This is a genomic window from Pseudarthrobacter sp. 1C304, from assembly GCF_052245515.1.
In the GTDB taxonomy this organism is placed as follows: Bacteria; Actinomycetota; Actinomycetes; order Actinomycetales; family Micrococcaceae; genus Arthrobacter.
Genome location: NZ_JBQQCH010000006.1, coordinates 1 through 56,711 on the forward strand (window position 1 = coordinate 1; position 56,711 = coordinate 56,711).

Annotated in this window: 53 protein-coding genes and 1 pseudogene (1 of these 54 running past the window's edge); 32 read left to right on the forward strand and 22 right to left on the reverse strand. The window is 68.0% G+C overall.

Going from position 1 to position 56,711, the window contains the following annotated elements:
• Positions 1–141 precede the first annotated feature (141 nt).
• The gene (locus tag ACTWQD_RS12365) at positions 142–969 is read right to left on the reverse strand and encodes a hypothetical protein (protein ID WP_443196425.1); all 828 of its coding nucleotides are present in this window, start codon (positions 967–969) and stop codon (positions 142–144) included.
• A gap of 289 nt (positions 970–1,258) precedes the next feature.
• Between ACTWQD_RS12365 and ACTWQD_RS12370 the strand changes: the two genes are divergently transcribed.
• Positions 1,259–1,954, forward strand: a complete 696-nt coding sequence (locus ACTWQD_RS12370; RefSeq protein WP_443196426.1) for a DUF6994 family protein — start codon at positions 1,259–1,261, stop codon at positions 1,952–1,954.
• A 348-nt stretch (positions 1,955–2,302) separates the two neighbouring features.
• On the opposite strand, the gene ACTWQD_RS12375 is transcribed toward ACTWQD_RS12370, so the two are convergent.
• A complete protein-coding gene (locus tag ACTWQD_RS12375) occupies positions 2,303–3,715 on the reverse strand; it encodes an amino acid permease (protein ID WP_443196427.1) in 1,413 nt (470 codons plus the stop codon).
• A gap of 51 nt (positions 3,716–3,766) precedes the next feature.
• Entirely contained in the window at positions 3,767–4,864 is a 1,098-nt protein-coding gene (gene hisC / locus ACTWQD_RS12380) for a histidinol-phosphate transaminase (protein ID WP_443196428.1), read from the reverse strand.
• Between the two features lie 93 nt (positions 4,865–4,957).
• Here hisC and ACTWQD_RS12385 point away from each other — a divergent pair, with 93 nt between their 5' ends.
• Both ACTWQD_RS12385 and ACTWQD_RS12390 read left to right on the forward strand, forming a co-directional pair.
• On the forward strand, positions 4,958–5,461 hold the full coding sequence (locus tag ACTWQD_RS12385) for an Lrp/AsnC family transcriptional regulator (protein ID WP_443196429.1): 504 nt from the start codon (positions 4,958–4,960) through the stop codon (positions 5,459–5,461).
• Between the two features lie 119 nt (positions 5,462–5,580).
• A complete protein-coding gene (locus ACTWQD_RS12390) occupies positions 5,581–7,251 on the forward strand; it encodes a thiamine pyrophosphate-binding protein (protein ID WP_443196430.1) in 1,671 nt (556 codons plus the stop codon).
• A gap of 88 nt (positions 7,252–7,339) precedes the next feature.
• Here the strand turns inward: ACTWQD_RS12390 and ACTWQD_RS12395 are convergent, their stop codons facing one another.
• The 4 genes from ACTWQD_RS12395 to ACTWQD_RS12410 form a co-directional block, all read right to left on the reverse strand.
• Positions 7,340–8,101 (reverse strand): HpcH/HpaI aldolase family protein, encoded by a 762-nt coding sequence (locus ACTWQD_RS12395; RefSeq protein WP_443196431.1) that lies wholly within the window; start codon positions 8,099–8,101, stop codon positions 7,340–7,342.
• Between the two features lie 50 nt (positions 8,102–8,151).
• Positions 8,152–9,129, reverse strand: a complete 978-nt coding sequence (locus tag ACTWQD_RS12400; protein ID WP_443196432.1) for an aldo/keto reductase — start codon at positions 9,127–9,129, stop codon at positions 8,152–8,154.
• A 79-nt stretch (positions 9,130–9,208) separates the two neighbouring features.
• Positions 9,209–10,159 carry a phosphoglycerate dehydrogenase gene (locus ACTWQD_RS12405; protein WP_443196433.1) on the reverse strand — a complete coding sequence of 317 codons (951 nt, stop codon included), beginning with the start codon at positions 10,157–10,159 and terminating at the stop codon, positions 9,209–9,211.
• Between the two features lie 32 nt (positions 10,160–10,191).
• Positions 10,192–11,610, reverse strand: a complete 1,419-nt coding sequence (locus ACTWQD_RS12410) for an Nramp family divalent metal transporter (protein ID WP_443196434.1) — start codon at positions 11,608–11,610, stop codon at positions 10,192–10,194.
• A gap of 216 nt (positions 11,611–11,826) precedes the next feature.
• Between ACTWQD_RS12410 and ACTWQD_RS12415 the strand changes: the two genes are divergently transcribed.
• The 9 genes from ACTWQD_RS12415 to ACTWQD_RS12455 all read left to right on the forward strand — a co-directional run bounded on the left by ACTWQD_RS12415 (position 11,827) and on the right by ACTWQD_RS12455 (position 22,909).
• Entirely contained in the window at positions 11,827–12,993 is a 1,167-nt protein-coding gene (locus tag ACTWQD_RS12415; RefSeq protein WP_443196605.1) for a four-carbon acid sugar kinase family protein, read from the forward strand.
• Positions 12,990–13,994, forward strand: coding sequence for a 4-hydroxythreonine-4-phosphate dehydrogenase PdxA (pdxA, locus tag ACTWQD_RS12420; protein WP_443196435.1), 1,005 nt, complete (start codon positions 12,990–12,992; stop codon positions 13,992–13,994). The genes ACTWQD_RS12415 and pdxA overlap by 4 nt, the downstream gene beginning before the upstream one ends.
• Before the next feature lie 61 nt (positions 13,995–14,055).
• Positions 14,056–14,844 (forward strand): DeoR/GlpR family DNA-binding transcription regulator, encoded by a 789-nt coding sequence (locus tag ACTWQD_RS12425; RefSeq protein ID WP_443196436.1) that lies wholly within the window; start codon positions 14,056–14,058, stop codon positions 14,842–14,844.
• Positions 14,845–15,063: 219 nt separating this feature from the next.
• Entirely contained in the window at positions 15,064–16,071 is a 1,008-nt protein-coding gene (locus ACTWQD_RS12430; RefSeq protein WP_443196437.1) for a LacI family DNA-binding transcriptional regulator, read from the forward strand.
• A gap of 152 nt (positions 16,072–16,223) precedes the next feature.
• Entirely contained in the window at positions 16,224–17,543 is a 1,320-nt protein-coding gene (locus tag ACTWQD_RS12435) for an ABC transporter substrate-binding protein (protein ID WP_443196438.1), read from the forward strand.
• A 104-nt stretch (positions 17,544–17,647) separates the two neighbouring features.
• Positions 17,648–18,730 (forward strand): carbohydrate ABC transporter permease, encoded by a 1,083-nt coding sequence (locus ACTWQD_RS12440; RefSeq protein ID WP_443196439.1) that lies wholly within the window; start codon positions 17,648–17,650, stop codon positions 18,728–18,730.
• Positions 18,727–19,650 (forward strand): carbohydrate ABC transporter permease, encoded by a 924-nt coding sequence (locus ACTWQD_RS12445; RefSeq protein WP_443196440.1) that lies wholly within the window; start codon positions 18,727–18,729, stop codon positions 19,648–19,650. The genes ACTWQD_RS12440 and ACTWQD_RS12445 overlap by 4 nt, the downstream gene beginning before the upstream one ends.
• Positions 19,647–21,266 carry an alpha-amylase family glycosyl hydrolase gene (locus tag ACTWQD_RS12450; protein ID WP_443196441.1) on the forward strand — a complete coding sequence of 540 codons (1,620 nt, stop codon included), beginning with the start codon at positions 19,647–19,649 and terminating at the stop codon, positions 21,264–21,266. The genes ACTWQD_RS12445 and ACTWQD_RS12450 overlap by 4 nt, the downstream gene beginning before the upstream one ends.
• A gap of 515 nt (positions 21,267–21,781) precedes the next feature.
• Entirely contained in the window at positions 21,782–22,909 is a 1,128-nt protein-coding gene (locus ACTWQD_RS12455) for a hypothetical protein (RefSeq protein ID WP_443196442.1), read from the forward strand.
• Between the two features lie 27 nt (positions 22,910–22,936).
• On the opposite strand, the gene ACTWQD_RS12460 is transcribed toward ACTWQD_RS12455, so the two are convergent.
• Together ACTWQD_RS12460 and ACTWQD_RS12465 are read right to left on the reverse strand one after the other, a co-directional pair.
• Complete coding sequence (locus ACTWQD_RS12460; RefSeq protein WP_443196443.1) at positions 22,937–23,071, reverse strand: hypothetical protein; 135 nt, start codon at positions 23,069–23,071, stop codon at positions 22,937–22,939.
• 351 nt (positions 23,072–23,422) lie between these two features.
• A complete protein-coding gene (locus ACTWQD_RS12465) occupies positions 23,423–24,115 on the reverse strand; it encodes an LmeA family phospholipid-binding protein (protein WP_443196444.1) in 693 nt (230 codons plus the stop codon).
• Between the two features lie 142 nt (positions 24,116–24,257).
• Between ACTWQD_RS12465 and ACTWQD_RS12470 the strand changes: the two genes are divergently transcribed.
• The 10 genes from ACTWQD_RS12470 (at position 24,258) to ACTWQD_RS12515 (ending at position 30,717) form a co-directional block, all read left to right on the forward strand.
• The gene (locus tag ACTWQD_RS12470; protein WP_443196445.1) at positions 24,258–24,611 is read left to right on the forward strand and encodes a hypothetical protein; all 354 of its coding nucleotides are present in this window, start codon (positions 24,258–24,260) and stop codon (positions 24,609–24,611) included.
• Between the two features lie 95 nt (positions 24,612–24,706).
• A complete protein-coding gene (locus tag ACTWQD_RS12475; protein ID WP_443196446.1) occupies positions 24,707–25,609 on the forward strand; it encodes a potassium channel family protein in 903 nt (300 codons plus the stop codon).
• 33 nt (positions 25,610–25,642) lie between these two features.
• The gene (locus tag ACTWQD_RS12480; RefSeq protein WP_443196447.1) at positions 25,643–26,392 is read left to right on the forward strand and encodes an ArsR/SmtB family transcription factor; all 750 of its coding nucleotides are present in this window, start codon (positions 25,643–25,645) and stop codon (positions 26,390–26,392) included.
• Positions 26,393–26,447: 55 nt separating this feature from the next.
• On the forward strand, positions 26,448–27,386 hold the full coding sequence (locus ACTWQD_RS12485) for a lipid kinase (protein WP_443196448.1): 939 nt from the start codon (positions 26,448–26,450) through the stop codon (positions 27,384–27,386).
• Positions 27,387–27,508: 122 nt separating this feature from the next.
• A complete protein-coding gene (locus ACTWQD_RS12490) occupies positions 27,509–27,961 on the forward strand; it encodes an SRPBCC family protein (protein WP_443196449.1) in 453 nt (150 codons plus the stop codon).
• Positions 27,962–28,023: 62 nt separating this feature from the next.
• Positions 28,024–28,605 (forward strand): histidine phosphatase family protein, encoded by a 582-nt coding sequence (locus tag ACTWQD_RS12495; RefSeq protein WP_443196450.1) that lies wholly within the window; start codon positions 28,024–28,026, stop codon positions 28,603–28,605.
• A 42-nt stretch (positions 28,606–28,647) separates the two neighbouring features.
• Positions 28,648–28,914: a type II toxin-antitoxin system Phd/YefM family antitoxin gene (locus tag ACTWQD_RS12500; protein ID WP_443196451.1), complete on the forward strand. Its 267-nt coding sequence runs from the start codon at positions 28,648–28,650 to the stop codon at positions 28,912–28,914.
• On the forward strand, positions 28,911–29,300 hold the full coding sequence (locus ACTWQD_RS12505; RefSeq protein ID WP_443196452.1) for a type II toxin-antitoxin system VapC family toxin: 390 nt from the start codon (positions 28,911–28,913) through the stop codon (positions 29,298–29,300). The genes ACTWQD_RS12500 and ACTWQD_RS12505 overlap by 4 nt, the downstream gene beginning before the upstream one ends.
• Before the next feature lie 65 nt (positions 29,301–29,365).
• Complete coding sequence (locus ACTWQD_RS12510; protein ID WP_443196453.1) at positions 29,366–30,124, forward strand: DinB family protein; 759 nt, start codon at positions 29,366–29,368, stop codon at positions 30,122–30,124.
• Positions 30,125–30,204: 80 nt separating this feature from the next.
• A complete protein-coding gene (locus tag ACTWQD_RS12515; protein ID WP_443196454.1) occupies positions 30,205–30,717 on the forward strand; it encodes a hypothetical protein in 513 nt (170 codons plus the stop codon).
• Positions 30,718–30,814: 97 nt separating this feature from the next.
• Here the strand turns inward: ACTWQD_RS12515 and ACTWQD_RS12520 are convergent, their stop codons facing one another.
• Positions 30,815–31,234 (reverse strand): ester cyclase, encoded by a 420-nt coding sequence (locus tag ACTWQD_RS12520; RefSeq protein WP_443196455.1) that lies wholly within the window; start codon positions 31,232–31,234, stop codon positions 30,815–30,817.
• 307 nt (positions 31,235–31,541) lie between these two features.
• Between ACTWQD_RS12520 and ACTWQD_RS12525 the strand changes: the two genes are divergently transcribed.
• Positions 31,542–34,157 (forward strand): AMP-binding protein, encoded by a 2,616-nt coding sequence (locus tag ACTWQD_RS12525; RefSeq protein WP_443196456.1) that lies wholly within the window; start codon positions 31,542–31,544, stop codon positions 34,155–34,157.
• Between the two features lie 34 nt (positions 34,158–34,191).
• Here the strand turns inward: ACTWQD_RS12525 and ACTWQD_RS12530 are convergent, their stop codons facing one another.
• From ACTWQD_RS12530 to ACTWQD_RS12555, 6 genes are all read right to left on the reverse strand, one after another.
• Positions 34,192–35,553, reverse strand: a complete 1,362-nt coding sequence (locus tag ACTWQD_RS12530; protein ID WP_443196457.1) for an MFS transporter — start codon at positions 35,551–35,553, stop codon at positions 34,192–34,194.
• Between the two features lie 74 nt (positions 35,554–35,627).
• A complete protein-coding gene (locus ACTWQD_RS12535; RefSeq protein ID WP_443196458.1) occupies positions 35,628–36,230 on the reverse strand; it encodes a class I SAM-dependent methyltransferase in 603 nt (200 codons plus the stop codon).
• A gap of 51 nt (positions 36,231–36,281) precedes the next feature.
• A complete protein-coding gene (locus ACTWQD_RS12540; protein ID WP_443196459.1) occupies positions 36,282–37,616 on the reverse strand; it encodes a diacylglycerol/lipid kinase family protein in 1,335 nt (444 codons plus the stop codon).
• Positions 37,617–37,712: 96 nt separating this feature from the next.
• Entirely contained in the window at positions 37,713–38,048 is a 336-nt protein-coding gene (locus ACTWQD_RS12545; RefSeq protein WP_443196460.1) for a cupin domain-containing protein, read from the reverse strand.
• A 430-nt stretch (positions 38,049–38,478) separates the two neighbouring features.
• Positions 38,479–38,883: a VOC family protein gene (locus ACTWQD_RS12550; protein WP_443196461.1), complete on the reverse strand. Its 405-nt coding sequence runs from the start codon at positions 38,881–38,883 to the stop codon at positions 38,479–38,481.
• An 80-nt stretch (positions 38,884–38,963) separates the two neighbouring features.
• A complete protein-coding gene (locus ACTWQD_RS12555; RefSeq protein WP_443196462.1) occupies positions 38,964–39,269 on the reverse strand; it encodes an acylphosphatase in 306 nt (101 codons plus the stop codon).
• Between the two features lie 203 nt (positions 39,270–39,472).
• Here ACTWQD_RS12555 and ACTWQD_RS12560 point away from each other — a divergent pair, with 203 nt between their 5' ends.
• Positions 39,473–39,736, forward strand: a complete 264-nt coding sequence (locus tag ACTWQD_RS12560; protein WP_443196463.1) for a YegP family protein — start codon at positions 39,473–39,475, stop codon at positions 39,734–39,736.
• Between the two features lie 52 nt (positions 39,737–39,788).
• A pseudogene (locus tag ACTWQD_RS12565) lies at positions 39,789–40,064 on the forward strand (ATP-binding cassette domain-containing protein); the annotation flags it as partial.
• Here ACTWQD_RS12565 and ACTWQD_RS12570 read toward each other — a convergent pair.
• Both ACTWQD_RS12570 and ACTWQD_RS12575 read right to left on the reverse strand, forming a co-directional pair.
• Positions 40,050–40,844: a hypothetical protein gene (locus ACTWQD_RS12570; protein ID WP_443196464.1), complete on the reverse strand. Its 795-nt coding sequence runs from the start codon at positions 40,842–40,844 to the stop codon at positions 40,050–40,052. The pseudogene ACTWQD_RS12565 and the gene ACTWQD_RS12570 sit on opposite strands and share 15 nt — an antisense overlap.
• Positions 40,845–40,893: 49 nt before the next feature.
• A complete protein-coding gene (locus ACTWQD_RS12575; protein WP_443196465.1) occupies positions 40,894–41,622 on the reverse strand; it encodes a hypothetical protein in 729 nt (242 codons plus the stop codon).
• Positions 41,623–41,803: 181 nt separating this feature from the next.
• Between ACTWQD_RS12575 and ACTWQD_RS12580 the strand changes: the two genes are divergently transcribed.
• Positions 41,804–43,105, forward strand: coding sequence for a mechanosensitive ion channel family protein (locus tag ACTWQD_RS12580; protein WP_443196466.1), 1,302 nt, complete (start codon positions 41,804–41,806; stop codon positions 43,103–43,105).
• Between the two features lie 97 nt (positions 43,106–43,202).
• Complete coding sequence (locus ACTWQD_RS12585) at positions 43,203–45,011, forward strand: glycoside hydrolase family 13 protein (RefSeq protein ID WP_443196467.1); 1,809 nt, start codon at positions 43,203–43,205, stop codon at positions 45,009–45,011.
• Positions 45,012–45,513: 502 nt separating this feature from the next.
• On the opposite strand, the gene ACTWQD_RS12590 is transcribed toward ACTWQD_RS12585, so the two are convergent.
• Both ACTWQD_RS12590 and ACTWQD_RS12595 read right to left on the reverse strand, forming a co-directional pair.
• Positions 45,514–46,464: a pullulanase X25 domain-containing protein gene (locus ACTWQD_RS12590; RefSeq protein ID WP_443196468.1), complete on the reverse strand. Its 951-nt coding sequence runs from the start codon at positions 46,462–46,464 to the stop codon at positions 45,514–45,516.
• Positions 46,465–46,698: 234 nt separating this feature from the next.
• Complete coding sequence (locus ACTWQD_RS12595; protein WP_443196469.1) at positions 46,699–47,565, reverse strand: DUF1295 domain-containing protein; 867 nt, start codon at positions 47,563–47,565, stop codon at positions 46,699–46,701.
• A gap of 166 nt (positions 47,566–47,731) precedes the next feature.
• On the opposite strand from ACTWQD_RS12595, the gene ACTWQD_RS12600 reads away from it, so the two are divergent.
• Genes ACTWQD_RS12600 through ACTWQD_RS12610 form a run of 3 tightly spaced genes read left to right on the forward strand, consistent with a single transcriptional unit; the run spans position 47,732 to position 50,504 of the window.
• Complete coding sequence (locus tag ACTWQD_RS12600) at positions 47,732–48,193, forward strand: MarR family winged helix-turn-helix transcriptional regulator (protein WP_443196470.1); 462 nt, start codon at positions 47,732–47,734, stop codon at positions 48,191–48,193.
• On the forward strand, positions 48,190–50,073 hold the full coding sequence (locus ACTWQD_RS12605; RefSeq protein WP_443196471.1) for an AMP-dependent synthetase/ligase: 1,884 nt from the start codon (positions 48,190–48,192) through the stop codon (positions 50,071–50,073). Before ACTWQD_RS12600 ends, ACTWQD_RS12605 begins: the two co-directional genes overlap by 4 nt.
• On the forward strand, positions 50,070–50,504 hold the full coding sequence (locus tag ACTWQD_RS12610; RefSeq protein WP_443196472.1) for a DUF2177 family protein: 435 nt from the start codon (positions 50,070–50,072) through the stop codon (positions 50,502–50,504). Before ACTWQD_RS12605 ends, ACTWQD_RS12610 begins: the two co-directional genes overlap by 4 nt.
• 85 nt (positions 50,505–50,589) lie before the next feature.
• Here the strand turns inward: ACTWQD_RS12610 and ACTWQD_RS12615 are convergent, their stop codons facing one another.
• Together ACTWQD_RS12615 and ACTWQD_RS12620 are read right to left on the reverse strand one after the other, a co-directional pair.
• A complete protein-coding gene (locus ACTWQD_RS12615; protein WP_443196473.1) occupies positions 50,590–52,329 on the reverse strand; it encodes a SulP family inorganic anion transporter in 1,740 nt (579 codons plus the stop codon).
• Positions 52,330–52,462: 133 nt separating this feature from the next.
• Complete coding sequence (locus tag ACTWQD_RS12620; protein WP_443196474.1) at positions 52,463–53,584, reverse strand: adenosine deaminase; 1,122 nt, start codon at positions 53,582–53,584, stop codon at positions 52,463–52,465.
• A 48-nt stretch (positions 53,585–53,632) separates the two neighbouring features.
• Between ACTWQD_RS12620 and uvrA the strand changes: the two genes are divergently transcribed.
• Positions 53,633–56,221, forward strand: coding sequence for an excinuclease ABC subunit UvrA (uvrA, locus tag ACTWQD_RS12625; protein WP_443196475.1), 2,589 nt, complete (start codon positions 53,633–53,635; stop codon positions 56,219–56,221).
• 254 nt (positions 56,222–56,475) lie between these two features.
• Positions 56,476–56,711 carry the beginning of a LysM peptidoglycan-binding domain-containing protein gene (locus ACTWQD_RS12630; RefSeq protein WP_443196476.1) on the forward strand. The gene runs 454 nt beyond the window's last position, so 236 of the gene's 690 nt are visible here — the first part of the coding sequence; the start codon lies at positions 56,476–56,478; its stop codon lies off the right edge, out of view.

A 56,711-nucleotide genomic window follows, 5' to 3' on the forward strand; every position in this document is an offset into this window, starting at 1 on the left:
GTCGCTGCGAAACTCAACCGACGGCCACGGCCCACCCTCAACCTCGAAACCCCAGCAAACCGGCTGAACCAGCTGCTAAAAGAGGCGGCATAAACCCCCGCGTTGCTCGGACCAATTGACTTTCCCCGAACTTGCTCACCGCTATTTTGCGCGAACAACCACACCGGCTCGGCTCTCAGTCAGCACGGAATCAGTGACATTGTGGACAGCTTTTGCCAACTCGCCGTCCAAGTAGGATTCCACGAAGTTGATTGCAATGATTGCAGGCGTTGTCTGATTCGAAATCACGGACAGCTGGTTCGAAAGCCATTCCTGTACGCGTGAGAGCCAGACCGAGCCGGCGTCGCCTCCCTCGAGCTCAAGATCGCCGATAAATTCCTTACTGAAGAGCTCCGGATCAGCTTTCGGATCGGTGTACCTTCCGTCCGAAACAAGCGAGAAGTAGAGCGCCATGGCGCCGCGTTCGTAAAGGTGCACGAGCTGAAGAATGGCGGGCATGTCAACGCCTACCGGTGCCCGCACTCCTCGAATTTCGCGGATATTGACATCGCTGTCCCGTGATCTCACAAGCTCAACAATCTCAGCAGTAGGCAGCACTTCCCGTAGCCGTTCGCCAGCACCCTGCAGCTTGTACATCGCTCGGTGTGTCTCGACTTCAGCAGCGTTACGTTGCTGAATGAGATCTTGGGCGCGAGCAGAATTTGGATCGACTTCCAGCAGTTTCTGAGGATTCTCTTTCCAATATACGTGCATGGATGCTTTCAGTTCAGCCATAGCTTCGAAGGCGCTGACCCTGGCCTGCGTAATCAAATCCGCCCTTCCAGCAGCGTAATCCAAGGAGGCACGCTCTACCGTCTCGGCGGCAACTGCTACCGCCTTCCTGCCGAGAAGGGTAGCGATAAAAACACCCGCCACCGCGGCGAGCGCGGTGACGAGATTAATCAACAGTGAAATAACTTCAATATCCAAGGTTCCCCAATGCTAGAAATATGACTGAGATATAACAGCACACTTCTCGTGCGATCGAAGCGGTTTGAGAACCTTGATGTGTGTCCGAATGTGCCGCCCTCCATCTCGATGTCAGCTCGTTCTAACACCTCCCGACTGCGGTCGCACATTTGCCCCGCACGCCCCCACCGCTGGGGCAGAAACACATATCGCAGGGGAAATCATGGGCGGGCCTACAGGCCAAACCCTGGGTCGAGGCAGGGTCGCGTCTCGCGGGTAACGAGTCGGTCGCTTCTGCTAGTTTGTGTCCATGAGCGAGCTTGGGGACATCGACGTCGACTACAACTTCTTCGATGACACACCGGAGGGCAAAGATCCCGACAGCCACAGCCGCACACTCAGGAGGTACCACCAGCTCCTTTGGAGCAAGCCGCTCCCTGACGGCCGACCGTTCGAGCTTCACGCTGGGCGGGCACGCTCACCGTACCTCGTTTACGAAGCGGACAACACAAGATTCGTCCTCGGAAGCGACACGATTGCGACGCGGCACCGCAGGAAGCTGCACCACTTGTACGCACAGCTTCCGGATGAGGTGAATGACGCGTTTCTCCGACGCTCCTACACCATCTGCGGCTTCATGATCTTTCCGGTCTCACGGGGTAGTCTCAACCAGAACCGCGGAACTCATCCGCGGATCCAAGATCGCTGGGACTTGACCCTCGAAGCGATTCGGCGGTTTTACGAAGGCGGAACGAGTCCCTTGACGACGACCATTGACCGCTATGCGGGCTTCTTTGAGCTCTTCGGCTCCTTTGCCGGCTACATCGATCATTTTCATCTCGGTGACTTCGTAGACGGGAATGCTGCCGTGCGGTTCCTGCTCCCCTTCGACAACTTCGAGTCGCGAGCGTTGCCCTCCGACCTGCCAACCTACGCCCGCTACCGCTTGGACAGTTTGGAATTGTTCGAGGCGCGCCGCCTGCGCATCCTGAAGGCCATCAAGTAGCAGCCAAAAAGATAAGGGTGACGTCTTTCAGTCCTGGGTCCCTGCCCCTTCAGGATTGCTAGCGTCAACGGTCCGCTTGAGCCGACGACGAAAGGGGCTGCCCGGAGGTAGCTCTGGAATGCGGCTACGCCGTGATGATCGGCCGCACCTGCGCCAGGTCCGGCTACGTCGCCGGGTACCTCCAGACCCGGCGCACCATCCGGACTGCCGCCGTCGTCCTAATCTCCGCCATAATCATGCCGGAGACCATCAGCATGAACAGCCCGGCAAACAGAACAGAAGGGCGCGCCAGGCCAAAGCCGGACGCGCCCTCCGCTTGAACCGGACCCGCCAGGCGGGTCCGCAGATCTAGTCGATCAGCGCCGGCTCCTTGGCACCTTCCGGGGCTTCCGCAACCGGGGCAGCCTTCCGGTTCCGCTGGTTCAGCCAGCAACCCACCGCAAGCAGCGCCACGAGCGAGAACGTGCTCAGCAGCTGGGGACGGGAATCCTCGCCGATGAAGCCCACCGTGAAGATCGCCGCGAGGATCACCAGACCAAACACCGTGAGCCCCGGGAAGCCGGGCATCCGCAGGGGAAGCTCCGTGCCCTCACGGTCGGCGCGGAGGCGCAGGGCCAGCTGGGCCAGGAGTGCGGACGTCCATACCAGCAGGCAGGTCGAGCCCACGATGTTGAGGAGGACGGGAAGGACCATTTCGGGGAAGGCCAGCTCCAGCACCACCGTGACAACGCCAAAGGCGACGCTGGCCAGGACGGCGACCACCGGGACCCGCGCCTTGGACACCGAGGCCAGCAGGCGTGGCGCCTCACCGCGCTCCGCGAGGGAGTACGCCATCCGGGACGCGCCGTAAAGGTTGGCGTTGAGTGCCGAGAGCAGCGCGGCGACGGCCACCAGGGTGATGGCCGTGGCTGCGCCGGGCATGCCGGCGGCCTCCAGCACGGCGGCGAACGGGCTCTTCAGCCCGTCCGATCCCACCGGAACAACGGCCGCGATAATGAAGATCGCGCCGATGTAGAAGACCAGGATGCGCCACAGGACGGTCCGGACTGCCGTCTTCACACTGCGGGCAGGCTCAGCCGTCTCAGCTGCCGCGACGGAGACAATTTCGGTGCCGCCGAATGCGAACGCCACCACGAACAGCGCAGTCGCAATCCCGGCAAAGCCGCTGGGCGCGAACCCCTCGCCCATGAAGTTGGACAGGCCCGGCGACTGCACGCCCGGCAGCCAGCCGAAGAGCAGCGCAGCGCCCACAGCCAGGAACGCCACGATTGCCGCCACCTTGAGCAGGGCAAACCAGAACTCGAACTCACCGAAGTTCTTCACACCGGTCAGGTTCACGGCGGTGAGCACCACGATGAACACAAAAGCCATCAGCCACACCGGCAGGGCCGGGAAGATGGTGGCCAGCAGGCCTGCCGCACCGAGCGCCTCGGCCGCGATGACCACCACCAGCTGCACCCACCAGAGCCAGCCCACCGTGGCGCCGGCCACCGGCCCGTAGGCCTTGGCGGTGTAGACGGAGAAGGCGCCGCTGTCCGGGTTGGCGGCGGCCATCTCGCCGAGGGCCCACATCACCAGGATGATGAGGGTGCCGGCCACGAGGTAGGAGATCAGCACGGCCGGGCCGGCCGCCTGGATGCCGGCGCCGGAGCCGATGAAGAGGCCGGCGCCGATGGCGCTTCCGAGGCCCATCATGGTGAGCTGGCGGGGTTTGAGTGCGGCGCCCAGTGCGCGGCCAGACGTCTTTGTCTGTTGTTCCATGGGGAGTCCTCTGGTTGTTGGTGGAACGGGTTGGTAAAAGGTCAGTGGTTTCTAGGCGGCGTGGGCTTCCAACAGCCGGAGCACGCGGTCGTTGGAGGCGGCATCGGCCACGGTGATCCGCACGCCGTCGCCCTGGTATCCCCGGACCAGGATGTCTGCGCTGTCGAACGCCTCCACCAGCCGGGCCCGGAGGCTGTCATCCGCGCGGATCCACAGGAAGTTGCCCTGGCTTGGCTGCAGAGTCCAGCCCCGCGCTTCCAGCTGCGCGGCCATTCGGGCGCGCTCCTGCTTGACGGCTGCCACCCGCGCTTCCATCTCGCCCCCGGCGTCCAGCGACGCGATGGCCGCCTTCTGGGCCAGCGCGCTCACGGAAAAGGGCAGGGCGGTGCGGCGCAGTCCCTCGGCGATGGCCGGTGCCGCCACGGCGTAGCCCACGCGCAGGCCGGCCAGTCCGTAGGCCTTCGAGAAGGTGCGCAGGATGCAGACGTTCGGGTACTGGCGGTAGAGCGCCAGGGAATCGGGGCCGCTGCCGGCGTCGGAGTACTCCACGTAGGCCTCGTCGACCACCACGAGGATGTCGGAACGGACGGACTGCAGGAATGCCTCGATGCGCTCGTGGCTGATCGGCACGCCCGTGGGGTTGTTGGGGGTGCAGAGCAGGATCACCTTGGTGCGGTCGGTGACGGCCGCGGCCATGGCCTCGAGGTCGTGGCCCTCGGCGTCGTCCAGCGGGATGCGGACCGGCCGGGCGCCGGCCAGCTCAACCAGGATGGGGTACGCCTCGAACGAGCGCCAGGCGAAGATCACTTCATCGCCGGCGTCGCACAGTCCGGTGATGATCTGCTGGAGGACCCCCACGCTGCCGGGTCCCACCGCGACTTCCCCGGCGGTGACGCCCAGGTGCCGGGCCAGCCGTTCGCGGAGTTCGACGGCGGCGCTGTCCGGGTAGCGATTCATGGTGCCGGCCGCTTCGGTCACGGCAGCTGCGGCCGCGGGCAGCGGCTGGTAGTGGCTTTCGTTGCTGGCGAGGGCTGCGATGTCCAGGCCGGCACTCCGCCGTCCCGGGACGTAGGACGGAAGTCCGGCCACAGCTCCACGCAGGGTGGGAAGTGCTGTGTCCGGGGCGGTGAGGAGCTGATCATGGGTCATGAGGTCCGATCATGATTGTGACCCGCCACACAATGCAAGCTACCCTCATCCCATTGGGACTTCTGCTCAACTCCTACAGTTTGCGGTGAAAATATGACCAACCCGAACCCTCGCACCCTGGATTCCCTTGACGGCCGGATCATCCTGGCCATGGACAAGGATCCCGAAGCCAGCGCCCTGGCACTCTCGCGGACGCTCGGCGTCGCCCGCAACACTGTCCATGCCCGGCTGGCACGGCTGGAGCGCAGCGGCGCCCTCCGGTCCTTCAGTCGCAGGCTGGACCCCGCCGCGCTGGGCTACGAGCTCATGGCCTTCCTGTCGTTGTCCATCAGCCAGACGCGCACCGGGGCGGTGGAGGACGGGCTCGCCGCGATCCCGGAGATCATCGAGGTGCACGCCACCACCGGGGACGCGGACCTCATGGCCAGGGTGGTGGCCCGCGGCACGGCCGACCTCTACCGCATCACCAACCAGATCCTGGAAATCGACGGCATCCAGCGGACCAGCACCGCCATTTCCGTGCTGGAACTCATGCCGCCACGCTACGACGGCCTCCTGGCCCGGCTCTCGGAGCAGGAATCCCGTCCCGCCGTCTGATGCGCATGACCCGCGCCGCAGGTGTGCAAATTTTCACTCCATGCGCCCTCCAACTGCCAAAAGTCCCGGTCAAAAGCAGCCCTCTTGCCGATCCGTGACCCAGCACACACACTTCCTGCATGACTTCACTGACCGTTTCCGGCCGCGTGGCACAGGTTCTCAGCAGCTACCTCACCGATCTCTTCGGCGTGATGGGCAACGGAAACGTCCACTTCCTGGACGCCGCCGAGAAGCTGGGCCTCCGCTTCTCCGCCGTCCGGCATGAAGGCGCCGCCATCGCCGCGGCCGACGCCTACTACCGGACGTCGGGCCGCCTCGCCGCGGGCACCACCACCTACGGCCCCGGCTACACCAATGCGCTCACCGCTCTGGCCGAGGCCGTCCAGGCGCAGATCCCCGTCGTGCTGGTCACCGGGGACGCCCCCACCAGCGGCGCCCGCCCCCAGGACGTGGACCAGACAGCCATCGCCGCAGGCCTCGGCGCGGCCACCTTCACCGTCACCCGCGACGCCGCAGGTTCCATCACGCAGCAGGCGGTGGAATACGCACTCACCAAGCGCACCGCCGTCGTAATAGCCATCCCCTACGACCTCGCGGCACTCGAGGCGGCAGATGAAGAGCTTCCGGCGCCGATGGCACCGGCCGTGAGTGACGACGCCGACGGCGGCCTGGCGCAGGCAGCGCGCCTGCTCGCCAGGGCGAAGCGGCCGCTGATCCTGGCCGGCCGCGGCGCGCACCTTGCCGGCGCCGGCCCGGAGCTCCGGGAGCTCGCCGACCGCCTCGGCGCATTGACTGCCGGAACCGCGCTGGCGCTCAACCTCCTCCAAGGCGACGGGTACCTCGGCGTCGCGGGCGGCTTCGGCACCGACACCGCGGCCGGGCTCATGGGCGAGGCCGATGTGGTCCTCGTGGCCGGGGCAAGCCTGAGCCCCTTCACCATGCGGTTCGGGCACCTCCTCGCCCCGGACAGCACGGTCATCCAGATCGACGCCGCCCTGCAGCCGAGGCACCCCCGGGTGGACACGTTCGTCAGCGCGGACGTTAAGTCTGCCGCGGCACGCATCCTCACTCTCCTGGATGATCCGGCCTCAGCGGCCGCCAGCCCGACCGCCTGGCGCGCGGAAGCCCGCCAACGCCTGGCTGAGGGACCGGCCCACCACCCCGGCTCCGCGGAGACGCCGGACGGCCGGCTGGACCCGCGCTCCCTCGCTAAGGCACTGGACGCGGTGCTGCCGGAGCGCCGCACGGTGGTCCAAGACGGAGGGCACTTCGTCGGCTGGGCACCCATGTACTGGCGAATCCCGAGGCCGCAGGACCTGGTCATGGTGGGGACCGCCTACCAGACCATCGGGCTGGGCCTCGCCAGCGCCGTCGGGGCAGCCCGCGCGGTGGAGGACGGCCGCACCCTGGTGCTGGCTTCCGGCGACGGCGGTTTCCTGATGGGCCTGTCCGACCTTGAATCGCTGATTGGCGCGGCCAGCAGCGCCGTCGTCGTGATCTACAACGATGCCGCCTACGGAGCCGAGATCCACCAGTACGGCTCCCAGGGCCTGACCGAAAAGCCCATGCTGATCCCCGAGGTGGACTTCAGCGGCGTCGCCCGGGCGCTGGGTGCTGAATCGGCGATCGTCCGCTCGCTGGAGGACCTCTCCGCGCTCACCGGCTGGATCGACGCCGGCGCCAAGGGCACCTTCGTGGCCGACTGCCGGATCACCTCCAGCGTCCGGGCCCCGTGGCTGAGCGAGTGGATGGCAGCCTCGCAGGCGGCGAAGGCGGCCGTGGCCGGCTAACGGAATTCACAGTTCCGCGGGCGGCGGCGACGGGACGGTCTCCTACGCCGCCGGCCGGGTGGCCGGCACCAACCGCAGGCAGCCCGTCCTATTCGCCGCGGGCGGTGGACAGGTGGTTGGCAGCGGCCGCCTCCAGATGCGTCAGGTCCGAGGCCACGGTGACGAAGGTGAACCCCTCGGCGATACGCTGCCGGGCGATGTCGCCGCTGGCCGTGTGGATGGCGGCGATCACGCCGGCGTCCTGGGCCGCCTCGCGGATGGCCACCAGCGCGGCGTTGAAATCCTCCGCCACGTCGGGATCGTTCGGGAACTTGCCGCCCACGGCCAGGCACAGGTCGGAGGGTCCGATATACACACCGTCGATGCCGGGCACGGCGCAGATCTCCTTGACGTTGGCCAAGCCCTCAGGAGTCTCGATCATGGCGAGGCACAGCACGGTGGCATCGGCTTCCGCCGGCGTCGGTCCGATCCGGAGTGCGGACCGCATGGGGCCGTAGGACCGCATGCCATGCGGCGGGTACCGGACGGCCCGGACAGCCGCAGCAGCTTCCTCGGCGTTGTTGACCAGCGGCACGATGACCCCGGCGGCACCGGCATCAAGTGCCTGCCCGATAAACGCGGCGTTGTTGGACGGCACCCGCACAATTCCTGCGGCTCCGGCAGCATCCACCGCCATCAGTCCGTGCAGCCACCCGGAGTACCCCATGAGTCCGTGCTGGGCGTCGAGCGCCACGTAGTCGTAGCCTAGGCGCGCCACCCGCTCGGTGGACACCGGCGAGTCGAGCACCACCCAGTATCCGACGACGGGTTCATTGGCTCGGGCTTTGGCGGCAAACGATGCGGCACTCATGGGGCAGTCCTCTTCAGTTCAGGCAGGTCAACGGTCAGGTTCGGGAAAAGCTAGCGGTTGTACTTGGGCATCGGTCCGCGGATCTCCGCGGCCACCGCGTCGCAGGCGGCCACAACGTCGGTGGACAGCGGCCCCTTGGCAGCAGCGGCGATGTTGGCCTGCAGCTGCTCCACCTTGGACCCGCCCAGCAGGACGGAACCCACGCCGGGCTTGCTCAGCAGCCAGCGGAAGGACAGCTCCGGCAGGGGCAGCCCGGCGCCGTCGGCGATGCCGGACAGCTGCCGGACCGCCTCGAACAGCCGGGGGTCCCAGTAGCGCTGCTTGTACATCTCGGCCAGCCGGGAATTTCCAAAGCGTCCCACCGACGGGGCTTCCGTGAAGGAGTGCTTGCCGGTCAGCAGGCCACCGCCCAGGGGGTTGTAGACCATCGTCAGGAGCCCGGTGTGCTGGGCGAACTCCAGGTACTCGTCCTCGATGCGGGTGGCCAGCAGGTTGTACAGCTGCTGGGCCACCACCGGGCGGGCGACGCCGGCGGCGTCGGCGGCCGCATTCAGCTCGCCGATCTGCCACGCAGCGAAGTTGGACACGCCCCAGGCGCGGATCTTGCCGTCGCGGATCAGCTGCCCGACGGCTTCGAGCGTCTCCGCGAGCGGCGCCTCCCGGTCCGGCTGGTGCAGGTAGAACAGCTCGATGCGGTCCGTGGCCAGGCGGCGCAGGCTGCCTTCGACGGATAGCCGGAGCCCCTCGGCCGACAGCGGCGAGTTCTCTCCGGCGTCGGCGTGGGGCATGCCGGCCTTGGACGCGAGGATGACGCGGTCGCGGTGTGCGGGCAGGAGCTTGGCGAGGATTTCCTCGCTGGCTCCCCCCGCGTAGCCGTTGGCCGTGTCCACTACGGTGATACCGGCGTCGAGCGCTGCGGCCAGCATGGCCTCGGCAGTTTCCGCAGTGGCAGTGTCGCCAAACGTCATGGTTCCCAGTGCCAGTTGCGACACCGGAAGATCCAGGCCCGCCACGCGTGTTCCGGACATCGTTGTTTCCTGCATCAGCTTTCTTACCTCCATCAACGAGGCATGAGCCCCGGTCCTAAAGTTCATAGCTCCGCGCCGGTCAGGCGACGGAATTGATTGGCTCTTCGTTGCGCAGCACCCTGGCTACGTCCTCCACCACCATCACGCCCATGGTGGCGTTCGCCTGGTCGGTGAAGGCGCCGATGTGCGGGGTCAGGATGACGTTCGGTGCCGTCCGGACGGCGCTGCGCTCCCGGAGCGGCTCCACACTGAAGGCATCGAGCGCGGCGCCGCCCAGGTCCCCGGTATGAAGACGGGTTGCGAGCGCGTTCTCGTCAACCAGCCCGCCGCGGGCCGCGTTGATGAGGAAGGCGCCCTGCTTCATGGCGGACAGCGCAGCGGCGTCCAGCAGGGGCGCGCCGCCCGGCGTTCCGGGCATGTGCAGGCTGAGGAAATCCGCCGACGCTACGCACTCCTCCAGGCCCACCTGCACAGCGTCCAGCTGCGAAAAGATCTCCGCAGGAAGGTACGGATCGTAAGCCACCACCTTCATGTCGAAGGCACGCGCCCGGCGGGCCACCGCCTGCCCGATGCGGCCAAAGCCCACCAGGCCCAGGGTCCGGCCGGTCAGTTCGACGCCGGTGAAACGGTCCCAGCCGCCAGCCTGGGTGGAGAGGTGGGCGGGGATGAGCTGCCGAGCGAGGGCGAGCATCAGCCCCAGGGTGAGGTCCGCCACGGCGCTGGAGTTGGATCCCGGTGCGTTCACCACCCGGACGCCGGCGGCGGCTGCTGCGGCACAGTCGACGTTGTCCACGCCCACACCGTGCTTGGCAACCACCTTTAGGTTTGGAGCAGCGGCGAACACGGACGCCTCCACGGCGTCCAGGCCCACGATGACGGCGTCAGCGCCTCCGATCTCCTCGGCGAGATCCGCCGCGGAGAGCGGGTGCGCCTTGACCGGGCGGCGCACCGTGAAGCCCTGGTTTTCCAGGGCCCGCCAGGGTTCCCGGGACTGCTGACCGAAACTGGGGGTGGTGATGAGGATTTCCACGAAAAGCGCGCTCCAAACTCTGGTGGTGGTGCCTAGCCGATTTCCACGCCGAAGACGGTGAGGACGGAGTAGACACCGATGAACAGGACCGAGAAGCTGCTGAAGACCAACGCTACAGTCCAGAAGTTGCTGGCCCGGAAGCGGCGGTCCACCTGCCGGCGCAGGTGCCAGACGGCGATGACCACGGCCACCAGGAAGACGCCGGAGGCGACGCCGCCGATCTGCACCATGATGACCGGAGACTTGATGACCAGGAAGCTGGCGGCCCAGATGATGGGCATGACCACGGTCAGGATGGAGATGATGCGCTTGCGCTTGGCCACGTCCTTCCAATCGAAGACTCCCAGGATGCCCAGGGTGTTGGTCCACAGCCGCGGCACGGAAGCGGTGGAGGCCACCAGCGTGGAGTAGAGCACGGCGAAGGCGCCGATCAGGAAGACCCAGTGGGCCCAGCCGCCCATGGTGTCCGTGTACATGCGGGAGAGGGTGACGATCATGTCGTTGCCCTTGGGGACGAGGTTCTGCGGGTGCAGCACTGCGGCACCGATGATGTAGAAGGAAAGCGTGCAGAGGGTGCAGATGATCCAGGAAACCAGGGCGTCCAGGCGCATGACCTTGATCCAGCCCTCAGCGCGCTCGGCGCGTTCGGGCGTGCCGTCCTGGGGTCCGGTCCAGCGAGCGTAGCCCTTCTCCAAACACCAGTAGGTGTAGGTGGTCATTTCGTCGGAGCCGACGCCGGTGAGGCCGAACATGGCAATGGCGAAGCCGATGGCGCCCGCCGGGAGGGCGAAGGAGAGCCCAGTGGCGAGGTCGCCGCCGTCGTACCCGAAGGAGGTGAGCGGCAGTCCAAGGGCCAGCGCCACGGTCACGATGGTGAAGACGACGACGGACACGAAGGCGGCGCGTTCCACGATGGAGTACTTGCCGCTGACCATCATGGTGATCACGGACGCCATGACGATGACGGTCCAGAAGGTCAGCGACGGTGTTTCCAGGGGCCCGCTCATCACGGGGAACATGATGGAGATGCAGGCCACGGCCCCGCCGATGATGCCGCCGCGCTGCAGGATCTTGGCGAAGTCCATCAGGATCCAGAGGAAGTTGATCCAACTGCCCCGGCGGGTCTTGGGGCCCACCTGGCCGTAGCCTTCGAGGGCGGTCTTTCCGGTGAGGATGGACCATTGGGCCAGTTCCATCTGCACCCATACCTTGACCGCGGTGGAGACGATCACCAGCCAGAGCAGGACGAAGCCGGCCTGGGCACCCAGGGCGGTGGTGGTGATGAGTTCGCCGGAGCCGACAACAGCGGCGGAAAGGATAAGGCCGGGGCCCAGGTAGCGGAAGCGTCCGCGGAAGGTGGTGGGGGCAGCCACCGCGTCTTCCGGGCGGAGCTCGTAGGGGTCGACCACTTTGGCGTGGTCTCGTTCCGCTGTTGTCAGTTCTGTGGTCACAGCAGTCTCCTTCGACTATGGATATGGAACAGCAGGGAAGCCCAAGTCAGGACGGCTCCTCTGAGCCAGCAGACCTGTAGCGCCGCTCACACTTCCATACTTGCGCGTTGTGCGCAAGCCCAGTAGCGTGATTCATGCACGCTGACCTTCAAGGAGAACACTTTGTCCATCTATGCCATCGCAGATGACCTGTCCGGCGCGGCAGAAACTGCTGCTGTGCTGGCAGGGCTCTCCGTAGGATCTGCGCACAACGCGCAACCGCAGCCAGTAACAACACCAGTAATCCTAGATTTGCACTCCGCGGATGACGTCATTGTTGAGGGGCCGTCCGGTTCCGGCCAGCCGGCCACCCTGGTGGTGGACTCGACCAACCGGCACGTGCCTGGCGCGGAGGCCGCCGGGCGCATGCGCGCCCTCCTGGCGGCGCGGCCGCAGGGAAGCGACGTGTTCCTGAAGTTCGATTCCCTGCTGCGGGGCAACCTGGACGCCGAGCTCGCCGCCGCGCTCGGTACCGGCGCGGTGGCTTTCTGTCCCGCGCTCCCGGAACTCGACCGCACGGTCCGCAACGGCGTCCTGGAAGTGCACGGCATCCCGCTGCACCGGACGGACCTGTGGCAGGCGGAACCCGCCGACCCCGGCCACTCGGTTGCCGCCCTGCTAGCCGCCGCGCGCCCCGCCGTCGTACCGCTGGACACTGTCCGCGGCGGTGACCTGCAGCAGGCCCTGGCCAGCATTACGTCAGCCGGCCGCCTGGCGGTGTGCGACGCCGAAACCGACGCCGACCTAGACCGGATCGCCGCCGCGGCGCTGAGCCGGGGCATCATTCTTGCGGGCGCCTCGGCACTTGCCGCCGCGATGCGCCGCAGCCGCCCAACGCCGTCGGACGTCCCCCCGGCTGCCGCCCTGCCGGTGCGGAACTCTCCCGTGTTGTTTATCCTCGGCACCGCGAGCCCGTCAGCGCGTGCCCAGCTGACGGAGCTGGAACTGTCCGGCGTGCCGGTCCACCGCGTGCAGCACGCCGACGTCCCCTCCTTGGACCCCGGCACTGAAGGCTCAGCCGCTGTAGTGGTGGACGGCCCTATTGACCCGTCGCGCTCCGGGGCGATTGTGGGGTCGCTGGCCGGGTTCGCCCGGCGGGCGCATGCCGGGCGCCACCTTGTCCTCAGCGGCGGGGAAACCGCCCGTTCGGTGCTGGACGCGCTGGGGATCCGCCGGATGCACCCGCTAGCACAGGCCCACCCGGGCGCGGTGGTCAGCGTCACCGCGGACGGACGGCTGGTGGCGACGCGCCCCGGAAGCTTCGGCGACCGCCACAGCCTTACCCAAATCCTCACAACCATGCAGGCCCTAGAAGCCGCCAACCCTGGAAAGGTCTCACTATGAGCACTTCTTACATCGCCGTCACCATGGGTGACGGCGCCGGCATCGGGCCGGAAGTCATTGTGTCGGCCGTCCTCGACCAGGGGATCCTGCGGGAGTGCCGGCCCGTGGTGATCGGTGATGCGCTACGGCTGCGCCAGGCCGCGGACATCCTGGGTCTGGAGGCGGACATTCAGGCGATCGAGAACGTGGAGGACGCGGCCTACACCCCGGGCCGGGTGAACGTGATCGACCTGGCGCTGCTGCCGGAGGACCTGCCCTGGGGCCAGCTCTCCCCCGTGGCCGGGCACGCCGCGTACGAGTACATCCGGGTGGCCAGCGAGCTGGCGATGGCGGGGAAGGTGCAGGCCATCTGCACCGCGCCGCTGAACAAGGAGGCGCTGCACTCGGCCGGGCACGTCTTCCCCGGGCACACCGAGCTGCTGGCGCAGCTGACCGGCACGGAAGAAGTGTCCATGATGCTCTCCACGCCCAAGATCCGGGTGATCCACGTGACCACACACATCGGGCTGGTGGACGCGATCCGCAAGATCAATCCGGACCTGGTGGAGCGCACCATCCGCCGCGGCCACGAGGCACTGGTCCGGGCGGGCATTCCGAGCCCGAAGATCGGCGTCTGCGCCATCAATCCGCACGCCGGCGAGAACGGACTGTTCGGCCAGGGCGAGGAAGCGGAGAAGATCGAGCCAGGTGTAAAGGCCGCGCAGGCTGAGGGGATCAACGCGGTGGGCCCGCTGCCCGCGGACACGCTGTTCTTCCTGGCGGGCAGGGGCGATTACGACCTGGTGGTGGCCATGTACCACGACCAGGGGCACGGGCCGGTTAAGGTTCTGGGCATCGAGGCGGGCGTGAACATCACGGTGGGCCTGCCGGTGATCCGCACGTCCGTGGACCACGGCACCGCCTTTGACATCGCGGGGAAGGCGATCGCGGATTCGCGGTCCATGGTGGAGGCGTTGCACCAGGCGGCGGAGATGGCCACCCGGCCGTCCGTGGCCGTGTAGCGGCATTATTCCGGGGGCTGGAACTAGCATGGTTACGACCGCCACGGAAAGGAGGCCGGGAATGTTGAGTGCGAACGCGCGGCGCGAAGAGATCTACCATCTTGCGGTGACCACCGGCCTGGCGTCCGTGGAGGAGCTTTCCGCCCGGTTCGAGGTGACGGCCTCCACCATCCGCCGGGACCTGGCTCTGCTGAACGGGCAGGGCCGGCTGGCCCGCACCTACGGCGGGGCCATGGCCCTGGGCGCGCACCCGGAGGCGTCCCTGCGGCAGCGCACCGGCGAGGCGTTCGAGCAGAAACACGCGATCGCCCGCTGGGCGGCGTCCGTAATCCGGCCCGGGGAGAATATCCTGCTCGACGCCGGTTCCACCGTGGGTGCACTGGCGCACGAATTGCGCGGATTCGATCGTCTGTCCGTGACGACGCCGGGGATCAACACGATGCAGGAGCTGGCCGACTCCGAGGGCATTGAGGTGGACTGCCTGGGCGGCCGGCTGCGTGCTGTGTCGCAGAGCTTTGTCGGCCCGCTGGCAGAGGCGGCCCTGGAGCGGATGAGCTTCGACCGCGTGTTCCTGGGCGCCGACGCCGTCACTGCCGAGGACGGCATCTGCGAGGCCGACCATGCCCAGACTCGGCTCAAGGAGCTCATGGCCCGCCGCGGGAACGTTGTGTATGTGCTGGCGGATTCCTCCAAGCTGGGCCTGCGGCCGTTCCACGCTTGGGCCCGGCTTGCGCTGCCCTGGACCCTGGTGACAGACGACGGCGCGGACCCTGCCCAAGTGCAGAAGTTCCGCGACGCGGGGGTTCTGGTTGAGGTGGCTGCCGTGGGCGAGGCAGAAGCCGCCGTTTAGGCGCTGGCGTCCGTTTGGGAGCCTCAGCTAAATCTCGCACCGGTGACCCGGGACTCCCCCGGCATCCGCCATCCCCCGTTTACGAAACGTAACGCGTTCCCTCACTCACCCCTTACTGTTGATCCTGCACGCAACGAAACCGTTTACGTAAACCGTTTGCGTAATGCACTCAACAGTTAGCACGCCAGCACCCGCAGGCGCCCTCAGAGAGGAGGAACAGTGGTCACCATCCGCGATGTCGCCAAGCACGCCGGCGTCTCCCCCGCCACTGTTTCCCGGGTGGTCAACGGGCTGGTGGGCTACTCGGACGAGACCCGGGAACGCGTCGAAACCGCGGTCAAGAGCCTCAGCTACGAAACGGACTACCTCGCCCGCGGCCTCAAGACCCGGCAGACGTCCGTGATCGGGCTCCTCGCCCCCATGGTCTCCGATGCCCTGGCCTCCAAGGTGATGCAGGGCGTTGAGGAGGAAGCGCAGGAGCGCGGCTACGCCGTGATGCTGGGCCGTACCGGCGCCAGGTCCGCCTACATTGCCGGGTACCTCCGGACCCTGCGGACCTACCGGGCCGCCGGCGTCATCCTTATCTCCGCGGTGATCACGCCGGAGACCAGGCAGCTGCTGGGACCGAACGTCCCCATCATCTCCGTCGCCATCAGTGACAAGTCCGGCTCCCCCAGCGTGGCCATCGACGACGAGCAGGCAGCCTACGACGCGACCCGTCACCTGCTGAAGCTCGGCCACCGCCGCATCGGCCTCCTCACCGGGGACCCGGCGTCGGTCTACGTCGCCCAGCCCCGGAAACGCGGCTACCTCCGCGCCATGACTGAAGCGAACTGCACCCCGGTCACCGCCACCGGCAGCTTCTTCTACGAAAGCGGCGCACCCGGCGTCGACGAACTCCTGCAGCAGGAACCCGGCCTCACCGCCATCTTCGCCATGAGCGACGAGATGGGCGCCGCCGTCGTCAATGAACTGCAGCGGCGCGGGCTCCGGGTGCCGGAGGACGTCTCCGTCCTGGGCTTCGACAACACCTCCACCTCCCTGCATGTGAACCCGCCGCTGAGCACCATGGCGCAGCCGCTGGAGGAAATGGGGCGGATGGCCGTAAAGAAGCTGCTCCGCTCCCGCGACCTGGGACCGAAGATCATGCCGCACCGGCTGATCGAGCGCGGCTCCACCGCGCCGCCCAACTCAACCTCCCCCGGCCGCCCCGACCCCACGGGCTAGCCCACAAAACCACCACCCACCGGCGGCAGCCGGCACTCCCCTGTGCCGGCAACCACCCAGCCGCCGCGGTTTCCGCATGCACCAAACCACCCGCACCACCCCAAAACGCACCACCCCAATGAACTCGCACTAACCAAAACAAGGAGCAACACATGAGGCAGCGCCGCCGCACCTGGCAGACTCTTCTGGCCACCACCGCATCCCTGACCGTCGCCGCCGTCGCCCTCACCGGCTGCGGCGGGACGTCCACGGAAGCGAAGAGCACCCCGAAGGCCGCCGCCGCGTCCTTCGAGGGCAAGGGCCCCATCAACTACGTCTCCAACCGCGACGCCTCCGGTGCCGCGAACAAGACCATCGAGGAATGGAACGCCGCGCACCCGGAGGAGAAGGTCACGTTCATCGAACTGCCGGACTCCGCCGACCAGCAGCGCCAGCAGCTCATCCAGAACGCGCAAATCAAGTCGGACACCTTCAGCGTGCTGAACCTGGACGTCGTCTGGACCTCCGAGTTCGCCGCCAACAAGTGGATCATGCCGCTGCCCGAGGACGCCGTCCCCACGGACAAGATGATCCCCGCCACGGTCAACGCCGCCACCTACCGGGACACCCTGGTGGGTGCGCCGTACTACACCGACGGCGCCCTGTTCTACTTCCGCTCCGACCTGCTCGAGGCCGCCGGCATCGCCGCCCCGCCCAAGACCTGGGACGAAATGAAGACCGCCTGCGACGCGATCCTGGCCCTCCCCGAGGCTGCGGGCATGTCCTGCTACGCCGGCCAGTTCGACAAGAACGAGGCCCTCACGGTCAACTTCTCCGAGGCCGTGGCGTCCGCCGGCGGCTCGATCGTCGACGCCGACGGCAAGCCCACCGTCAACACCCCCGAGGCCAAGGAAGGCCTGAACCTGCTGGTGGACGGCTTCAAGGAAGGCCTCTTCCCGTCCGACGCCATCACCTACCTCGAGGAGCAGGGCCGCCGCGCGTTCCAGGACGGCAAGCTGGTCTTCATGCGCAACTGGCCCTTCCTGCACGCCTCCCTGAGCGCCACCGACGGCTCCAGCAAGGTGAACGGCAAGTTCGACATCACCTCCATCCCCGGCACCGACGGCCCCGGTGTCTCCACCCTGGGCGGCCGCAGCCTGGCCATCTCCCCGTTCACCCCGAACAAGGCCACGGCGCTGGAGTTCGTCAAGTTCTTCACCAGCGAGGAACAGGCCCAGAAGCGCCTTGAACTGTCCTCCCGCGCCCCGGTGTACGCGTCCCTCTTTGAGGATCCCGCCGTCGTCGCCAAGCGCCCGTTCTTCCCCACCCTGCTGACCTCACTGAACAACGCCCAGCCGCGGCCCAAGGTGGTCCAGTACGGCGCCACCACCAAGGCCATCCAGGAAGAGGCCTACGCCGCCATCACCGGCGCGAAGGACACGGACACGGCCCTGAACGACATGCAGGCCAAGCTCACCGAGCTGTCCAAGTAGTTCCGCTGTAATCCCCCCGCAGTAGTCCACGCAGTTCAGACCAACCGCCTGGCCGGCTTGCCCCGGCCGGCCAGGCGGACTGCACCTCCAGTTAGGTACCAAGCATGACGACGACGACCGCCCCGCCCGCCGGCGTGCAGCCCGCGCCGGACTCCCGCAAGCCCCGCAAACGCGGCAAACGCTCCCCCGGTGAAGGCCGCATGGCCGCGATGCTGCTCTCCCCCACCATCCTGGTGCTGGCCCTGGTGATTGTGTACCCGCTGCTCTCCGCGGTGCACCAGTCCCTGTTCCGCGCCGAGTCCGGCCTGGACGCGGACGGCTTCGTCTCCGACCTCGAGTCCTTCGTGGGCCTGGCCAACTACGCCGACCTGTTCGTCGGCGAATCCGGCCGGCGGTTCCTCAACGCCTTCGCCAACACCACCTTCTTCACCGTCACCACGGTGTTCCTCGAGACCGTCCTGGGCCTCTGCCTGGCCCTGGCCATGAACCGCGCGTTCCGCGGCCGGTCCTTCCTCCGCGCCAGCATCCTGGTCCCGTGGGCCGTGCCCACCGCCGTCTCCGGCCTGCTGTGGCGCTGGATCTTCCAGTCCGAGGGCATCGCCAACAACATCCTGGGCAGCGAGATCCTCTGGACCGCCGAGGGCAACGCCTCCAAGGTGGCCGTCATCATCGCCGAGGTCTGGAAGACCGCCCCGTTCATCGGCCTGCTGGTCCTGGCCGGCATGCAGATCATCCCCGGCGAGGTCTACGAGGCCGCGAAGATCGACGGCGCCGGCTGGTGGCGCCAGCTGGGCTCCATCACCCTGCCGCTGGTCAAGCCCACGCTGCTGGTGGCCGTGCTGTTCCGCATGCTCGACGCGCTGCGCATGTTCGACCTGCCCTTCGTGCTGATCGGCCCCGGCAAGGAATCCGTGGAAACCCTCTCCATGCTGGCCTGGGACGAATCCAACCAGCTCCGCTACGGCTCCGCCTCCGCGTTCGCCGTGATGCTCTTCCTGTACGTCGCCATCGTCGCGATCGTGTTCGTGAAGGTGCTCGGCGCCGACGTCACCGGCGCGAAGGAACTGAAGCTTATGTCGAAGCGGGCCGCCCGGAAGAGCCGCCTTGCGGCCGCCGAGCTGAATGCCAGCCAGACGCCGTCGTCCGCCGAACAGACTGACCAGAAGAAGGCCGAGGCCACCCGATGACCATCTCCGACCTCCGCAACGCCGCCGCCGATTCCGGCGCACCCAAGGCGGGTGCCGCCGTCGAACGCGGCTCACTGAACGCCGGCCAGAAGCCCAAGCGCACCTGGCGCTCCTACAGCGTCTACGTGGGCCTGGCGCTGATCTTCGCGTACTGCCTGGCGCCGTTCTACTGGATGCTGGTCTCCAGCCTGCGCCGCACCGCCGACATTTTCGACAACACCCTGCTGCCGGCGCCGTTCTCGCTGGAGAACTACGCCAAGGTGTTCGACGGCTCCACGATGTTCGGGCAGGCGCTGCTCAACTCGCTGATCGTCGCCGGCACCACCACGGTGTTCGCGCTGGTGCTGGGTGTGTTCGCCGCGTACGCCATCTCCCGGCTGAACTTCCGCTTCAAGTCGCTGATCTTGGGCGTCATCATCGCGACGTCCATGTTCCCCGGCATCTCCGTGGTGGTGCCGCTGCTGCGCCTCTTTACGGACATCGGCTGGATCAACACCTACCAGGCCATGATTGTGCCCAACCTGTCCTTCGCGATCCCGCTGGCGGTCTGGAACCTCACCACGTTCATGAAGGCGCTGCCGTTCGACCTGGAAGAGGCCGCCATGATCGACGGCTGCACCAAGTGGCAGGCGTTCCGCAAGGTGCTGCTGCCGCTGGCCGCACCGGGCGTGTTCACCACCGCGATCCTGACGTTCATCCACAGCTGGAACGAGTTCATCATCGCGCTGTCCATGATCAACGACCCCAAGATCCAGACCGCCACCGTGGCCATTTCCAAGTTCACCGGCGCCACCGAATTCCAGGCGCCCTTCGGCGAGCAGATGGCCGCCGGCGTGATTGTCACCGTGCCGCTGGTGATCATGGTGCTGGTCTTCCAGCGCCGGATCGTCGAAGGCCTCACCGCCGGCGCCAGCAAGTGAGCGCTGTACCTGCCGTTGAGGAAACCGCCCTCACGCCGGACGTGCAGTGGTGGCAGTCCGCCGTCATCTACCAGGTCTACCCGCGCTCCTTCGCGGACGGCGACGGCGACGGCGTGGGCGACCTCGCCGGGCTGACCGCCCGGCTGCCGTACATCGCCGCGCTGGGCGTGGACGGGATCTGGATGACCCCGTTCCAGCCCTCCCCGCAGGTGGACCAGGGCTACGACGTGTCCGACTACTGCGGCGTGGACCCGCTGTTCGGCACCATGGAGCAGTTCGATACTTTGCTGGCCGAGGCGCACGCGCGGGGCCTGCGGGTGCTGCTCGACGTCGTCCCCAACCACTGCTCCTCGGCGCACCCGCTGTTCCAGGCGGCTTTGGCGGCCGGGCCGGGGTCCCCGGAACGGGACATGTTCCACTTTGTTGAAAGTCCCGACGCCGACCTGCCGCCGAACAACTGGCAAAGCGTCTTCGGCGGCCGGGCGTGGAGCCGCGCCAGCCCGGGCTCGGCGACGGATACCGACTGGTACCTGCACCTTTTCTCCCCCGAGCAGCCGGACTGGAACTGGCGGAATCCCGCCGTCGGGGAGTACTTCGACGGCGTGCTTCGCTTCTGGTTCGACAAGGGCGTGGACGGGCTCCGCATCGACGTCGCGCATGCCCTGTTCAAGGCCGACGGCCTCCCGGATTCCCCCTCCGAGGGCGGGGTGGTGGACGGGCTGCGGTCCAACCCGCAGGTCTCGGACCAGGAGGAAGTCCACGAGGTGTACCGCCGCTGGCGCACCCTGGCCGAGAAGTATGAGCCGCACCGCCTGCTGGTGGGCGAGGTCAACCTGGAGCCGGCCCGCGCGGCCCGCTACACCCGCGCGGACGAGATGCAGCAGGCGTTCGCGTTCGCGTTTGTGAAGCTCGGCTGGGATCCGGCGGCGTGGGCCGCCGTCGGGAACGAACTCGAGGCCGCACGGCAGCTGCACGGCGCCACGCCGACGTGGGCGCTGGAGAACCACGACATCGTCCGGTCGGTCACCCGGTTCGGCGGCGGTGACGTTGGCGCGCTGCGTGCCCGGGCCGCGCTGGTGGCGCTGCTGGGGCTGCCCGGCCCGGCGTATATCTACCAGGGCCAGGAGCTGGGGCTGCCCGAGGTCAATGTTCCGCTGGAATCCCGGGTGGATCCGATGTGGGCCCGCGGCGGCGTGTGCCGCGACGGGGCCCGCGTGCCGCTGCCGTGGACCGCGGATGCTGGGCTGAGCCACGGGTTCTCGGTGGCTGATCCGGTTGCGGAGCCGTGGCTCCCCGTCCCTGAGGGCTGGGGTGCGCACGCAATCGAGCTTCAGCGGCAGGACCCAGAGTCGTCGCTGGCGCTGGTTGCCAGGGCGCTGGAGCTGCGCCGAAAGTTGTGGAAGAACGAGGTCTTCGGCCCGGACGACGGCGGCACCTGGCGCGTGGAACCCGGCAACCTGCTGGTCTGCGAACGCAGCGCCGAGTTCTTCGTCGCCGTCGCGATGGGCACCGAGCCGGCGCGGCTGCCGGCGGGCACGGTGCTGCTCAGCGCCGCACCGCTGGAAGAGGACGGCTGGCTGCAGCCGAACAACGCCGCCTGGGTGCTGCGGAGCTGAGAGAGCTGCACCGCGGCGTAGCGTAGAACCCCTGGTAGTCCACATTTTCCCTATTTTCCCTATTTACGGGAGTTGATCGCGTCGCCGTGTGGAGCGCCAGCGTTCTCGCTTTTGTCTGGGCAACGACAGCGTGCAGATCTTCGTAACCGCATCGGGGGGGCGGTTCAATCATGACGTGCACTTAATACCCAAATTCTAGCGACAACGCTTCCGGGCACCTCAAGGCCGCTGCCGCCATGGAGGCATAGATAATCGGGGCGGAAGTGCTGCTTGGCGGCTGCGTGGCAGGTGCTGCACGGAGGCCGACGGCCTGGATGTCGCCCCGATCAGGGTCTGTAGCGTCTGCAGGGTTCCGGCTTCGATTTCTTCGAATCGGATCGGCTGCGAGACGTCGGCCGGGATGATGGCTGCCAGCATGGGTGCTCCTTCAAGGATCGGCAATTCGTGCTGGCTCTCATGTGTGCGGCGCCGGCCGTGGCTCTCCCCTGAAGACCAGGGTTGGTAGTCTCGGGCGTATGAGCGATGGGAGGCCCGTGACACTGGGCAGGCAGCAGGTTGGAGTGACGCGCTTCCGGCGAGGGGAGAAGCCGGCTGAGGCCGTACCGCTCGTCCCGGGGCCCGGTGTGGAGCCGTCACTTCCTGAGTACCGCCATTCCGGGAAGTCGCGCCGGGAAGAGACCCTTGAGACCCTCGAAACCTGGCCGGAGCTGGAAGTAGCGGGATCGGTAGTGCCTCCCGACCGCCGGCATCCACGGGTGACTAAAATCTTTACAGTCGGGCAGCAGTTCTTGGTCTTTACGGGGCGCGGAAAGCGGGATGACGGGTCGCCGTTCAACCACGTGGAGGTGAGGTCTACCTGCGGGGAAATCATCAACAAGGTGGAGTTGCCCTGGCAGGGGTACATGAATTCATCAGGCCCGGATTGCGCGATCGCCTATCAAGACGAGATCGTCAGGATCTATTCGCCCGACGCCACGCTCGAGGTCGCGTTCTCCCTCAAAGATCTCCCTGAAAAGGGTGCCGTGAGGGAAGCCCACAACCAGCTGTACCGTGAACAGGACCTGCCCTTTTCGATGACCTGGGCGGACGCCAGCCCCCGGCTTGTCACAGCCAGCTTGTCGCACCGGCTGCTGGCCCTGACGGTGGCAGACCACGTCTTTTTCTATGACTTCGACGGGAACGTCCTGATGGCGGCCAGTCTCCCGCGGAAGACCGTGTACAAGGATGACTGCGTCGACTTCGTGCGGTTCAGCAGGAAAGGAACACTGTATGTCGGGGGGCACTCGGGCATCTTCGTCGAGATCGACCAGAGCGGAGTCGTGCTGCAAACATGGAGGATGGGCCAGGCCCCATGGACAGCCATTGAAATCGAGGGCGGCCTGACAGGCATCACTCGCGGGGACATGCCATTTCGGCTGGAGCCCCAAGGAAGGGTTCACCTTGAGTCCCCGGTCTCACTGCCAGTAGGAGACATGATCGGCCCCTACATGGTGTCATCAGAGCGCAATAAGATCGCGGTCTTCGACTTTCGTTCTCTGTCCGGATTTCGCGTTACGCTCCCGCAGCCACGCACTGCGATGTATCTGGAGGGCGGCCGTCTTGTCTTTGAGACTGCCACCAAGAAATTCAGCCTGAAGGACTGAGGGCAGTCCGCACTACCGGGAACTGCCCTAGTCTCCGGCTGTGACGGGCTCGCTGAGTTCGGCGTCGAAGCGGCCCAGCCACCATTCGTGGTTCGCCATGAGGGGCAGGTCGCTCCCGTCAGCGTCCTTGGGGCCGGTCAGGACGACGTCGCCGACGACCACGTCCTCCCGAGATGTTGTGGTCCATGTCCTGCCTTCCCTGAATCCCTGACGGACAGATAACCCCGGCCTTCTATTCAGAACTGTACTGTCTTCACGTACGGCGTCTGCGGTAACGGGGTCAGCCGTCGTGGTTCGAAGCCGGCCAGCGGCGATTGTCAGACCGCGATGACGAACAGAATCAAAAAATTTGGGGAAACGTTGACACTGAAATTGTCCGGGGCCCTCTCTCCTAGTGGGAAGCTCGATGTCAGCCGGGGTGGGCGGAGCCGGTAGTCCCGGGCCGCGGCGCAGACAGCGGCCCCCAACCCGAGTGCCGCCGTCGTTGTACTGCGTTTGTGACGACTCACGACGTTACGGGACGAGCTTGATGTCCTCGCCCCGGAGGTTGGCGCGGAAGCCGTCTTCCTGAACGGCGACGTCCTGCAGCACGAGGCCCTCAGGCAAGCCCTCGATGCTGTGCTCGATGGTAACGAGCCCGCGAACGACTGTGGCGATGGCGTCGGAGAGGAAGTCCGGACCGCCTAGATCGATCGAACGTGGTTCGACAACAATCTTGCCCGCCACGACCTCGACTGTGCCGGTGGCGGTGACCGGCAGGTCGCGCCCCAAAGCATTGACGGTGCGCATCACCATGACCTGGTTGCCGCCGGCGGAACGGACCACCGTCCCGCTGCCCAGCTTGGCGGCGACGACCTCGAACGGAACGGTGGCGTCAACGGTGAGCTGCGCGGCGACCAGACCGTCCGGGCCCGCGACCACGTCCTGCCCGACGGTCCGTACGTCTCGGAGTGTCGAGCCCGTGGCCACCACTGTCCCGGCGTCCAGCGCAACGTCGGCGAGCCACACATCGTCGTCGCGCAGGCCGACAGGAGGCTGCGCGACCTGCGGGCGTTCGACGCCCACGGGCGACGACGGCGCAGGCCCTGCCTCGCCTCCGCGTGCCGGGTCGCTCGCAGCCCACCAGAGGATCCCGGCCATCACCGCCAGGACGACGACCATCCCCGCAGCACCGATCAGCCAGTCCTTTACGCGCGTCCACTTCATCAGGACAGTCTGATGGCTTGCCCCTCAGGCGTGAAACCCCAAGGCCGCCGGGCGCGGCTCCTGACGACGACCGCCGGACCTTTAGGGCCCCCTTTGGCTAGACTGCCGGAGTACGTGTCCCTCGACTTATTAGGAGAAGTTCATGAGCTACAGCGGAAGTCCGTCCGAGAAGCCGGTGGCAGCCGGCGACCTGGACCGCAGCCATATCGGTCAGACTGTGAGCTTTGAACCTAACGACTTCACAGTTGTCTTCGGAACACTCTCGGGCATCGCCCGGACGGACGCCATGGTCTACCTGTCCCTTCAGGGCGTTGGCGGCGGCACCCATCTGAAGGACGAATACGACTTGCCCGTCGGTCACAATGTCTACGTTCAGATGGATCCCTTGAGCAGCGCCGGCAAAACCCTCTCGGAGGCGGAGCGGGTCATCAAGGAGAAGTTCGACGAGATCAAGAAGAACCTCCGGGACCGCGAGCAGAAACCCGGCTCGGAGTAACCAGGGTCCAGCCAGCGAGGAACCCCGCAGTGCCCGGCACTGCGGGGTTCCTTTGTTTGTCCCCGCGCTCAGGGGAGCCGCCTCTAGGATGAAGCATGGACTTCGAAGACGCGCTCTGGACGGTTTTGGGGGCCGGACTGGTCCTGTTGATGCTCGTGGACGTCTTCCGTACGCTCCTGTACCCCCATGGCTCTGGCCCCTTAGGCCGTGCGATCATGCGCGGATTCTGGCTGGTGTCCCGAAAACTGCGGGGCCGGGGCTCCTTCATCGCAGCACCCTTGGCCATGGCCGCCGTCATTGGCGCGTGGGCAAGCCTGGCGGCCATCGGCTGGGCCCTGCTCTACCTGCCCCACTTGCCGGCCGGATTTGTGCACGGACCCGGAGTTCCACCGCGGGGCGACTTTGCGGAGGCGCTCTACATCTCCCTCGTCACGCTTTCCACTCTGGGGTTCGGCGACATCGTGCCGGCGGATCCGCTGCTCAGGCTGGTGGTGGCCCTCCAGGCCGTCACCGGCTTCGGGCTGCTGACGGCAACGGTCACCTGGATTCTGCAGATGTTCCCGGCCCTGAACCGCCGCCGGACCCTTGCGCACCAGCTGAACCTGTTCAGGGAGGCTGCGGGACCGTCGGGTGTTTTGTCGCTGGATCCCGGGCACGCTGCCGGACTGCTGGAATCCATGGCCGGAAACGTGGCGTCGGTGAGCGTAGATCTGCTGGCGTTCCATGAAACCTACTACTTCCGTGAAATCGAGCAGCGCGGCTCCCTGCCGGCCACGGTGGCCTACGCCCAGGACCTGGCGGCACAGGCCCAGCGCAGCGACAGCACTGAGCTTCAATTCGCCGGACGGATGCTCCACGCATCGCTGGACGCCCTCGCGGACGTCCTTCGCGGCAAATTCGGCCATTCGGGGACCACCTCGTCCGATGTGTTCGACAGTTACGAGCTGCACCACCGGCACCTCCGGCGGCACGGGAAACCGGACACGAACCATCCCTAGACATGTGACCAATTAGTCACCTAATCTGGAGTTGTGGACGCCGTATTCAAGGCCCTGGCCGACGCCACCCGCCGCGACCTCCTGGACGAACTCTTCCGGAACGACGGGCAGACCCTCCACGCTCTTGAAGCCCGCTTTGAGATGACCCGCTACGGCGTGATGAAGCACCTCAGGGTGCTGGAGGAAGCCGGCCTGGTGGTGACCCGCCGTCGGGGGCGCGAGAAACTCCACTTCCTGAATCCGGTGCCCATCCGGCTGGTCCACGACCGCTGGGTGAGCAAATATGCCGAACCATGGGCCGCTGGCCTCAGCGACCTCAAAACCAGATTGGAAAGTCCCATGGAAAAGATCTTCGAAATCTACATCAAGACCACCCCGGAGCGGCTCTGGGAGGCCATCACCGACGGGGAGATCCGCAGCAAGTACCAGTTCGGGGCCGTCGTCACGTCGGACTGGACCCCGGGATCCCGATTCCAGATGGCATCCAAGGGCGGGGAACCCCTGGGCGAGGGCGAGAACCTGGAGGTGGACCCGCCCCGCCGCCTGGTCCAGAGCATGCGCGCGCTCTGGGGCGAGGACGTCAAGGCCGAAGGCACGTCTCGGATCACGTGGGAGATCGAACCGGTGGGCGATTCCTGCCGCCTGACCGTCACCCACGACCAGCTCCGCGACGGCGCCAACGAACAGCTCTACGGCGGCTGGCCCATGATCCTCTCCGGCCTGAAGACCTGGCTGGAAACCGGCGAGCTCCTCACGACGCCTGGCTCCCTCATGTACACCTGAGGCGCCCGGCGGACCGACTGGGAGAATTCACAGGTCCACCGCCTAGCATGGCCGGATGAAGGCTGCCCGGGACGCACGATCCGCCGCCGTGGTGATCAACACCGGCTCACGCCGCGGGGCGGCACATGAACTGGCCGTGGCCAGCATGCAAAAGGCAGGTGTCCGGATTTCCGCCGTGCACCAAGTGCCGTCGGGGGCGGACCTCGCAGCGACGCTCGACCGGGTGATCGCGGACGGGCACGACCTGGTGGTAGTCGGTGGCGGCGACGGGACCGTGAGCTGTGCCGCCGGCCGGATTGCGGGCACGCAAGTGGTGCTCGGTGTCCTTCCACTGGGCACTGCGAACGACTTCGCCCGCACCCTGGAGATCCCGAACAACCTGGCCGAGGCGTGCGCCACCATCGCGGAGGGCAAGGTGGTGGACATCGACCTCGGCCGGGCCAACGGTGAGCCGTTCCTCAATGTCGCGTCCGTGGGCCTCTCAGTGGCTGTGACCGAGGCGCTCAGCCCGCGGCTGAAGCGGTACATCGGGCCTTTGGCCTACAGCATCGCCACCCTGCGTGCCTATACGCGGCACAAGCCGTTCCGGGCCCGCCTTGAGTTCCCGGAGGGCGACCACCAGCCGCTGGAACTCGATGACCTGCTGCAGGTGGCGGTCGGCAACGGCCGGCATTACGGCGGCGGCAACACCGTCTCCCCCACCGCAGGGATCGACGACCACACCCTTGACATCTATGCCATCCTGGCCGGCCCGCTGCGGGAGCACGTGAGCATCGCACGGCTGCTCAAGGACGGAAGCTTCATCGAACACGACCGGGTGGTCCACCTGACCAGCCGGCACGTGCGGGTGGTCACCGAGCCGCCGCTCCCGGTGAACCTCGACGGCGAGATTGCCACCGCCACGCCCACCGACTTCACCATCCAGCGCAACGCCGTCCACGTGGTGGTGCCCCAGGCCAGCACCAGCGCACTGTTCGACGGCCCGGGCGAGTAGTCAGCGACAGCGGTGGTGCGAGAAGCGGCCCGGGGATCTCGACCATGTGCCGCACGGGCAGCCCCGCACGCCCCGCCACGGATCCACTTCCGTCAGCGTCCGCACGGTGACAGAGTTGAAACATGAACGAGGAAACCGGCGGGCTGGTCCTGAATCTGGAATGCACCCTCGACGCTCCCCCGGAAGAAGTCTTCAGGATGCGGACGGAGTCCGCCGAACTGGTGAAGTGGTGGGGTCCGCACGGCTTCACCATCCCCGCAGCCGATGTGAGCCTGACGGAAGGCGGTCACTACCGATTGCGTATGACGCCACCGGAGGGCGACCCGTTCCACCTCTCGGGCGAGTTCCTGGAGATCGATCCACCATGGCGCCTGGTGTACACCTTCCGCTGGGAGGAACCGACGCCGGACGACCGGGACACCGTCGTCGACCTTGCGCTGGGGAGCACCGACGAGGCCACGCGCCTGGTGCTCTCGCAGGGACTGTTCCTGACGGAAGAGCGGCTGGATCTGCACCGCAGCGGATGGACCGAGTCGTTCGAGAAATTGCAGGCGGTGCTCAACAGCCGGACGTGAGACGGCCTGGGCCCCTTCCCGGGATACTCGGTTCGGTCTCCTGCCAAGGCAGAATAGAACCCATGACCCTCACCACCTTCGCGCTCATCCGCCACGGCCAGACCGACTGGAATGCGGAGCGGCGGCTGCAGGGGTCCACCGACATTCCCCTGAACGACGTCGGCCGCGGCCAGGCGCGGGACGCCGCCGTCGCCCTGGCCGGAACCGAATGGGACGCGATTGTGTCCTCGCCGCTGGGCCGTGCCGCGGAAACCGCCGACCTGATCGCCGCCGGGCTGGGCTTGGCCGTGGCCCGGCGCGTCCCGGAGCTCACCGAGCGCAGCTTCGGCCCCGCCGAGGGCCTGCAGGACGGCCCCGAACTTGATGCGCTGCGGATCCCCGGCGGTTTCCGCGGCGCCGAAAGCGAAGAAGCAGCGGCCGACCGCGGGCTGGCCGCACTGGAGGCGCTCGCGGAGGAGTTCCGCGGCGGCCGCGTCCTGGTGGTCACGCACGGCTCGCTCCTGCGGGTGAGCCTCAGCCGCGCCGCCGGCCGCACCCTGCCCAGCATCCAGAACGCCGTATTGAACCTGGCCCACCACCACCCCGCGGACGGCTGGAACCTCGAGTACTTCAACGGCGAACGGCTGGCCGCCGCCGTCGGCTGACTACAGCCAACCCCCGGTGCTACGATTGCTACGGAGGTAGTCATGACAACCATCCCGCATCGCGAGCTCCGCAACCAGAGCAGCAAAATCCTTGAGCGCGTCAAAAACGGCGAAACCATTGATGTCACCAACAATGGCGAAGTGGCCGCCACCTTGATCCCACCAGCAGTGTCGCCCTTTGAGCGGCTGCTGCTGTCCGGGAACGTTCGCCGTGCCGCAGCGGAACCGGTGGACTTCCAGGTCCTGCCACGCGTCGGCAGTGAAGCACCCAGCGCAGAAATCCTGTCCGACCTGCGCGGCGACCGTTGATCGTCTACGTCGACACCTCAGCTGCCCTCAAGCTTGTCCTGGAGGAGCCCGAGTCCGCGGCCGCAGCCGGGTATCTGTCGGAGGCCGCGCGCCGGGGCGACCTGCTGGTGGCCTCCATGCTGCTCTATACCGAGCTCCACTGCGCCGGCCACCGCCGCGGGCTCCCGTCCGCCTTGATCACCACGGTGCTGGACGGCATCAACCTTGTGGACGTTGCGCGCGCGGATCTCATGTACGCCGCCGCCGTGCCCGGAAAGCTGCGGAGCGCTGATGCCATCCACCTCGCCACCGCCGTCCGGCTGCAGACCAACGTCTTGGTGGCCTACGACGTCGAACTCGTTACGGCGGCGACGGACGCCGGACTCCGGACCCAGTCGCCCAGGTAAACCCCGCAGCGGGATCCGCTCGCGCATCAGGTGCGTCCGGCCAGAAAGCGTGGCAGGGTGTCGCCATGGCAGCTTTCAACCAGTCCGACAACCTCAGCGGAGCCCACTTCGTCGAGGTGAGCCTTCACGGAGCCCGGTTCGTCCGCTGCGACCTCTCCGCCACCGTGATGCGCGGGGTGGACGTGGGCGGGGCGGACATCGATGCGCCGTGGCTGTTCGACGGCGGCGCCACCTTGCGCGTCAACGGCGTCGACGTGGTCCCCTTCGTCGAGGCCGAACTCAACCGCCGCTTTCCCGGCCGCGCCGAACGGCGGGCCACCGATCCGGAGGGTCTCCGCGCCGCTTGGGCCGCACCGGAGCGGACCTGGGCGGCGACGCTGGCCCGCGCCGCGGCGATGCCGGCCGGCACGGTCGATATCTCGGTGGACGGCGAGTGGTCCTTCGCCCAGACGCTGCGCCACCTGGTGATGGCCACCGACACCTGGCTGGGCCGGGCCATCCTGGAGATCGAGCAGCCATACCACCCGGCAGGCCAGCCCAACGCGGAGTATGAACCGGACGGGTACGACATGTCGGTCTTCTCCATGACCGCCCCGACGTATGCCGAGGTGCTCGAGACCCGGGCAGGCCGGGTGGCCATGGTGCGCGACTTCCTCGCGGCCCTCACCCCGGAAGTCATGTCCACTGTCCGCCGGAACCCCTGGGGCCCCGAACACCCGGAGACCACCCTCTCCTGCCTGCACACCATCTTGGATGAGGAATGGGAGCACCACCGCTATGCCGTCCGAGACCTGGACGCCATCGAGGCCGGGACCGGCGTCTGAAGCCGCCGCACGGCGGCGGCCCTGCCGCCGCCGTCGGTTCTGGCCGATTGACTGTCAGGGCTGAGGCTTAGGCTGGTGCCATGGAACCGACTCCGTCGCCGACGCCCGTCGAGGTGTTCGTCCACACCGGCCCGGCCGAGTGGTGGGAGGTTCTGGCCGCGCTGGGGCCGCTGGCCGTGCTCCTCGGGGCCCTGATTGCGGGTGTGGTCGGCTGGCGGACGCTGCAGCAAAAGGCTGAAGCGGACAACCGCTCTGAATGGTGGAAGCGGGCCCAGTGGGCCCTGGACGCCGTCCACTCCGGCGACAAGCAGCGCGGCGCCGTCGGGCTGAAAGTCCTCACAGTCCTGGGTGAAAGTGAACTGGCCGGCGACGGCGAGCTCGCCGTCCTGCACGCCGCAACCGAACGGCCACTTGGCCAGGCCGCCCAGCAGGCCAGGCACGGCGCGCAGGCGGTGCCCTCCGGGCCTGGGCAATTCGACGACGACGACCGCGCCATCCACATCGCGGCGGCGCAGTTGCGGGAAGTCACGGACCGCCGCCTGGGCAGGCCCACCCCTGCGTGGATTAGGGCCCTCGGCCAGGAACAGCCGTAAGCAAAGAACCGTAAGCCTGGTACAGCCGTAAGACCGGGCACGCAGGGCAACGCCCGACGGCGGTCTTGCCGGCCGCCGTCGTGCTTCGGTTTATTGCTCAGGCCATTGCCATGGCGCCGATCTGCCGCATGATGGCCATGTTGTCCGTGGTGCCCCAGTGCTCGGCCACCCGGCCGTCCTCGACACGGATGATGTCGGTGCAGTCGAACTCCACGCTCTTTCCCGTGGCCGGGATACCGGCCAGCTCACCGCGGTGGGTGCCCGTCAGGACCACGTGGCACGCCTCCATGTTGCCCTCGCTCAACGCGGGTGCGAACTCCTTGACCCTGATGTCGGGGAAAGCCTCCCGCATGGTGCTGACGAAGAACTTCACCCCTTCCTTGCCGGCGGGCTGCCCCGGGAGGCCCTCCTCGTGATCGAGGAAGGTGTCCGTCGCCATCTCATCGATGAGGGAAAGATCCCCGCTCTCAATGACACTCCTGTAGAACCGCTCCAGCAGGCCATTACCTCCAGACATTTCCGACTCCTTGCTGACGAGAGACCGAATTGGATCCCCCAGCGCATTGTTCGACGGCGGCGCGCCGGCCCGATGGTCCGGTCACCGTCCCGGGCAGGGAGCCCGCGCGGAGCGCCGCGAAAGACTGTGATGGAAGAGGATGAAACGGGGAGAAATGGCCCGTTAAGGCCGAACATAGGCCGGTGCATCAGGCCTGTCAAGAGGCCCTTGGTGGCACCGCCCGGGGCGCCCGACGGCGGGAGGATCAGCCCGGCGTCGGGCACAAGTCCATTTGAGTTAGGTAAGGATACCCTTATAAAGTTCCACGGTGACTATTGAGCCAGTTTTGACGGGAGTCTCGTTTGCCGCCGGCCTGGCCGCCTTCGGAGACCGCACCGCTGTACGTGTTGACGGCGAAGCGGTCAGCTACTGCGAACTCGCCGACCGGGTGGACACTGCCGCCCGCTCCCTGGGGACCGTGCGCCGCCTGGTGGCCCTCGAAGCCGACAATTCCCTGCCCTCCCTGGTGGTGTACCTGGCGGCACTGTCCTCCGGGCACCCGCTGCTCATTCTGCCCACCGGCGGACGGGCCGCCGAATCCCTGGTGGCAGCCTACGATCCGGACGTCCTGGCCCGCGTTGAAGGCGGTGAAGCCGTCCTGGAAGAGCGGCGGGAGGGCACCCGCCACGCACTGCATCCCGAACTGGCGCTGCTGGTGAGCACGTCCGGCTCCACCGGCTCGCCGAAGCTGGTGCGGCTCTCCGGGGATGCGGTCCAGGCCAACGCGGCCGCGATCGCAGAGTACCTGCAGCTGCGCCCGGAGGACCGGGCCGCCACCACACTTCCCCTCTCCTACTGCTACGGCATGTCCGTGGTGAACAGCCACCTGTCCGTCGGGGCCTCCGTGGTGCTGACCGACCTTTCCGTGGTGGACCCGTGCTTCTGGGACCTGGTCCGCACAGAGCACGTCACCTCCTTCGCCGCGGTACCGTACACGTTCGAGCTGCTGGAGCGGGCAGGCTTCGCGGACATGGACCTGCCCAGCCTCCGCTACATCACCCAGGCAGGGGGCCGGCTGGCTCCGGAACGGGTACGGGCCTACGCGCAGCTGGGCCGCCGCCGGGGCTGGGACCTGTTCGTCATGTACGGGCAGACCGAAGCCACGGCCCGCATGGCCTACCTGCCGCCCGACGTCGCGGCGGGGCACCCGCAGGCCGTGGGCATCCCAATTCCCGGCGGCCAGTTCCGCCTGGCCCCAGTTCCCGGGCTGGAGGAACGCGAACTCGTCTACAGCGGACCGAACGTCATGCTCGGCTACGCCGAGACACCCGCGGACTTGGAACTGGGGCGCACGGTCACGGAACTTCACACCGGAGACCTCGCCCGCCGGACCGCCGATGGCCTCTATGAAATTGTTGGCCGCCGCAGCCGCTTCGTGAAGATCGTGGGGCTCCGGGTGGATCTTGGCCAGGTGGAGCGGATCCTCGCGGACCTGGGCGTGTCCGCCGCGGCCGCGGGCCAGGACGGGCGCGTGGTGGCCGCTGTGGAAACCGCTGCCGCTGAATCCGGCCGTGACCTGGCCCTGATCGCCAAAACGGTGGCCCAGGAGGCGGGTGTGCCGCGCTCCGCACTCCACCTTCACCCGGTCGCCGCCATCCCCCGCCTGGCCAACGGAAAACCGGACTATCCGGCCATCCTGGCCCTCCACGACGAGTCAGCAGAAAGCGGCACGGGCGGCGGCCCGTCAGGGGCCGTGGACGATGTGCGGGGCATCTTCGCGGACGTTCTCGAACAGGAGGACATCAGCGACGCGGACACGTTCGTCTCGCTGGGCGGGGATTCACTGTCCTACGTCGCCGCGTCGGTCCGGCTGGAGCGGGCGCTCGGGGACCTGCCCCGGGACTGGCACCTGCTGCCCGTGGGTGAGCTGGAACGGGCCCGCGGTGCCGCGGCAGATCTCCGCTCCGCTGCGGATCCCGGCGCCGCCGGCCCGGTGCGGGCGGCGGTGCAGAAGTGGCGGAACCGGCTGCTGGCACCCATGGAAACGGGAATTGTGCTCCGTGCCGTGGCCATTGTCTTCATCATCGCCACGCACGTCCGGTTGTTCTCCTGGGAAGGCATGGCGCACGTGCTCCTGGCCGTCGCCGGATTCAACTTCGCCCGGTTCCAGCTCAGCGGCCCGCCCGGCGCGCGGCTACGGCGGCAGCTCCGGACCGTCGCCCGGGTGGTGGTGCCCAGCATCGCGGTGATCGGGTTCGCGTTCGCCGTGACCGACTCCTACACCTGGGCCAACGTGTTCCTGCTCAACACCGTCCTGGGCCCGGAAGGATGGACGGACTTCTCCCGCTTCTGGTTCGTGGAGATCCTGGTGCACATCCTCCTCGGCATGGCCGCGCTCCTGGCGATACCAGCGGTGGGGCGCGCGGAACGCCGGTGGCCGCTGGCGTTCCCACTGGCTCTGTTCGGGGCGGACCTGCTGCTGCGGTTCCGCATCATCGACCTCCCGTACCCCGGCCAGGGCCCGGTGCTGTGGCTGTTCGCGCTGGGGTGGGCGGCCGCCGCGTCTCGGACCCTGCGGACGCGGGCCGCCGTGACCGCCCTGGCCGTGCTGACCATCCCGGGAGCGTTCGACGACGGCTACCGCAACGCCACGATCCTCGCCGGATTCCTCGCCCTGCTCTGGCTCCCGACCCTCCCCGTGCCGCGCGCCCTCCACGCGATCACGGGCCTGCTGGCCAGCGCCTCCCTGTACGCCTACGTGACCCATTGGCTGGTCTATCCGCTGTTCGATCAGACCAGCAAGGGCCTGGCCGTCGCGGTCTCCCTCGCGGTCGGCATCGCCTACTGGGCGGCTGCCACGCGTGCCATGAACGCCGCGGAACGCTGGCTTCGACGGCGGTCCGCCGGCCGGCGGCTCCAGCACCAGCCCGACGTCGGGCGCTAGCTCCGCCGCTCCAGCACCAGCCCGACGTCGGGCGCTAGCTCCGCCGCTCCCGCCACAGCAGCGCCACCACCAGCACCACTCCCCCGATGCCCAGCATCGCCATCACCGCCAGCCCCCAGTTGGCCTGCGTGACGCCCGGGCCGTAGAAGATCCCGATCAGCACGGTGGCCGTGATCGCCCCGAGGTACCGGCAGGTCTGGAAGATCCCGGCGGCCACGCCGCGCTCCTCCGGCCGGGTGGAGAGGAACATGCCCTGGTTGTAGGCGATGCCGGCCACGCCGTACGGCACCCCCAGCAGTGCGGTCAGCGCCAGCACCAGGGGAATGGAGAAGGAGGCGGTCAGCAGCCACATCGCCGCGGAGGCGGCCAGAAGCAGCACGACGCCGGCCACCAGCACGCGTTTGACCCCGAACCGGTCCATCGCGCGGACGGCCACCGGCGTCGAGACCACCGAGACCGCGGCCAGCGGCAGCACCAGGAGCCCCACCACGCGGGGGTCGTACCCGCCGGCCTCCTGCAGCAGCTGCGGCAGGCCGAAGAACGCGAAGTAGTAGACGCAGCTGAACAGGGCGAATCCCAGGTAGACCAGCAGCAGCGGCCGGTTCCGGCCCAGCAGCCGCAGGTCCAGGAACGGCGGGGCGAACCGCAGCTCCCGCCACACGAACAGCACCGCCAGCAGGGTCCCGCCGCCCAGCAGCCACCAGCGGTACCCCGGCAGCACGTTGAGCAGCGCCATCATCACCAGGACCAGGGAGCCGGTGAACGCGAGGATGCCGGGGAGGTCCGAGTCGCGCAGCAGCTCGGCCGCCGAACCGCGCTCCCGGGCCCCATCCGCCGGGGCGAACCGGCGCACCAGGAGAATTGCGGCCAGGGCCAGCGGGACGTTCAGCAGGAACAGAGCCTCCCACCCGACGAACCCCACCAGCAGCCCGCCCACCACGGGCCCGACGGCGGCCGCGGACGTGTTGGCCATCTGGATCCGGCCCAGCGGCCGGCTGGACTCCACGTTCGCCTGCCTGGCCAGGGCGCCGACCATCACGACGGCGCTCGGGTAGGCGGCCGCCGTGCCCAGGGCCATCACGGCGCGGGCCACGCACAGCACCGCAAAGTTCGGCGAGAACGGGGCCAGCGCGCAGGTCACCGCCACCAGTGCCATACCGATCATGAACAGCCGCCGCGGCCCGAAGCGGTCCGCCAGCCGGCCCATCAACGGCTGCCCCGCCGCGGAGGTGAGGTAGAAGGAGGTGATCACCCAGGTGACGGTGGCGACGTCGAGCCCGAAATCAGCGCGCAGCACCACCAAGGCGACGGCGATCATCGAGGAGTTCAGCGGGTTCAGCGCCGTGCCCAGGCTGAGTCCGGCGACGGCCAGGCCCGTCCGGGGAGAGTTGCTCACGGCAACAGTCTGTCCCACCGCGGGCGTCAAAATCGAACCCGACGCCGCTTTCCGTGCCGCGCGTCAGCCACGCGTCAGGGCTTGCGGGCGATCACGTCGTAGATGTGCCAGTGCTTGGGGCCGCGGAAGGACTGGCCGTCGGCGTCGTACACCTCGAACTTGCTCAGCTCCAGTCCGGCGAAGAGCCGCCGAGCCTGCGCCTCGGTGTGGAAGTTCCATTCCGGGATGTCCGCCCAGGAGTCGCGGTGGCCGAACAGGTTCACGGCCAGCACGCCCCGGCTCCCGAGCGCGGCCAGCACCACGGCCCAGAACGTGCCAAACCTGTCCGGGTGGATGAAGGGCAACGAATAGCCGGCGAAGATGAGGTCCGCCGTCGGCAGGGTGCGGAGGTCCTGGAAGGCCCGCACCTCGATGCTGAGCCGGCCGTCCGCGTCCGCCGGGACGATCCGGAGCAGCCGTTTCCGGGTGTCCGGGAGGGAGTCGACGGCGTGAACCCGCCAGCCGCCGTCGAGCATTGCCAGCGTTTCCTTCCCCGCCCCGCAGCCCAGATCGACGGCCTGGCGTCCGCCGCCCGGACCGGCGAGCGCCATGGCGTCCAGGCAGAGGGACCGCACAGGCCGGCCCGCCTGGGCCGCGTTGTACTCCCTCCAGACCTTGGTGCCCGCGCGGCTTTCCACAGATCCATTTTTCCACTCGGCGGCCGGCTGCACCATGGCCAACGCCACAGGTCAGACCGTTGCGCCCGCCGCGGCCCGGCGCCCCCACGCAAGTTCGCGGAGCCGGATCAGGTCCAGCGCAGGCTGGGCCGGAGGCACTCCCGGACGCTTCCGCGGGACCAGGACGCGGAGCGCACCGGGTTCCACCGTGCACCGCACCGGGGTGGGGATCAGCAGCGCCTCGCCGTCGACGCCGACCGGGATCTCGGGCACATCGGCGTCGACCACCACCTCCGTCGCGGTGCGCTGGATCAGGCCGCGCCTGGTGGCCCGGCGCAGCAGGCCCACCGCTTCGCGGGTGGTGGAAGCGGAGAGTGCCACCGCCCCCAGCACACCCCGGTCCAGCCGGGTGCGGCGGCCCAGGCCCGCGAGGTCGTGGCTGCCGTACGGGCCGTTGCTGACCAGCACCGCCTGCGGTCCGTCCACGGTGGTCCCGTCGAACCGGGCGCGCAGCCGTGCACCTTTGTCGCCCTTGATGAGGTCCGGGAGCATCTGCAGCACGGTGCCGGTTTTGTCGTCGCGGTACTCCGGGCTCTGCACCACCTCGGCGTAGACCCCGAAGGATGAGTTGTTGACGAAGGTCCGTCCGTTGATCTTCCCCAGGTCCACGTGGAGCTCCACCCCGTCGCGGAGGGCATCGAGGCAGCCGGTGGGGTCTTCCCGGTCCAGGCCCAGGTCCAGGGCGAAGTGGTTGCGGGTGCCGGCGCTGATCACCAGGAACGGCAGGTTGTGTTCGGCCGCGATGCCGGCCACCAGGGCCTGCGTCCCGTCCCCGCCGGCGACGCCGAGCAGGTCGGCTCCCCGCTCCACTGCCTGCCGCGCCAGCGCGTCGACGTCTACCGTTCCCGGGCCCTCGAGGAGTGCCACCTCGGCACCAAGTTCCTCCGCTTTGCGCTGCAGGTCGAATTTCACCACTTTGCCTCCGCCGGAACGCGGATTCATCACCACAAACGGGTGCTTCCACGCCGGCGCGGGGTACTCCTTTGGCACCTCCAAGCGCTGCCGGAGGGCGGCCCGGGCGCAGACCAACGCCACGAACACCAGCCCCACCGCAACCGCCACCTCCCACAGCAGGCCCCTTTGCAGAAGGAGGAAGAGGACCACCAGAGGGGCCAGCACTGCCAGGGCCAGGGCGCACCAGCGCAGAATTCCGCGGCTGATGAGGGCCCAGTAGATCCCGGCCACCGTTACCACCACACCTCCGGCAACGGTGAGAAGCAGGGCCACCAGTCCTGTGACTCCGGCGGCTGCCAGCAGCAGCACCACCGCGCACAGCACTGCTGCGTAGGATCCCCGCGCCCACCACCGCCGGGTCGCCGGAACCTCTTCGAAAGGAATGACAGTCATGTCCTGCTCCTTGCGGTCGTCCGGCCCGCGTCGATCGCCCCGGCCGATGCCGCCTCACGATCTTCCTGGCCGGTGTTCCCGCCTGCGGCTGCGCCGTCAGGTTTTGATTTTCGCGACGGTCATCAGGATCGCCGAGTCCTCTTCTGCCTCCAGGCTGTGCAGCCCGTCCGGCACAATCAGCAGGTCCCCGGTCTTCCCCTGCCAGGATTCCCCGCCGGCCCTGAGCCGCACGCAGCCGCGGAGCACAAACACGGTGGCCTCGCCCGGGTTCTGGTGTTCGCTCAGCTGCGTCCCCGCCCGGAAGGCCATCACGGTCTGGCGGAGGGTCTTCTCGTGCCCGCCGAACGCCGTGTCCGCAGCCCGCCCGCTGGGTGCCGCCACCGCAGCCGCGATCTGCTGCCGGGCAAGGGCATCGAGCGATATCTTCTGCATGGGCACACCCTACTCAGAATCGTGCCTGCTGCCGAGGGTCCTTTGCCCCGGTCGCGGCAGAACCCGGCATGCGCGCGGCCCCGGCAGGAGGGGACATGCTCATTCTTCACGCCCAGGACCGGACACTGCGGGCATATGTCCACTGGTGTGGGCGACGGCGGGGCATGTCCCCCGGAGGATCAGAGAACCAGGCTGCCCCCACGCGCCCTGTTGGTGGGACATGCCCATTCTTCACGGCAGGAACTGGGCACTGCGGGCATATGTTCAGTGGTGTGGGCGACGGCGGGGCATGTCCACCGGAGGATCAGAGAACCAGGCCGCTCCCACGCGCCCTGTTGGTGGGACATGCCCATTCTTCACGGCAGGAACTGGACACTGCGGGCATATGTTCACTGGTGTGGCCCGCGGCGGGGCATGTCCCCCGGGGTGGTCAGGACGAGGCCGGCTCGTAGCCGATCAGCCAGTGGAGTCCGTGGCGGTCGATCACCTGGCCATCGGAGGCGCCCCACGGTTTGGGGGCCAGCGGATCCACCACGCGGCCGCCCACGGCGAGCTGGTCGAACCAGCCGTGCAGGACCTCCGGTTCGGCCGTCCCCAGCAGCGAGAGCATCAGGCCCTCGAACCGGACCGACTGGCCATCCGCCGGAGCATCCGAACCGGCCAGGGACACCACGCCGCTGAGGACTCCGTGGGCGATGTGGTCCGGCGGGCCGTCGCTGCTTCCGAACTCCCCCTTGGTGTACAGGGCAAGTTCACCGCCGAAAACGTCGCAGTAAAAGCCCAGCGCTTCGCGGGCGGTGCCGGGGAAACTGACGTAGATCATGGGTGCTGTCATGGGGCACAGCCTACACACCCGGGATTCTCTGGCACCGGGGACCCGTTGACAACGCCCCGCGGTACCCCGCCACCCAGGCGTCAGTACACGACCCGGAAATTGCTGAACGCCCCGGTGGCCCGGGAGACCTTCTCGTCCACGGTGTCCACCCTGCCGGGTGCGTCCGGCGAGCGCAGCCAGCGCCGGAACTCCAGCACCACGGACTGGGGCCCTTCCGCCACGATGCCCACGGTGCCGTCGTCGTTATTCCTGACCGTGCCGGTCAGCCCCAGCTCCTCAGCCTTGCGCACGGTCCAGTACCGGAATCCGACGGCCTGCACCACACCGTCCACGCGCGCGGTCAGCCGGACCCATTCGCCGGCGTCGCCCTTTGCCACCTCAGCCATGCTCCCAATCTAGTGCCACTCCCGCGGGCCGGGGCAGTGGCCCTGTGTGTTTTCCACAAGGGGACCTTCGCCCCTTACGCCGGGACTGCCCGGCCGCAAGGATGGTCGGGTGCACTGTGGGGACCTGTCGAGCCAACGGCAGGGGCACGTGGAAGTGCTTCACCCTCCCGCCGTGCCGCGTTGCCCGAAAGGACAAGAACAACATGGCAGGACAATTTGAAATCTTCACGGACGCAGAGGCGAACGTCCGTTTCCGGCTCCTCGGCGCCGACGGAACGGTCTTGGCGATCTCCAAGGCCTACGAGGACAAGCGCGCAGCCGCGGACGGCATCATGGCGGTCCGCGAGTGCGCCGGCACCGGCCTGATCAAGGAAGCCCGCTCCAACGCCTGGGGCGGCACCGGCAGCACGCGGGCAGGCCTGCCGAAGCCTGCGCACCGCCGGCACCGGCACATCCCCGCCGTCTAACCGGCGGATCGGCACACCCCGGGCGGGCAGCCCGGCACTATCGGGAGCCGCTATGGACGAAGCACTGGTCCACATCAGCAGCTTCCGGCTGGACTTCGGCGACGCCACCGTGGTCCGCGACCTGTCCTTTGACGTGCACGCCGGCGAGACCTTCGGCTTCCTCGGCAGCAACGGCTCCGGCAAGACCACCACCACCACCCGTGCCCTACTGGGCATTTACGAGCCCACGGCCGGAGCCCTCCACATCAATGGCCGGGCCGCGGCGCACTTCGGCCGGGGAATCCCCGACGGCGGCGGGCCGCTGAGGCGGGGCCTAACCCGCCGGGATTTCCCCGGGGCGCAGCGACGTGATCATCGTCCGGATGTCCCGGTACTCCGGCGTGGATTCGTACAGCCTGGCCTTCTCGAGGTACGGCAGGGACGGGTCGCCGGGCGTTGTGTTGTTCTCCGGGTTGTACGTCCCGCCGAAGAACGCGCCGCTCGGCGGCCAGAGGAACAGGTGGAACATAGGGCATGCCAGGTCCCCCGACTCTTCGGGCACCATGGTGATGCCATACGCGGCGATGGTGGACTGCGTGGCCAGCGGGTCGGGGTCGTCTCCCCGCGATTCGAACACATAGCGGGGCACCCCGCCATCGGCGCCTCCACCCTCGGCAAGCTCCACCATCGGCGCGCTGTCGTAGACCTCATACGGGGACTTGCCCATGCACTCCGCACCCGTCACGATGTTGGTCCGCAGGCTGGCCATGGGCTTCCCCTCGGCGTTGACCACGTCCACAAACTCCCCGCCCAGCGCCCCGCCGGGGTCCCTGACCGTCCAGCCCGCGGGATAGTCGAAGGACAGGCCGGCGTCCGTCGTCGTGAACGTCTTCCAGCCCGACGACGGCGTCCCCTCCGAAGGCGACGGCGTGCTTCCCGACGGCGTCGTGCCTGACGGCGTGCTGCCCGACGGCGTGCTGCCCGACGGCGTTGTGCCTGTGGGCGTCGCGGCCGGGGGCGCCGCACTTCCGTCCGGCGTGCCCGGCACCAGGTCGCAGGACGTCAGCAACAGGACCAGCCCAATGGCAGTGCCGAAGGCGAGGATTGTGGCGCGGGCTGTGCCACGCATCCGGGCCTCCAGTGCCGTGCCGGGTGGTCCCGCCGGTTTCCTCACGGTCCTACTTTCCGGCCGGCCGCAGTGACGTGATGGCCTGCTTGACGTCTTGGTACTCCGTGGTGTCCATGTATACCTCGGGGGTGTCCACATTCTGGGGAGCCCCCGGGGTGGTGTCGAACGGGTCATAGATGCCGCTGAACATGGCACGGTTGGGCGGCCAGGTGAAGTAGTGCGAGATGGGACAGGCCGTGTCCCCGAATGGCTCCGGCTCGGACGTGATCCCGTAACCGAATGTCATTCCCCGGGACGGATCGCTCGCCGCCGGATCGGTCCGGCCCTCATACACAAATCTGGGGGCCTCCCCGTCCTGGGCCAGCGCAGGGACGGGCTCGGTGTCGTACACCATAAAGGGCAGCTTCTCCGGGCACTCGGCACCCGAGGTCATGCCGGTCCGCAGTGTCGCCATCGTCCTGCCGTAGTCACTGACCAGGGCCACAAAAACACCGCCTTCGGCCGGCGGGCCCGCCGGGTCCACGATCCTCCACGCCTCCGGGTAGTCGAACGCCAGCGTGCCGTCCGACGTCGTGAACGTCTTCCAGCCGGCCGGAACCGGAGCGGGAGACGAAGTGGCGGTGCCGGGTGAGGCGCTGGCCGTTCCCGGCGAGGCGCCGGCCGACGTCGCCGGCGGGGAACCGGTGGCGGGCGCCGAAGCGGGCGACCCGCACCCTGCGAGCAGCGCGGCCGCGAAGAAAGCGCAGACAACAGTGGCGGTTGAAGCGGCTGGGCGCATGACACCCTCCCCCTGGGAAAGTTCAGTGATTGGACCATTCTCGGTGGTCCCGGCGGGGAAACTAGGGCCTTTGTACCCCTTGGTGCCCATGTGTTCAGGGCATGGCGTGCGGCCGTGATGCTTCCCACGTTGACGCCCCGCTGATTTCAAATGGCCGCCGAACCTTGCTAGAGCTTAACTAATGCAAGACGCCCTCGATCCCGCCATGCCCTTTCTGGTCCCCATCCTCGCGGTCGCGCTCGCCGTGGCCGGAGGCCTGCTCGCCTCCTGGCTGGTGCGGCGTGTGGTGCTCCGGCTCAACCGCAAGCAGGAGGCCCTCCGGGAGACGTCCCGGGTGGCGCGGATGCCGCTGCGCCTGGCGCTCTGCCTGATCGGCGTCCGGATTGCGCTGGGCCTGACCACCGAGGACGCCGAATGGCGCCGCAACGTGGACCACGCCCTGCAGATCGCGCTGATCGGTTCCCTCGCGTGGCTGGCCATCGCCGTCCTGCTCATCATCGAGACCATGGTGCTCACCCGCTACCGGGTGGACGTGGCGGACAACCGCCGTGCGCGGCGGCTCCGCACCCAGGTGATCCTGGCCCGGCGGATCGGCGTGGCCCTGATCGCGATCGTGGCTTTGGGCATCGCGATGCTGACGTTCCCGGCGATCCAGGCCCTCGGCGCAGGGCTCCTGGCCTCCGCCGGTGTGATCTCGATCGTGGCCGGCCTGGCCGCCCAAACGTCCCTGGTCAACGTCTTCGCCGGCATCCAGCTGGCCTTCACGGACGCGATCCGGGTGGACGATGTGGTGGTGGTGCAGAAGGAATGGGGCCGCATCGAGGAAATCACCCTGACCTACGTGGTGGTCCACATCTGGGACGACCGCCGCCTCATCCTTCCATCCACCTACTTCACCACCACCCCCTTCGAGAACTGGACCCGGCGGCAGTCCGAGGTGATGGGCACCGTGGAGTTCGACCTGGACTGGCGCGCCCCGGTCGAGGACATGCGCGCGGAGCTCAAGCGTGTCCTGGCCGGCACCGACCTCTGGGACGAGCGGGTGGGCATCCTGCAGATCACCGACGCCACCGCCGGCTTTGTCCGGGTCCGCATCCTGGTCAGCGCCGCGGACAGCGCCACCCTCTTTGATCTGCGCTGCCTCATCCGCGAGGAACTGGTGCTCTTCCTGCAGCAGGAACACCCGACGGCGCTCCCCCACGTGCGGCTCGAGCCGCTCGGTGCCGCTGCGCTGGGCACCGGGACGACCGGCGTCGGGACGCCCGGGGCTGCTGGCACAGCTGACGCGCCCGCCGGCACGACCACCGCCGCGCGGACCCGGAAAATCTCCGCGGCGGATGAAACCGTCCGGCACCCCGCCGACCCGCACGACTCCCAGCTGTTCACCGGATCCATCGAGGCGATCCAGCGCTCCAAGGCCTTCACCGGCCCCGGCGAGGAAGTGTTCGAGGACCGGGACAAGAGCATCGCCGCGCAGAACTAGGTCTTCCCAGCCTCCCGGAACTGGTCAATAATCAGACGTTGGTGAGTCAGCGCCGGTGCTGGCCGCCGGAGCCTGCCGGACCAGCTGAGGAGACCCGATGACGGTAGAACAGCCCACCGAAGAATCCGTGGAGGCTCCTGCCCGCGACTGGTTCCAGAGCGCCGTCGTCTACCAGATCTATCCGCGCAGCTTCGCCGATTCCAACGGCGACGGCATCGGGGACCTGCGCGGCATCATCAGCAAGCTCGACTACCTGCAGCGGCTGGGGGTCGACGTCGTCTGGCTGTCCCCGATCGACACCTCCCCGCAGGACGACAACGGCTACGACATCAGCGATTACCGCAACGTGGACCCGCTCTTCGGCACCCTCGAGGACCTGCAGGAACTGACGGACGGGCTGCACGCCCGGGGCATGAAACTGGTCATGGACCTGGTGGTCAACCACACCTCGGACGAGCACCCCTGGTTCGTCGAATCACGGTCCTCGACGGACAGCCCCAAGCGGGACTGGTACTGGTGGCGGCCGCCGCGCGAGGATTCCGGTAATGCCAGCGACGGCGGCCCTGCCGCTGGGCCGAGCAGCGCGGCACCAAACAACGAGGCACCAAACAGCGCGGCGCCGAACAACTGGGGGTCGGTGTTTTCCGGCCCGGCCTGGGAGTTCGACCAGGCCACCGGCGAATATTACCTTCACATCTTTTCCAAGAAGCAGCCGGACCTGAACTGGGAAAACCCGGAGGTGCGGGCCGCGGTCTACGAGATGATGAACTGGTGGCTGGACCGTGGTGTGGACGGGTTCCGGATGGACGTCATCAATTTCATCTCCAAGGACACCGCCCTGCCGGACGGCCCCATCGCCGCCGGGATGCTGTACGGCGACGGCAGCCCGTTCTTCATCGGCGGCCCGCGAATCCACGAGTTCCTGCAGGAGATGCACCGTGAGGTGTTCGCCGGCCGGCCCGGCCCGCTGCTGACCGTGGGCGAAATGCCCGGCGTGACCGTGGACCAGGCCGTCCTGTTCACCGACCCGGAGCGGGCCGAGGTGGACATGGTGTTCCAGTTCGAGCACGTGGCGCTGGACCAGGAGGACGGCAACAAGTGGCGGCCCAAGAAACTCAAGCTCACGGACCTCAAGCATTCCCTGGGCCGCTGGCAGGCCGGGCTGGCGGAGCGCGGCTGGAACAGCCTCTACTGGGGCAACCACGACCAGGCACGCGCGGTGTCGCGCTTCGGCGACGACGGCAAGTACCGTGAGCTGTCCGCGAAGATGCTCGCCGGCATCCTGCACCTGCACCGCGGCACGCCCTACGTCTACCAGGGCGAGGAACTGGGCATGACCAACATGACGTTCGGCGCCATCAGCGACTACCGCGACATTGAGGTCCTCAACCACCACCGCGAAGCCACCACCCACTTGGGCCACACCGATGCCGAGGTCCTCGCCGCCCTGGCACCGCTGAACCGCGACAACGCCCGCACGCCGGTCCAGTGGGACGCCTCGCGGCACGCCGGCTTCACCACAGGATCGCCGTGGATTGCGGTCAACCCGAACGCCAACCACATCAACGCCGCCGCCCAGGTGGACGATCCCGACTCGGTGTACAGCTTCTACCGGCAAGTGATCGCGCTGCGGCACAGCGAGCCGGTGGTGTCCCACGGGGACTTCACCATGCTCCTGCCGCGGGACGAGCACGTCTACGCGTTTGTCCGCTCGTTGCCGGACACCCAGCTGCTGGTGCTGGGCAACTTCTCCAGACAGGACCAGGACGTGGCGCTCGACGACGCCGACGTTCCGGTGGCCTGGGGCAGCGCGGAGCTGATCCTGGGCAACTACCCCGCCGACCCTTCGGTGCCGCGCCTGCACCTCCGGCCGTGGGAGCTGAAGGTCTTCCGCGCCGGGCACTGACGGCCGGCCGCTGACCAGGACCACCACGCACCATCCGCAACGAGTGAGGGAGCCCGGCATGACCATTCCACCGCCACACGAACCTGAGCCGTTTCCGCCGGAACCCGGGCCCACCACGCCCGAGCCGCAGCCCGCGGACCCGTTCCCGCCGGAGCCCGGCCCGGTGCCGCCGCCGGCGCCGATTCCGGAACCCGGCCCCTCGCCAACACCCGGCCCGTTCCCCTCGCCCGGCCCGCTGCCCATTCCGGACCCCGGCCCGGTCCCGCCGCGGCCGGACCCGACCCGGTTCTAGCGCCCGCGGGTTCTCGCGAGCACAGGTTCTGACGACCCGCGAAACCGCCCGCGCTACGCAAAAGACCCCTCGACACCCGAATACGGGGGCGAGGGGTCTTTTGCGCGTCGTTAGCGGGAAGGCGCGTCGCCGGCGGGAAGACGCGTCGGCCGCGCGAATACGGGCGCGAGGGGTCTTTTGCGCGTCGTCCGCGGGAAGACGCGTCGCCGGCTACGGCAGGACGATGTCGCGGGTGCGGTGGTCGTAGTGGATGACCAGCACGCCGCCGGAGTGGTGCACCTCGTGGTTGGCGCCGTCGAACGCACCGAACGCACCGAAGTTCTCGTCCCAGGAGCGGTTGAGCGCGATCTTGAAGCTGTAGAACCCCGCAGGGAGGTCCGCCGCGATTTTCCACAGCTGGTCCACCTGGTCGAGTTCCATCTGTGACTCGTCGTACTGCGGAGCCCAGTTGGCCGGCGCGCCCAGCAGAATGTTGAAGTCACCCGCCACGGCGACGGCATCGGGCTGGTCGATGGTCTCGACGCTGACCGCGGGGGCCGCGGGTGCCGTGGCGCCGGCGGTGCCAGCGGCAGCGGCGGTGTCAGCCGTGGCGCCCGCGGTTTCAGTCTTGTCGGCTGCCTTGCGCTTGCGGACCGCCTTGGCGACAGGGGCTACGGCCTCTTCCACCAGCTTGGCGGCTTTGCCGGCAACCTTCTCGGCGACTGTGGTTGCCTTCGCGGCAGACTTGGGCGCGGCCTTAGAGGCCGGCTTTGAGGCGGCCTCCGGTGCGGCCTTGGCAGCAGGTTTCACGGCGGGCGCCCCGGGAAGCGGGGTGTCGGCGGGAACGGGAGTTCCGGCGTCGAGCGCTGCGGCGAACGCGGCAGGGTCAGCGAAGGCCACGGTGGCGCGCTGGCCTTCCTCCGGAATGGTCCAGCCTGAACGACCCTTGACCAGCCAGCCGGCCTTGACCAGCTTCGCGGTGGCGGTGGTCAACGCCTTGTGTCCGCGGGGGATGCCGCCGCTCAGCAGTTCACGCTCCGACTCGTTGAGCGGGACGCGGGCGATCGCCTCGCCCAGCACCGCTCCGGCGTTCAGCTTCTGGTCCGTCCACAGCCCCTCGGCCAGCACGTCCAGGACGGCTTTGAGTCGAAGGGTGGTGTTTTCCGCAGTGTTGGTACCCATGGGTCTCCTCTAGAAGCAATTGATCCACCTGCATTTTGCCAAGAGTGAATGCGTTTGCGCGAGTGGACACTGTTAACTCTGTGTGTCGTGACCCACTGTGACAGGCCCAACCGGGGTGCGCCCGGGACCAACTCACCGCTACCCGTCAGTAGATAAAGCAACGCGGGGTCACATACGGCCCATCCCAGCCGCCGGAATGGCTCGTAAGTGACCCCGCGTTGCTTGGGGGTGGCGTCAGAGCTTGGGAACCAGGACCGGGGTGTCCTTCTTGTACGCCTCGTAGTCGGCCTGGCCGCCCCACTTCTTGTCCGACTTCTTCTCCAGGAGCGGCACACCGCTGACCTTGGTGAGCAACAGAATGACGAATACCGGGGAGATGAGGGCTACCCACTGCCATCCGTTGAGCGCCGGGATGGCCACGATGGCCACGCCAATCCACACCAGGATCTCGCCGAAGTAGTTGGGGTGGCGCGACTTGGCCCACAGCCCGGTGGAAATGAAGGTGCCCTTGTTGGCAGGGTCCGCGTTGAAGCGGGACTTCTGCAGGTCGGCCACCACCTCGAAGGCGAAGCCGGCGGCCCACACCAGGAAGCCCACCAGCGCGAAAGCGTCCAGCGCCACGCGGGTCTCGGAGGTCATGGCGACCCACGCGGCGGCTGCGGTGAAGGTCACCCAGAGGCCCTGGATGGTCCACACGTTGAGGAACCGGACAAAGGAGGGCTTGATCTCATCGAAGCGGTCGTCCTTGCCGGCCTTGCTGATCCGGCGGAACAGGAAGCTTCCCAGCCGCACGGCCCAGACGAGGACCATGCCGCCGAGCAGCAGCGCCCGCGCGTCGATTCCCGGCGTGAGCAGGAGCAGCAGCAGCGTGATGGTGATGTAGGTCAGGGAGCCGGTCAGGTCGTAAAACTTCTCGGTCTGGGCCTTGAAGGAGGGAATGAACACCAGCCACTGGATGATGAACGCGGCCGCCACGGCCAGGGCGAAGACCGGAACGCCGCCGAGCGTGGCGCCGCCCTGGGACCCCGCCACAGCCAGCAGCGCTCCGAGCAGCACCACCACAGGCAGGACGATAAGCGACTTACGGTACGAATCCTTCATCAGGACATTCCTTTCGTCCACGGAGCGGGCCGCGGCTGGCACGGACCCGGGAGACACCGCAGGCATCAACAGTTTTAGCAATCGTAGTAGATAATCAAATAAGATTGAATAATAGAGCATCTAATAAGATGGAAGACTAGCGGAAACTGGGACCGGAGGAAGGGGTATGACCGTGTCGCACTACCATCCGGCCACGTTGGCCCTGCAGGGTCTCTTCACCCTCGCCAACGAAACCGAACGGGAAATCGCCCGCAGCATGGGGCTGAACCTGACCGACTTCCGTGCCCTGTCGGCGCTATCACAGTCCGGTCCGGTGACGGTGGGCCAGCTCGCCGAGGAACTGGGCGCCACTCCGGCCACCACCACCGCGATTGTGAACCGGCTGGAGTCCCGCGGCTACCTCGAACGCCACCGGGGCATTGCGGACCGGCGCCGCGTCCAGGTGAGCGTCACGCCCGCCGCCCACCATGACATCTCGGCCGTGATGCGGCCCCTCATGACCGCCGCCAACGATCACATCACGGCTTTGCCCGCCGACCACAAGACGGTCATCGCGGACTTCCTCGACGTCGCCCGGCACCTGATGCAGGACCACCTGAACGCACTTTCGACAAAGGACGCCCCATGAGAGAGTTCACCACCCCGCTGCTGGTTGATCCGGCCGGCCACCGGAACGCCACCGAGCTGCTGATGCAGCGGGTGCGCTCCTCCCCTGACCACATCGCCTTTGAGGTGCGGGCCGCGGACGCCCCCATCACCAGCCCCTGGCGCCAGGTCACCACCCGGCAGTTCGCTGACGAGGTGCGTGCCCTGGCCAAGGGCTTCATCGCGGCCGGCATCAACCCGGGCGAATCCCTCGCCATCATGTCCCCCACCCGGTACGAGTGGGCACTGGCGGACATGGCAGCGTGGTTCGCGGGCGCCGTCGTCGTTCCGATTTACGAGACTTCGGCGGCTCCGCAGGTCACAGCGGTCCTCAACGACGCCGGCGTCCGCCTGGCCGTTGCCGGCACCGCTGGGCATGCCCTCCTGCTGGAACAAGGGTTTGCGCACGCCGGGATCCCGAGCCTGGGGGTCTGGACCATGGACGCCCGCCCGGGGGCGGACCTCGCCGATCTCAAGGCCCTCGGCGCCGAAGTTCCCGACGATGCTGTCGAGGAGCGGCGCCTGCTGGCCGGCCTCGATTCGGTGGCCACGATCGTCTACACCTCCGGCACCACCGCCGCCCCCAAGGGCGCCCTCATCACGCACGGCAACTTCGTCGGCCAGGTGCTCAATGTGGCCGCCGCCTACACGGAAGTGGTCCGCGAGGCCGGCAACACCATCATCTTCCTGCCCATGGCGCACGTGCTGGCCCGGGGGCTGCAGCTGACCTGCCTGGCCAACGGCATGCGCATTGCGCACTTGTCCGACCCCAAGGATGTGGTGCCCGCCCTCGGCGTCCTGAAGCCCACCTTCTTGGTAGTGGTTCCCCGCGTGCTGCAGAAAATCCAGGCATCCGCGGCGGCGGCCGCCGCGCAGAAACACCTCGGAGGGGTGTGGGCGGCCGCGCAGCGCACCGCCGTCGCATGGGGCCGGCTGGCCGAAGCCCGCGACGCCGGCCCGGCAGCCAAGCCCGCGGCAGGCCTCTGGCTGCGGCACGCGCTGTTCGACCGGCTCTTCTATGCCCGGCTCCGGAGGCTGATGGGCGGACGGCTCGACTACCTCTTGTCCGGCGCCGCCGCGCTCGACGCCGAGCTGTCGCTCTTCTTCCGCGGGCTCGGCCTGCCGGTCATCGAAGGGTACGGGCTCACCGAAACCACCGCCCCGCTGACCGGAAACATGCCCGGCTCCATCCGGGCCGGCTCGGTGGGCGTCCCGATGCCCGGCACCACTGTCCGGCTCTCGGAGCAGGGCGAGGTGATGGCCCGCGGCGTCGGCGTGTTTGCCGGCTACCGCAGGCCCGCCGACAATGCGGACGCCTTCGTGGACGGGTTCTTCCGCACCGGTGACCTCGGCGAGCTCGACGAACTGGGTCGCCTTACCCTCAGGGGCCGGATCAAGGATGTCATTGTCACCGCGGGCGGCAAGACCGTCTCCCCGGCCATCTGGGAAGGCTACGTGGAGGGGGATCCCCTCGTGGCCCACGCCGTGATGGTGGGCGAGGGCAAACCGTTCCTCGGCGGCCTGGTGCTGCTGGACCCGGAATCCGTCGCCGCCTGGGCGGAGCGCGAGGGCATCGCGGATCTGGCGGGCCTGCGGATCCCGGACGACGGCGGTGCCGTCCAGATCGATGACCACCGGCTCCTCACGGCCATCGGCAAGGCGGTCAGCGCCGCGAATGCCAAAATCGCGCAGTCAGAGCAGGTGCGCCGCTGGGTGCTGCTGCTCGCGGACCTCACCGAAGCCAACGGGAACGTGACCCCCACCATGAAGCTCAAGCGCGCCACCCTCACCGAGCGCGCGCAGCACATCGTCGACAGCCTCTACACCGACCCCCGCCCCACCGACACGAGGAGCCACGCATGAACGCCCGCACCAAAACATGGCTGCTGTCCTACGCGGCCGCCGCCGTGATCTTCGCCGCCATCGACGTCGTCTGGATCCTGACCGTGGCAAACCGGCAGTACGAAAACCACATCCCCCACCTGATGGCGCCCAGCGTCAACGCTGCCGGCGCCGTCGCGTTCTACCTCATCTTCGTCGCGGGGATTGTGCACTTCGGCATCCGCCCCAACGATCCGGACGCCACCTTGCGGCAGCGGGTGACGGGTGCCGCCCTGTATGGGTTCTTCACTTACGCCACGTGGGCCCTGACGGCGCTGGCCGTCCTGGACGGGTTCCCGGCGGTCGTGGCACTGACCGACATCGCCTGGGGTGTCGCGGTGTGCAGCGCCGTCACGTGGCTGACGGCCACGCTGCTGCGGCGCAAACTCGCCCGGGCAACCGCCTCGGCGTAGTCCGCTCCTCCAGAAGCAACGCGGGGTCACTCCCGGCCCATCGCAGCCCCTCGGATGGACCGCAGGTGACCCCGCGTTGCTGTTGTCAGTCCCCGGCGCTCCATTCCGCACCGGTCTCGGCCATGTACGCAGCAACGGCCGCGTCCACGGTGCGGTAGAAGTGCAGCGGATTGATCTGCCGGGTCAGTTCGTACCGTTCGATCTTCTCCCTGACCCCGTGCTTGAGCTCCGCGAAAACCAGGGACGTGCCCTGCGAGTTCAGTTCGACGTCCAGTTCCAGCAGCACGTCCGAGGCGGTGGTGTCGACGTCGGTGATGGGTTCGGCGGCAATGACGATCCACCGCGGTTTGGGTTCGGTCCGGGCAATCCGGCGGATGTTCTCGCGGAACGGCCGGACGTTGGCGAAGAACAGGGGCGCGTCAAACCGGTAGATCACCAGGCCGGGCAGGTGCTTCGCCTCCGGATGGAAGTGAACGTCATGGTAGCCCTCCACTCCCGGCACCCGGCCGATCACCGTCTCGTAGGGCCACCATGCGCGCCGGAAAATGTTGAGGATGGACAGCCCCACCGCAATGCCGATGCCGGGCAGGACCCCCAGCAGCGTCACCCCCAGGAACGCGGCCACCGACAGGTTGAACTCGGTCTTGCGCTGGCGCCACAGCCGCACGGTGCCCGGGATATCGGCGAGGGATATCGACGCGGTAATCACAATGGCCGCCAGGGCCGGCTGCGGCAGGTTCCGGAACAGGCCCGGCAGCAGCACCAGCATCAGGAGGATCAGTACGGCACCGGTCACGCCGGTGAGCTGGGACTTTGAACCGGACCGTTCCGCCACCGCGGTCCGGGAGCCGCTGGTGCTCACCGGAAAACCCTGGAACAGGCCCGCCGCGAGGTTGGCAGCCCCGATCCCGATCATTTCCTGGTTCCCCCGGATCTCGTCGCCGGAGCGCGCGGCGAACGACGACGCCGTCGAGATCGTGTCCGTCAGGGACACCAGCGCGATGCCGAGGGCGCCGGCGAACATCAGGGCGAAGTCCGAGAAGTCCAGGTACGGGATGGTGAACGGAGGGAAGCCCTGCGGGAGCTCCCCCACCAGGGAGACCCCCCGGTCCGCGAGGCCAAACAGCGTCGTCGCGCCGATGGCGAGCACCACCATCACCAGCACCGACGGGACCTTCGGCAGCCACCGCTGCAGGGCAAGGATCAGCACAATCCCTGAGATCCCGACGGCGGCCGCGGCCACCACCGTCTCGCCCCCGGCCACGCCCTGCAGGAAGCCGACGATGTCCCCGATGAAGGTATCGGAGTCCACCGAGAACCCGAAGAGCTTCGGAAGCTGGCCGACCAGGATGGTGACCGCGAGGCCGTTCATGTACCCGATCATGGTCGGCTTGGAGATCAGGTCCGCGATGAACCCGAGTTTCGCGACGGAGGCGAGGACCATGATGGCGCCGACCATCAGTGCCAGCATGGAGGCGAGGACAACCGCTTTCTGCGGGTCGCCGTCGGACGCCACCAGCGGCAGGACCGTGGCCGCGATCATGGGCCCCAGCGAAGAGTCCGGACCCAGCACCAGGATGCGGGACGGGCCGAACACCGCGTAGGCGAGCAGGCAGAGGACGGTGGTGTACAGGCCGGTGATCGGCGGCAGCCCGGCCAGTTCCGCGTAGGCCATGCCCTGCGGGACCAGCAGCGTCGACAGGACGATTCCTGCGACGATGTCCTTGCCGAACCATTCCTTCCGGTACGCCGCGGCGACGTCGAATCCCGGCATCAGCCGGCGCAGCCAGCCCGCCTGCGGCCGCCGTCGTGCAGTCTCGGTCATAGGTGCACTCTGCCCGGCGGCAGCCCCTGGTGCATCCTCCGCCGCGGGTGAACCGGACCCAGCCCCGTTGCCCTATCAGATATGGGGCCCATCCGGCGGTTTTGACCCCCAAAACTGATAGGGCAACGCTGGGTTAGCGCCCGGACGCCGCCAGCTCGGCCAGCAGCTCCGTCTTGCGCTCCTCGCTCGCGAAGGAGGACCGGATGGAGTTGGCTGCCATCCGCACGCAGTCGAACTCGGACAGCCCGATCACGGACTTCAGCTGCGCAAAGTTGTCGTCGACGTAGCCGCCAAAGTAGGCCGGATCGTCCGAGTTCACGCTGACGTTCAGCCCCGCCGCGAGCATGGCCGGCAGCGGGTGTTCCTTCAGGGTGTCCACGGCCCGCAGCCGGACGTTGGACAGCGGGCAAACGGTCAGCGGCATCAGCTCGTGCACCAGGCGCTCCACCAGCTCCGGGTCCTCCATGCAGCGGATGCCGTGATCGATCCGCTCCACGTCCAAAAGATCCAGTGCGTCAATGATGTACGACGGCGGGCCCTCCTCGCCGGCGTGCGCAATCCGGTGCAGCCCGGCGTCCTTGGCCCGGGCAAACAGCCGCTGGAACTTGGCCGGCGGGTTGCCCACCTCGGCCGAATCCAGGCCGATGCCGGCGATCGGCGCGTTCAGGGCGAGCAGCTGCTCCAGCACCTCCAGCGCCGAGTCCTCGGACAGGTCCCGCAGGAACGCGGCGATCAGCAGGGTGGAGATGCCGAATTCCTGCTCCGACACGGCCAGCACCGATGCCACGCCGTTCACGCAGGTCTCCAGCGCCACCCCGCGGGACACGTGCGCCTGCGGGTCCAGCATGATTTCGGCGTGCCGCACCCCGGCGAGCGCGGCGCGGGACAGGTACGCCCGGGTCATGTCCGCGAAGTCCTGCTCGGTCTGCAGTACGGCCATGTTGGCGTAGTACAGGTCCAGGAACGACTGCAGGTCCGTGAACTCGTACCGCGAGCGCAGCTCGTCCAGGTCCGCATAGGGCAGCTGGATCCCGTTGCGTTCGGCCAGGGCGAAGATCAGCTCTGGCTCCAGGGTCCCCTCGATGTGCAGGTGGAGTTCGGCCACCGGCAGCGGGCCGTGCACTTCCTCGGGCACCTCGGCGAATTCGGGAACCTCGGGGGTGGCGGGTGCTGGGTGGTCCTGTCCGGTGTTGTCCTGTGCGGGGCCGGCCGGTGCAGCACCCGCGGCGGCCGGGACGCCGTCGTTAGTTTCCATTGGGTAAGGATATGCCCGCGGGCCGCGGACACCGATAGAGTCAATTCGATGCACCTTGACCAGCTTGCTTCCGATCCGTCCGGCGGGACTTCCGCTCCCGACCACACCACGGACGGCTTTGTCCGGGTCCGCGGCGCCCGGGAAAACAACCTGCGGAACGTGGACGTGGACGTGCCCCGCGACGCGATCGTGGCCTTCACCGGGGTGTCCGGGTCCGGAAAGTCCTCGCTGGCGTTCGGCACCATCTACGCCGAGGCCCAGCGCCGCTACTTCGAGTCCGTGGCGCCCTACGCCCGCCGCCTGATCCAGCAGGGCCACAACCCCAAGGTGGAGATGATCACCGGGCTGCCGCCCGCCGTCGCGCTCCAGCAGCGCCGCGGGACGCCGAGTTCGCGGTCCACCGTGGGCACCGTCACCACGCTCTCCAACTCACTGCGCATGCTCTTCTCCAGGGCCGGCAGCTACCCCGACGGCGCCAGCCAGCTCGATTCCGACGCGTTCTCCCCCAACACGGCCGCCGGGGCCTGCCCGGAATGCCATGGGCTGGGCATCGCCCACACCGTCACCGAATCCTCGCTGGTGCCGGACCCGTCGCTGAGCATCCGCGACGGCGCGATTGCTGCGTGGCCCGGCGCTTGGCAGGGCAAAAACCTGCGCGACATCCTCACCCACTTGGGCTACGACGTCGACACCCCCTGGCGGAAACTGCCTCGGAAGGACCGGGACTGGATCCTCTTCACCGAGGAACAGCCCGTGGTGGAGGTGACGCCGCAGCGCGACCGTGTGGCCAAGCCGTACAAGGGCCGCTTCTGGAGCGCCAAGAGCTACGTGCTGCACACCCTCGCCGATTCCAAGAGCACCACCATGCGCGACCGGGTACTGCGCTTCATGGAAACCGGCCCCTGCCCCGTCTGCAGCGGCAGCGGGCTCACCCCCGCGGCCCTGGCCGTGACATTCGTCGGCCGCACCATCGCGGAGCTCAACGCGGTGCCCATGAGCGACCTGGCCGAGATCATCCGCCCCACCACCGAGCTCACCAAGGCTGGAACCGCCTCGCGCAAGCAGGCCTCCGGCGAGTCCAACGAGGTGGCCGTGGCCATCACCCGGGACCTGCTGCAGCGCGTCACGGTACTGCTGGACCTCGGCCTGGGCTACCTCGCGCTGGGCCGGTCCACCCCCACCCTCTCCCCCGGCGAGATGCAGCGGCTGCGCATCGCCACCCAGCTCCGCTCCGGCCTGTTCGGGGTCATCTACGTGCTGGACGAGCCCTCCGCCGGCCTGCACCCGGCCGACGCCGAGCCCCTGCTCGCGGTCCTGGATCAGCTCAAGGCCTCCGGCAACTCGGTGTTCGTGGTGGAGCACAACATGGACATCGTCCGCAGCGCCGACTGGCTGGTGGACGTCGGCCCGCGCGCCGGCGAGGGCGGCGGCGAGGTGCTCTACAGCGGCCCCGTCGCCGGGCTCGCCGACGTCGATGCGTCCGTGACCCGGCCGTTCCTGTTCCCGGACGGGCCGCGTACCGCAAAAGGTTCCGAGGCAACGCACGACGGCGGCACGAGCCGCCGTGGCGCGGCCGACGCCCGACGGGAGGCCGGCAGCTGGCTGGAGCTGCGTGACATCACCCGCCACAACCTGCGCGAGCTCGACGCCGATTTCCCGCTCGGCGTGCTCACCGCGGTCACCGGCGTCTCCGGCTCCGGCAAGTCCACCCTGGTCAGCCAGGTCCTCGCCGAGGTGGTGGGCGCCCGGCTGCACCCGGAGGCCGACGCCGCCAAAGGCGCGGAAGAGCTGGAAACCGCCGAGGTCGCGGCCGAGCCGCTGTCCGTAGGCCCGGTCTCCGGGCTGGACCAGCTGGACCGGCTGGTCAAGGTGGACCAGAAGCCGATCGGCCGCACCCCGCGCTCCAACCTCGCCACCTACACCGGGTTGTTCGACGCCGTCCGCAAGGAATTCGCCGCCACGGACGAGGCCAAGGCCCGCGGCTTCGGTGCCGGCCGCTTCTCCTTCAACGTCGCGGGCGGCCGGTGCGAGACGTGCCAGGGCGAGGGGTTCGTCGCCGTCGAGCTGTTGTTCCTGCCCGGCAGCTACGGCCCCTGCCCTGAATGCCACGGCTCGCGGTACAACCCGGAGACCCTCGAGGTCACCTACCGCGGCAAGAACGTCGCGGAGGTCCTCGGCATGACGGTGAACGCCGCCGCCGAGTTCCTGGCCGAGGTCCCAGCCGCCTCCCGCAGCCTGCAGACGCTGCGGGAGGTGGGCCTGGGCTACCTGCGGCTCGGACAGCCCGCCACTGAACTCTCCGGCGGCGAAGCCCAGCGCATCAAGCTCGCCACCGAACTGCAGCGCACCCAGCGCGGGCACTCGCTCTACCTGCTGGACGAGCCCACCACGGGCCTGCACCCGGCCGACGTCGAACTGCTCATGGCGCAGCTGCACCGGCTGGTGGACGCCGGGAACACGGTGATCGTGGTGGAGCACGAGATGGACGTGGTGGCTGCGGCGGACTGGGTGATCGACCTCGGCCCGGCCGGTGGCGACGCTGGCGGCAAGATCATCGCGGTAGGGACCCCTGCCGACGTCGCGCGGTCCAAGAAAAGCCGGACGGCGCCGTACCTTGCCGCGGTGCTGGGAAGCTGACCGCGGGGCGCCCGAAACACCGCCGAGGGATTCTATCGGCGGGCCCAACAAAAATAACGGCTTGATAACGGCGGGCGACTGTTTTAGCCTAGGGTGCATGCCCGAGGACCGGGTAGTGAATGCCCGGTGCTGCCACCACCAGATACTGCCCGACCGGTAGACACCGTCATGACCTCTATTGTCAGGGGCGGGCAGTAGTGCGATAACGTCCGGGGACGGACCGAGCACCGGTGGCCCTCAGGAGCATCTGTCCCATGAAGAAATTCACCTACAGCACTGCCGCGCGCCGCGGAGCCACCCTGGCGGCCGTTACGATGGCCGGCGTCGCGCTGTCCGCGTCGGCCGCCAACGCGGCCGTCCCCAGCACCACTTCCAGCACCGTCTGGGATTCGCTGGCCCAGTGCGAGAGCAGCGGAAACTGGGGAATTAACAACGGAAACGGCTACGCCGGCGGGCTGCAGTTCAGCCCCAGCACCTGGGCGGCCTACGG

Bases quoted from the DNA above. Each gene is read 5' to 3' on its own strand.
- ACTWQD_RS12370 (WP_443196426.1), top strand. From the start codon at position 1,259: ATGAGCGAGCTTGGGGACATCGACGTCGACTACAACTTCTTCGATGAC.
- ACTWQD_RS12375 (WP_443196427.1), bottom strand. From the start codon at position 3,715: ATGGAACAACAGACAAAGACGTCTGGCCGCGCACTGGGCGCCGCACTC.
- hisC (WP_443196428.1), bottom strand. From the start codon at position 4,864: ATGACCCATGATCAGCTCCTCACCGCCCCGGACACAGCACTTCCCACC.
- ACTWQD_RS12385 (WP_443196429.1), top strand. From the start codon at position 4,958: ATGACCAACCCGAACCCTCGCACCCTGGATTCCCTTGACGGCCGGATC.
- ACTWQD_RS12390 (WP_443196430.1), top strand. From the start codon at position 5,581: ATGACTTCACTGACCGTTTCCGGCCGCGTGGCACAGGTTCTCAGCAGC.
- ACTWQD_RS12395 (WP_443196431.1), bottom strand. From the start codon at position 8,101: ATGAGTGCCGCATCGTTTGCCGCCAAAGCCCGAGCCAATGAACCCGTC.
- ACTWQD_RS12400 (WP_443196432.1), bottom strand. From the start codon at position 9,129: ATGTCCGGAACACGCGTGGCGGGCCTGGATCTTCCGGTGTCGCAACTG.
- pdxA (WP_443196435.1), top strand. From the start codon at position 12,990: ATGAGCACTTCTTACATCGCCGTCACCATGGGTGACGGCGCCGGCATC.
- ACTWQD_RS12425 (WP_443196436.1), top strand. From the start codon at position 14,056: ATGTTGAGTGCGAACGCGCGGCGCGAAGAGATCTACCATCTTGCGGTG.
- ACTWQD_RS12435 (WP_443196438.1), top strand. From the start codon at position 16,224: ATGAGGCAGCGCCGCCGCACCTGGCAGACTCTTCTGGCCACCACCGCA.
- ACTWQD_RS12440 (WP_443196439.1), top strand. From the start codon at position 17,648: ATGACGACGACGACCGCCCCGCCCGCCGGCGTGCAGCCCGCGCCGGAC.
- ACTWQD_RS12445 (WP_443196440.1), top strand. From the start codon at position 18,727: ATGACCATCTCCGACCTCCGCAACGCCGCCGCCGATTCCGGCGCACCC.
- ACTWQD_RS12455 (WP_443196442.1), top strand. From the start codon at position 21,782: ATGAGCGATGGGAGGCCCGTGACACTGGGCAGGCAGCAGGTTGGAGTG.
- ACTWQD_RS12465 (WP_443196444.1), bottom strand. From the start codon at position 24,115: ATGAAGTGGACGCGCGTAAAGGACTGGCTGATCGGTGCTGCGGGGATG.
- ACTWQD_RS12470 (WP_443196445.1), top strand. From the start codon at position 24,258: ATGAGCTACAGCGGAAGTCCGTCCGAGAAGCCGGTGGCAGCCGGCGAC.
- ACTWQD_RS12475 (WP_443196446.1), top strand. From the start codon at position 24,707: ATGGACTTCGAAGACGCGCTCTGGACGGTTTTGGGGGCCGGACTGGTC.
- ACTWQD_RS12485 (WP_443196448.1), top strand. From the start codon at position 26,448: ATGAAGGCTGCCCGGGACGCACGATCCGCCGCCGTGGTGATCAACACC.
- ACTWQD_RS12490 (WP_443196449.1), top strand. From the start codon at position 27,509: ATGAACGAGGAAACCGGCGGGCTGGTCCTGAATCTGGAATGCACCCTC.
- ACTWQD_RS12495 (WP_443196450.1), top strand. From the start codon at position 28,024: ATGACCCTCACCACCTTCGCGCTCATCCGCCACGGCCAGACCGACTGG.
- ACTWQD_RS12500 (WP_443196451.1), top strand. From the start codon at position 28,648: ATGACAACCATCCCGCATCGCGAGCTCCGCAACCAGAGCAGCAAAATC.
- ACTWQD_RS12510 (WP_443196453.1), top strand. From the start codon at position 29,366: ATGGCAGCTTTCAACCAGTCCGACAACCTCAGCGGAGCCCACTTCGTC.
- ACTWQD_RS12515 (WP_443196454.1), top strand. From the start codon at position 30,205: ATGGAACCGACTCCGTCGCCGACGCCCGTCGAGGTGTTCGTCCACACC.
- ACTWQD_RS12520 (WP_443196455.1), bottom strand. From the start codon at position 31,234: ATGTCTGGAGGTAATGGCCTGCTGGAGCGGTTCTACAGGAGTGTCATT.
- ACTWQD_RS12540 (WP_443196459.1), bottom strand. From the start codon at position 37,616: ATGACTGTCATTCCTTTCGAAGAGGTTCCGGCGACCCGGCGGTGGTGG.
- ACTWQD_RS12545 (WP_443196460.1), bottom strand. From the start codon at position 38,048: ATGCAGAAGATATCGCTCGATGCCCTTGCCCGGCAGCAGATCGCGGCT.
- ACTWQD_RS12550 (WP_443196461.1), bottom strand. From the start codon at position 38,883: ATGACAGCACCCATGATCTACGTCAGTTTCCCCGGCACCGCCCGCGAA.
- ACTWQD_RS12555 (WP_443196462.1), bottom strand. From the start codon at position 39,269: ATGGCTGAGGTGGCAAAGGGCGACGCCGGCGAATGGGTCCGGCTGACC.
- ACTWQD_RS12560 (WP_443196463.1), top strand. From the start codon at position 39,473: ATGGCAGGACAATTTGAAATCTTCACGGACGCAGAGGCGAACGTCCGT.
- ACTWQD_RS12570 (WP_443196464.1), bottom strand. From the start codon at position 40,844: ATGCGTGGCACAGCCCGCGCCACAATCCTCGCCTTCGGCACTGCCATT.
- ACTWQD_RS12575 (WP_443196465.1), bottom strand. From the start codon at position 41,622: ATGCGCCCAGCCGCTTCAACCGCCACTGTTGTCTGCGCTTTCTTCGCG.
- ACTWQD_RS12580 (WP_443196466.1), top strand. From the start codon at position 41,804: ATGCAAGACGCCCTCGATCCCGCCATGCCCTTTCTGGTCCCCATCCTC.
- ACTWQD_RS12585 (WP_443196467.1), top strand. From the start codon at position 43,203: ATGACGGTAGAACAGCCCACCGAAGAATCCGTGGAGGCTCCTGCCCGC.
- ACTWQD_RS12590 (WP_443196468.1), bottom strand. From the start codon at position 46,464: ATGGGTACCAACACTGCGGAAAACACCACCCTTCGACTCAAAGCCGTC.
- ACTWQD_RS12595 (WP_443196469.1), bottom strand. From the start codon at position 47,565: ATGAAGGATTCGTACCGTAAGTCGCTTATCGTCCTGCCTGTGGTGGTG.
- ACTWQD_RS12600 (WP_443196470.1), top strand. From the start codon at position 47,732: ATGACCGTGTCGCACTACCATCCGGCCACGTTGGCCCTGCAGGGTCTC.
- ACTWQD_RS12605 (WP_443196471.1), top strand. From the start codon at position 48,190: ATGAGAGAGTTCACCACCCCGCTGCTGGTTGATCCGGCCGGCCACCGG.
- ACTWQD_RS12610 (WP_443196472.1), top strand. From the start codon at position 50,070: ATGAACGCCCGCACCAAAACATGGCTGCTGTCCTACGCGGCCGCCGCC.
- ACTWQD_RS12615 (WP_443196473.1), bottom strand. From the start codon at position 52,329: ATGACCGAGACTGCACGACGGCGGCCGCAGGCGGGCTGGCTGCGCCGG.
- ACTWQD_RS12620 (WP_443196474.1), bottom strand. From the start codon at position 53,584: ATGGAAACTAACGACGGCGTCCCGGCCGCCGCGGGTGCTGCACCGGCC.
- uvrA (WP_443196475.1), top strand. From the start codon at position 53,633: ATGCACCTTGACCAGCTTGCTTCCGATCCGTCCGGCGGGACTTCCGCT.